Here is a 56,066-nt window from a genome sequence, read left to right as displayed (position 1 = left end):
GCTGCTGGTCGAGGCCGTGTCGGACGCCAGCGGCACCGTCCCGGTGGCCGGCGGGAAGCAGGTGTGGAGCGAGATCACGGTGCCGGCGAGCGAGCCGGCCACCGCGGACGCGAGGCTGTGAACGGAGGGGAGCTGCGATGAGGACACGCGCGTTGCACGCCGTCGCGGCACTCGTCGCCGGACTCCTGACGGTGGCCCTGGCCGGCTGCGGCGGGGACGGCAAGGCGGACACGGAAGGCTTCTCGGTGGGCCTGCTGCTGCCGAACCGGGTGACCCCCCGCTGGGAGCACTCCGACAAGCCGCTGATCGAGCAGCATCTCAAGGAACTGTGCGCCGACTGCACCATGGTGTACGCCAACGCCGAGAACGACGTGGCGAGACAGCGGCAGCAGATGATCTCCATGATCACCAAGGGGACGAAGGTCCTGATCCTCGACCCCGCCGACAGCAAGGCGCTGCGTTCCTCGATCCAGGAGGCGGACCGCGCGGGCGTCCCGGTCATCGCCTACGACCGGCTCGCCGAGGGCCCGATCTCCGGCTTCGTCAGTTTCGACGGAGCGAAGGTCGGCAGGATGCAGGCCGAGGCGCTCATGAAGGCCATGGCGCAGCGCGGCGACGGCACGACCGTCGTGATGATGAACGGCGATCCGAGCAGCGCCAACGCGGCGTGGTTCCGCGACGGCGCGATGTCCGTCCTCTCTGGCCGGGCCGACATCGCCCGGTCGTACGATACGCAGGCGTGGAGTCCGGAGAGCGCCCACGCCAACATGTCCGCGGCGATCTCGGCGCTCGGGGCGGACCGCATCAGCGGCGTCCTGGCGGCCAACGACGCCATCGCCGCGGGCGTCATCTCCGCCTTCAAGAAGGCAGGCGTCGACGATCCGCCCCCGGTCACCGGCCAGGACGCCGACCTGGAGGCCGTGCAGCGCATCGTCGAGGGCGAGCAGTACATGACGGTGTACAAGCCGTTCGGGAAGGAAGCCGCCGCGGCCGCCGCCATGGCCGTCGCCCTGGGGCGGGGCGAGGACGTCCGCGACGTCTCGACGACCCAGATCGACAGCCCCACCCGCCACGACATCCCGTCCATCCTGCTCACACCGGTTCCGGTGACGGCCGCCGACCTCGAGCGCACCGTCGTCCACGACGGCGTGTTCACCGTGCGGCAGATCTGCCCCCCGAGACTGCGCCCCGCCTGCGACCGGGTCGGACTCACCGGATGAGCGGACCCGGCGGACGCGGGACGGCTGGTCGCCGCGCCGCGCCGGGCGCAGCATGGGAGGTGAACGACCAAGGGAGGTCGGCCATGAAGACCGGAGCCTCGGACTACGACCGCTGGCTGTACTCGCACACCCCCTCGCAGGCCGAGGGCGAACGCGACGAGCCGGCCGAGCGCGCGGCCGTGGAACAGCACCCGGACGTCCCCAGGACCGAGCCGTCCCAGGCCGAGGGCGAGCGGACGGACGAGATCGGGCCGGCGTGACGGGCTCCCCGGCTCAGCGCAGGGTTCGCACGAAGACGTCCCCGATCAGGTTCGTGTCCTCGGGCACCAGGCCGGGATAGTACGAGTCGAAGACGGCCGTCGACTCGTTTGCGCTCAGCGCCGCGCGGCCCACGGTGACGGGCGCGCCGTCCTGCCCCGGGGAGAGCAGCTCCTCCTGCCCGGTGCCCGGCTCGCGCAGGATCAGCCCGAGCGTCCGGCGGTTCGCGTCCGCCGTGTTCAGCAGCACCTTCGCGCCGTTCACGGACAGATCGCAGACCTGCGTGAGGTCGGTGGGGGAGCGGCCGTCGTACCGCTGGAGCGTGCCGGTGCGCAGATCGCGGACGAAGCCGTTCCAGCCGTCGTTCGGATCGGTGCCGGGCACCAGGTTGCCGGCGGTCGAGCTGAACCCGACCTTCGAGCCGTCGGCGCTCAGCACCGGAGCGACGGCCGACCTGTCGGCGGGCGTGCCGTCGTAGGTGGCGTCCGCCTGGACGGTCCGGCCGGTCACCCGGTCGTACACCAGGATGTCGCCCTGGTCGTCGTCGGCCGGCCCCGAATAGCCCTGAAGATAGGCGACCTTGCGGCCGTCGGCGCTCATCGAGATCTGCTGGCACTGATGGAAGTTCTTCGACCCGTCCGAGGGCCGGCTGACCCGCCGCACCTGCCCGGTCCGGCGGTCCAGGAGCATGACCCGACAGGCGAAGGCCCCGTGCTCGTCGGCGGCGGGCCGGGCGACGAAGGCGACGTACCGGCCGTTCGCGCTGATCGGGGCGGCGCCGTACGACACGTGGTAGTCCTCGTCGAGCGAGGGTGCGAGGCGCTCGGTCCGTCCGGTGCGCAGGTCCATGACGTGCACGGAGGACGTGGCGGTCGCCGGGGAGTACGAGGTGAAGGTCAGATGTTGCCCGGACCGGGACAGCCGCGGAGTCGACGTCGTCTCGCCCGGGACCACCACACGCGTGAGCGGGGCGCCGGGTGCCGTCCGGTAGTAGACGCTGTACGACGCGTCAGTGCCGGGGACCAGGTTCGTCGCCCCCGAGGCGAAGGCCACGACCTGCCCGTCCGCGCTGACCACCGGCTCCACCGAGTGGCCGTTGCCGCCGGCGCCGTCGGGAGCCACGCTGATCCGCTCGGTGCGCGGGACCGGGCCGGCCCCCGTCGCCGCCCCCGCGGGCGCGGGCAGAGAGGTGAGCGCGGCCGTCACGGCGGTGGTCAGGGCGATGCGTAAGCGAGGTCTCATCGGAGGGCTTCCCTTCGGAGTCGGGCGACGTCAGTCGGGATGAAAGCGCGGAGCCCGTGAAGGGTCAATGCCACAAAAGCCTTGCAGGACTGGATCTTTGCCCGACCTTCAGGCATGATCTGAACGTGTTCAAAAAAGGGGGATCAGATCATGCGTGACACGAACGCGGCCGCTCAGGACGACACACCCGCCACCGCCCTGGGGCCCGTCGCTCTCGGCCTGGGCGCCTTCTCCGCCATAGGGCCCTTCTCCGCCATGGGGGCCTTCGTCTTCTTCCCGTTCGCGTGGATGGCCGGTGCCCTTGCCGTCACCTTCGGTGTGGCGGGCATCCACTACGCGAGTCAGGGCATCGGCCGGATGTGGACCGCCACACTCGGAACCGTCCTGGGTGCGGCCGGACTGCTCGGCTTCTTCGTCCTCCTCGGGGGAATCGGCGTCTAGGCCGGCTCACCTGTCCCAGGCCCGCTCACGCGCCGCGGCGGGCCCATGCCGGTGCCCAGATCTCGCTGTCCGGGGAGTCGTGGTGCACCGAGGCGAGGTGCTCGCGCAGCGCGGTGAGCGCCGGATGCGGGTTGTCGGCGTGCCAGAGCAGTGAGTGCGGGTAGACCGGGGTCGGGTCGCGCAGCGGGATGAGACGCATCTCGTAGCCGGCGGGCCAGACCAGGGGTGTCTGGGCGCCGAGGATGGTGGCCAGCGTCGAGGACGCCGCGATCGTGTCGATGAGCGCCTCGACGCCGAAGTTGGGGCCGGTCGCCTCGATGGTCAGCCCGAAGTCGGCGGCCAGCGCCTCGTAGTACGCGGTCCACTCCGTACCCGGGACGTTGCCCGGCATCCAGATCCGGTGGCCCGCCAGTTGGGCGGGGCTGACGGCGGCGGCTCCGGCGAACGTGTGTGCCGGACCGGTGAACAGGTGCAGCGGCTCGTCGTGGACCGGACTGGTCTCGATGCCGTCTGGGATCCGCTGCCCCGGCATGGTGACGGCGCGGAACGTGGCGTCGATGGTGCCGTCCCGGACGGCGGCGATCGCCTCCTCCGCGCCGGGCAGCGTCACGACATCGAGGGCGATCTCGGGACGGCTGCGGTGGAAGTCGCGCAGCAGACCGGCCAGCGACGCCCGGCGGCCGATCACGTCGACGCGCAGGGCGCGACTGCCGGGACGCACCGAGGCCCTCGCCCGCTCCTCGGCCTGGAGCAGGGACCGGGCATGGGTCAGGAACGCCTGCCCGTCGATGGTGAGCTCGGCGCCGCGCGGCGTGCGGGTCAGCAACCGCACCCCGAGCTCCCGCTCCAGGGTCGCGACGCGCTTGGACACGGCCTGCTGGGTCAGGGACAGATCGATGGCGGCCTTCTGGAACTGACCGGCGTCCGCGACGGCGACGAAGGTGCGTACGGCGTTGAGATCCACACCGGCCACCCTATTCGTACGGAGGGGGTGGGAGCGGCCGACCGTAACCCAGTGATACATCGGATGAGTCAAGAGGTTGGATGGAGTTCATTGATGTAGGTGCCATGGTCAACCCGGATGGCTACGTGAATTCCCCCTACTCTTGGTGCCGTTGAGGTCATTGACAGGTCCGCCAAGACTGCTAGGTTCCGCGATACACCCGATGTATCGATGATCCGTCAGGTCTGGAGGACAAGGATGACCTCACAGCCGGAGCAACGTTCGAAGGTGGCCCGAAGAGCCGTGCTCGGCACGGCGCTCGGCGGCGCGGCAGCCGTGGCCCTGCCCGGGACGGCCCACGCGGAGGAGGCCTTACCGACGGTGCCGTCCGCCGCCGACGGCTCGGCGGCCGGGAGCGGCGGACGCCCGTGGAAACTGCGCAACACCATGAGCGGCGACGGCGCCTGGGCCGGCTTCCTGCGCGGCCAGGACCTGCTGTGGACCAGACTGCCCACGCGCTGGTACGAGGGCCCGTTCCTCGGTGACGGCCTGCTCGGCAGCATGGTCTACCAGGAGCCGGGCGCGAACCGGATCCGCTTCACCGTCCAGCACGGCCGGGTCCAGGACCACCGGCCCCGGTTCGGCAGCGGCTGGGGCACCTGCCGGCTGCCCGTCGGACACCTCACGCTTGATCCCGTCGGCACCATCACCGCCGTGAACTGGCGGCTGAGCCTGTGGAACGCCGAACTCACGGGCACCGTCACCACCACCGCCGGCACGCTCACCCTCGCCGCCCTCGTCCACGACGAGGTCCTGGGCGTCCGAGCGACGGCCGACGGCGGTGAACGGGTCACGTGGACCTTCCACCCCGAGGAGGCCGTCAGCCCCCGCAAGATCAGCGAGGCACCGCCCGCCGGCTACACCGCCAACCCGCCCTGGACCACGCGGACCGCACCCGACGGCACCGAGCAGGTCCTCCAGCCCCTCACCGGAGGAGGCCGGACCGCCACCGCGTACCGCCGTGGCGACGACGAACTGCTGCTCTGCGTCGGTCACAGCTTCCCCTCCGACACCGCCGCCGAAGCCGACTCCCTGCGCAACCTGCGGCGCGCGACGTCGTACGACGCCCTGCGGCGACGGCACACCAACTGGTGGCACGCCTTCTACCGCAAGAGCTTCATCTCCTTCCCCGACCAGCGGCTCCAGAGCTTCCACTGGATCCAGCTCTACAAGGTCGCCTCCGCCAGCCGCGCCGGTGGGCCGGTGATGGCCACCTCCGGGCCCTGGCTGGAGCCCACGCCCTGGCCCGCGGTCTGGTGGAACCTCAACGTCCAGTTGGAGTACTGGCTCATCCACGGCTCCAACCACCTGGAACTCGACGCGCTCGCCACCACCCTGCGTCAGAACCAGGAACAGCTCATCGCGAACGTGCCCGCCGCCTACCGCGCCGACAGCTCCGGAGTCGGCCGCAGCTCCGACATGTTCGCCAACCGGGGCGTGCCCGAGATAGGCACCGGTGGCGAGGCCGGCAACCTCACCTGGGCGCTGCACAACGCCTGGCTGTCCTACCGCCACTCCATGGACAAGTCCCTGCTGCGCGACACGATCTACCCGGTGCTGCGCCGGGCGATCAACTACTACCTGCACTTCCTCACCCCGGGCAGCGACGGCAAGCTGCACCTGCCGAGCACCCTGTCGCCCGAGTACCCCGTCGTGCCGCCGCAGGACACCAACTACGACCTGGCGTTGATCCGCTGGGGCTGCCGGACGCTCATCGAGTCCGCGGAACTGCTCGGCGTGGACGACGAGTTGAAGCCGCGATGGCAGGAGACGCTGGCCAAGCTCACGCCGTACCCGGTCGACGACAACGGCTTCATGATCGGCGCCGGCACCCCGTACGCCCAGTCCCACCGCCACTACTCGCACCTGCTGATGGTCTACCCGCTGTACCTCGTCAACTGGGACCAGCCCCAAAGCCGCGAGTTGATCACGAAGTCGGTCGAGCACTGGCACGCGCTCACCGGCGCCCACCGCGGCTACAGCTACACCGGCGCCGCCTCGATCTACGCGATGACCGGCGACGGCGACACGGCGATCGGCTATCTGCGGAAGTTCTTCGACCCCACCACCCGCTACCCCTGCCAGGCCAACACCCACTACACCGAGGCAGGTCCGGTCATCGAGACGCCGCTGTCCGCCTCGCAGTCCCTGCACGACATGTTCTGCCAGAGCTGGGGCGGCGTGATCCGTGTCTTCCCGGCCGTCCCCACCGACTGGGCGGATGTCACCCTGCACGACTTCCGCACCCAGGGCGCCTTCCTGGTCAGTGCCGTCCGCAAGGCGGGAACCACCCGGTTCATCCGGATCAGAAGCCTGGCGGGCGAGCCGCTCCACCTCCGCCACGGCCTCACCGGGACCCTCACCGTGCTCCTCGACGACGGCACACCGGCCCGCACCCGCGACCTGGGCGACGGCTCCCTCGCCATCGACCTGCCCAAGGGCCGCGAGGTCCTCGTCCACTCCGGCTCCCGTCCCGACCTCGTCATAGCGCCCGTCGCCGCCGGCGAACCGGGCCCGGCCTGGGGACTGCCGTAACCACCGACCGACGGCACGCACCACAAGGAGGGTTCACATGGCGGTTCCTGTCAGGACCGCGGTCGCCGCGCTCTGCGCCGGGCTGGTGGCCACACTTCTCACGACCGCGCCCGCACGGGCCGATGGACGCGAGCTCGACTGGACGGTGTCCGGCCCCGGGCCCGCGGCGGCGCAAGAACCGCGAGCGCGGATATCCCTGGACGAGGCGAACGGCACCGTCTCCCTGTCGGTGAGCCGCGGCGGCCGTACGGTGCTCGAACCGTCGCCCGTCGGCATCGTCACCGAACAGGCCGACCTCTCAAAGGACCTGCGCTTCCTCAACCGCCGGGACCGGCTGGTCGACGAGCGCTACCGGACGAAGTCCGGCAAGCGACTGGACCGCCGGGTCCGCATGAACGAGACCCGACTGTCGTTCGCCACTTCCACGGGCGCCCGGCTCGACCTCGTCGTCCGCGCCTCCGCCGACGGCGTCGCCTACCGCTACGTCCTGCCGGGCGGGTACGGCGACGTGCTCGGCGAGAACTCCGCCTTCAACCTGCCGGCGGACGCCGCCGCGTGGCTCGGCACCTACCGGGTCGACAACGAGGGCCAGTTCGTGCGGTACACCGCCGCCACGGCACCCACCGGTGAGTACTCCGACCAGGCGCTGTTCGAGACCGACGGCGGCTACACCCTGCTCGCCGAGTCCGATCTCACCGGCGGCTACTCCGGCGCCCGACTCGCCCACGACCAGGGCACCGGCACCTATCGCATCAAGCTCGCCGACGACCGGATCGACACCGACGGGCCGCTCGCCACCCCCTGGCGGGCGATGATCACCGGCGACCTCGCCACCATCACCCGCTCCACCTTCACCGACGACCTCGCCCCCGCCTCCAAGGTCCGCGACGCCTCCTGGATCAGGCCCGGCACCGTGCTGTGGACCTGGCTCGCGGGCGGCAAGGAGGCAGGCCAGAGCCTGGCCGCGCAGAAGGCGTACGTCGACTACGCCGCCGAGCGGAACTGGCCGTACGAGGCCGTCGACGCGGGCTGGTACTACAAGCCCGGCGAGTGGGAGACCGTGGATCCCGACTGGCGGGCGAACAGTTGGATGCCGGAGCTCGTGCGGTACGCGCGGGCCAAGGGCGTGGGCATCGTCGTCTGGATCCACCAGCGAGAACTCGACACCCCCGAGGAGCGCGACCTGTGGCTCCCCACCCTGGAACGGTGGGGAGTCAAGGGAGTCAAGATCGACTTCATGAACTCCGAGGCGCAGCCCATGCTCCGCTGGTACGACACCATCCTCACGGAGACGGCCGCCCACCACCTCATGGTGGACTTCCACGGCTCCACGATCCCCAAGGGCATCCAGCGCACCTGGCCCCACGTCATGACCCTGGAGGGCGTCGCCGGAGAGGAGAAGCGCACCAACACCGCCGCCCATCTGACCACCCTGCCCTTCACCCGCAACGTCATCGGCTCCATGGACTTCACTTCCGGCGCCTTCCAGCGCGTCGGGCTGCGCCCCAACTCGGACGCGGCCGAGGTCGGCCTCACCGTCGCCTACGAGTCCGGCCTCCAGATGTTCGCCGGCACCCCCGGGTCGTACGACGAACGGCCGCTGGCCCGCGCCTACTTCGACCAGGTCCCGGCGGCCTGGGACGACACCCGGCTGCTCGCCGGCCGGCCGGGCGAGGAGGCCGTGCTCGCCCGACGCGGTGGGGACCGCTGGTTCCTCGGCGGCGTGTACGCCGGAGCCGCCCGCGCCGTCGAGGTGCCGCTGGGCATCGGGGCGGGGCGCTGGCTGGTCGAGACGATCGAGGACGGCGCGGGCGGACTCGTCCGGCACCGACAGGTGCTGCGCGGCGGCGACACGCTCGCCGTGGACGTCGTCGCGGGCGGCGGGTTCGCCTCGATCGCCTGCCGCTGGCGCCCGGGCCTCACCACCTGTCACCGCTGAGCAGCTCAGTCCCGGCGGGCCGCAGCGCAGGGCGGCCCGCCGGGACTGATGTGTTCATGTAGATGAACATCGCTCACGTGGGTGTACATGCGTGCGCCAGCCGTGCAAGGCTCGGTCAACTCCGTTCTCCCGTTGACCAGTTGGAGGTACCGCCATGACTGTTTCCCGGCGAACTGTGCTGGCCACGGCGGCCGGTGCCGCGGCGATAGGAGCGTCCTCGACGCCCGCCGTGGCCGCGGACGTGACCGCCGCCCCTGTGCCGGTACCGACCCTGCGCAAGTTCCGCGCCGCGGCCGACTACGCCGTCGACAAGCTCCACGCGGTCGCACCGACCGTGACCGCCTTCCCCGTCGGCACGAAGTTCGAGAAGTGGACCTACTCGCAGAACGGCGACTGGGTCGGCGGGTTCTGGCCCGGCACGCTGTGGATGGCCTGGCTGCACAGCGGGGACGACGCCTTCCGCACCTGGGCGCTCGCCTCTGCCGAGAAGCTGGCCCCCCGCCAGAACGACACCGGCACGCACGACCTCGGATTCCTGTTCTACCCGTCCTGGGTCACCGCCTGGCGGCTGACGGGCGACGACAAGTGGCGGACCGGTGCCCTTCGCGCGGCCGACTCCCTGATCCAGCGGTACAACCCGCGCGGGCGCTTCATCAGAGCCTGGGGTGCCCTGAGCGACACCGGAAACGCGGGCCGGGTCATCATCGACACGATGATGAACCTCGACCTGCTCGCCTTCGCGAGCAGTCAGACCGGCGACGCCAAGTACCTGGACATCGCCGTGGCGCACGCGAAGACCGCCCAGCGGGTCTTCCCGCGCCCGGACGGATCGACCCCGCACGTCTACGACTTCGATCCGGCGAGCGGCGCCGCGATCGGCCCGAACACCGTCCAGGGCTACAGCCCCACGTCGTGCTGGTCGCGCGGCCAGGCGTGGGGGCTGTACGGCTTCACCACCATGTACCGGCGCACCGGGAACGCCGAGTTCCTCGCCACGGCCCGCAAGCTCGCGGACTACGCCGTGGGGGTGCTCACCCCGGACCACGTCCCCGTGTGGGACTACCGCGCCCCGCAACAGCCGAACGACATCAAGGACGCCTCCGCCGGCGCGATCATGGCGTGCGGCCTGCTCGACCTCGCCGTGGCCACCGGCCGGCAGTCCTACCGGGACGTGGCGCTGCGGCTGCTGACCGCGCTGGCGGAGACCTGTCTGACGCGGAACTCGGCCCGGGCGGACGCCGTCGTCGCCCGGTGCACGCGCAACCGGCCGAGCGAGGACGGCGTCGAGATCTCCCTGCCGTACGCCGACTACTACCTGTTGGAGGGCATCCTGCGCGTGCTCCGGCCGCAGGACGTCGACCGGGCGATCGACCTGTCCACGGTCTGAACGGCCCTCGCGGGCGGACCGGCCGGGCGCCGGTCAGCCCGCGATCGAGTCGAGCTGTTCCGCCGCCGGCCGCAGGGCCCACAGGTCACCGCCCGGCGGCTCCTCAAGCAGTGGTACGGCCCGTTGTGCCCGCCTGTCCCCGGCATCGGCGGCGGCATGGACGACGTCGGTCGCCGCGAACCGGCGGAACTCCAGCTCCGGATGCGGCCAGGCGGCGGCTCCCGTCGCGGCGGGCAGCAGATAGTCCACCGCCTTGAACAGGCTCTGCCCGTCGGGCCCTTGGTAGGCCCACAGGTTCACGCCGACGTGCCGGCCGATCGCCGCGAGCCGGGTGTAGGCGACCAGGTCGAACGTCGAGTAGTGCCAGCTCCTTGTGCGGGTCAGCTCCTGGGGCTGGCTGCCGTCGGCGGCGATCTGCGGCGCGATGCGCTTGGTCCGGGAATCCAGGACCGTCCGGCGGGCCAGGTCCTTGTCGCCGGTCGCGTAGGCGAGGGCGGCGAGCTGCATGTCGTAGAAGGTGCCGTGGTTGTTGGTGGCGGCGGCCTCCTGCTTGCCGAAGTCGCTGTTCTTGAGCCAGTCACGGAAGTCGGTGTTCCACTTGGTCATGGCGGTGCGGTCCTTGGCGCTCCAGCCGGGGGCGCCGGTCTCCAGGAGGGCGAGCGCGTCGAGGACGCTCGTGTACGACTGCGAGAAGTCGATGATGCCGATGGCCCGGCCGTCGTACTTGCACGGGATGAACTGGGCGTGGTTCAGGTTCGGGTTCATGCGGGTGGCCGGATCGAGGAACCAGGTGCGCAGCACCTGCCCCGCCTTCTCGGCGTACCGCCTGTCGCCGGTGTAGTACCAGGCGAGGGAGAGGTCGTAGGCGGAGTCGAAGGTCTTCTCGACGTCCTGGCGGTCGGTGCCGGAGTCGACCTCGGGGTTGCGTTCGCCGTCGCGCTGCACATACGGGCAGCCCCAGGGGTTGTCCTGGGCCGGGGCCTTGGAGGGCCACCAGTAGGGGGCCTGGCTGAGGTAGTCGTGGACGTCGCCGCTCGGGGCGGGCCGGGGTTTGTCGACGACGGTCCACGGACCCTGGTTCAGCCACTTGTCCGCACGGGTCGTCAACGCCGCGACCGCACGCCGGAGTTGGGGGTCGCTGTGATCGAGGCGGACCTTCGTCTGCTGGAGCCGGGCGCCGTCCAGGACGGCGGTGTGCGGGACGCGGGGCGTCTGCCGCGCCTCCGCCCGGGCCGTGGCGGCGGGGACGGCTCCCGCCGTGAACGCGGCCAGGGCCACCAGCAGGATGCCCGATCGGGGTCGTGCGCTCATGTCCGCCCTCCATGCTTTGCTCTTCGCAGTGTTTATGGATATGAACGACGTTCATATGTACGTGCGTGCTGAGCGTGAGCATGACATGGCGATGAGGAGGGGGAAAGGGGGTGTGCGGCGGTTTGTCGGTGCGGGCGTTCGGAAGCCGGTGCGGCCGTGCACCCGCCGCGTTCGCCGGCCACGGTGTCGAATCCGTCGAAACCGGATCCGGACAATCACGCGAACGGCACGGTTAAGAGATCCTCACCTTCTGGTGGCCGTGCGGTGAGGGGTGAATGATGGGCGTATGACGTTGGCCGCGCGAGCCTTCGCGCAATTGGCGACCTGGCCCGACCTCACCGAGGTGGAACCGAGCTGCGGAACCGGCCGGGCACTGGCCGCAGCCCGCGGCGAGATCGCACACTTCCACTCCGACAGTGACCTCGACCTCTGCCTCACCGCCCGGGTCATCCGGCGGTTCGAGGAACACCTCGAGGCCGCGACCGCGGTCCGGGTGCTCCCCGACTCGCACTGGGTGACGGTGCGCATGGAGGTGGTGGCGGACTTCGACCTGCTGATGACCTTGGTCAGCCTCGCTCTGCGGGCTCATCAGACATGGCCGCTTCCCGATCACGCGCCACCGGCCAGATGCAATGACCGGCGCAGCGCGGTTGTTGCGCGCCAGGGTCTCGGCGCAGACTGAGTTCGGGCTTCCGAGCAGGTCGTACCGGTTTGGGCAGGTGCACTGTGGCTGACAACGCACGTGAAGAGGACGCCATCCGTGCCGTGGTGGAACGGCTGAAGAGCGCCTTCGGCGCCACGCACAGCCCGGCCGAGGTCGAGGAAGCCGTCTCGAAGGTCCACGCGGCCTTCGTGGGGCGCCCGGTGCGCGAGTTCGTTCCGGTACTCGTCGAACGCAGGGCCCGGATCATCCTGAACGAATCAGCGGTCTGACGGGGACCGGAAGACCGGCGCCCCGCGCTACCGTTCCCAGCCCTCCGGCCCGCTGCCGCGCCACTCGATCAGCTCGGACCGGCGGACCCAGTCGTCGTCGACGTCCTCCAGGCCCACCAGGCGCAGGAACTCGACGACGTCGAGCAGGCCGTACGCCATGCCCACGAACCGGTCGTCGACACGGACCCGTCGCCCGCCGTCCTCGGCGAGCGGGTAGACGACGATCGGTTGTGCGGCGGCCATGGCACCAGGGTGCGGCCCACACCGAGAGGGCGCATGCGGAGCGCGAGACCGTCAGGCGGGGCGGACGGTGATCGTGCACAGCCGCTTCGTGGCCCTGGTGAGGCTCACATAGAGGTCGCGTTCCCCGCTGGGGCGGGCCGCGACGATCTCCTCCGGGTCGACGACGAGGACGCCGTCGAACTCCAGGCCGCGTGCCTGGGACGCCGGAAGCAGATGCGCCCATCGTGTGACCCCCGCGGAGCGCAGCTCGCGGATCCGGGCGTCGGCGCAGATCACTCCCAGCAGCTCACCGGGGTGCTCCGCCATCTGGCTGCGGAGTTCCGCGGCCAGGGTGGCGGTGAGGGTGTCCGGGCGGGCGATCAGGACGCGCGGAGCATCGCCGTGGCGGATCGAGCGGCTGGGCCTCTCGCCGGGAGCGATTCGTGTGAGGAGGTCGCCGGTGGTCTGAAGGATCTCCTGGGTGGTGCGGTAGCTGACGGTCAGGGAGTGCAGGTCGAAGCGCGGACCGAGGACCGGGCCCAGCGCCTCGGACCAAGTGCGTGCGGTCGAGGCGGGGCCCGCCTGGGCGAAATCGCCCACCAGTGTCATCGACCTGGCCGGGCACCGGCGGACGATCATCCGCCACTGCATGCCGGTGAGCTCCTGCGCCTCGTCGACGACGACGTGCCCGTACGTCCGCCGGGGCGGTCCGTCGAGCAGGCTCGCCGCCTCGTCGAGCAGCGGCACATCCGCGTCGGACCACGGCGCGCCGGGTGTGCGCAGCAGCAGGGCCCGTTCCTCGTCGGTGAGGTGCGAGAGGTGCTCGGCCAGCGCGTCGGCGTCCGTCAGCAGCGCGGATACGACGTCCTCGGGTACGAGCCGCGGCCACAGCGCCTCCACGGCGAGGTCCGCATGGGCATCGTCCAGGAGACCGGCCCGGACGGCGTCCGCGTCGAATTCGTCGGCCGGTACGGCCGCGGGCGCGTCGTCGAGGCCGAGGTTGCGCAAGTCGTCCGCCGCGGCACGGTCCAGGTCCAGGCCGGTGGCCGCCGCCACCTCGGCGTCGATGCGCTCCAGGGCCTGCACGGCGCCGCGCTCCACGAGGTCGGTGACCGCGTCGATCAGGAGTGTCTTGAAGACCTGCCGAGCGCGATTGTGCCCCAGGCCGGTGGCCAACGCGCCGTCCCGGGCCCTGGCGACGTCCCGCTCCGGCAGTTGGACCCATTCCTGACCAAGCCGGACGGCGAAGTCGCCGGCCGCCGCCTGCCGGGCGCGCACCAGGCGGGCCAGCGCGTCCGCCATGACCGAACTCCCTTTGAGCCGCGCCGTTTCCCACGGCTCGACCGCCTGCGGCTCGGCCCCGGCCAGCTCCTCGCAGGTCGCCAGGACGACGTCGTTCTCACCGAGCGAGGGCAGCACCTGGGAGACGTAGTCGAGGAAGCGAGCGTTCGGGCCGAGTACCAGGACGCCACGTTCGGCCACGCGCGCAAACGCGTACAGCACATACGCCGCCCGGTGCAGGGCGACCACCGTCTTGCCGGTGCCGGGTCCGCCCTGCACCACGGTCACTCCACGGTGCGGCGACCGGACGATCGCGTGCTGCTGCGTCTGGAGCGTCGCGACCGCCGCGCGCATCCGCCCCGTCCGCCGCGCCTGGAGGACCTCCGCCAAAGGGTTGTCGTCCAGGACGTCGTCGGGTGTGGCGGCGGAGGCGTCCAGCAGTTCGTCGCTCACCGCGCGGACCCTGCGGTCCTCCACCCGCAGGTGCCGGCGCCGGCGCAGTCCCATCGGGTGGACCGTCGTCGCCTCGTAGAACGGCCGTGCCGCCGCAGCCCGCCAGTCGACGAGCAGCGGCACGTCATGGCCGTCCGTGTGCAGTCCGATCCGGCCGATGTGCAGGGCGTTGCCCTCCACACCGTCGATCCGGCCGAAGACCAGCCCGGACTCGGCCGCCTCCAGTCGGCGGACCTGAGTCGTCCAACGCTCGGCGGCGAGATCGCGCTCGTACACCTCCCGCCCGCTGCCGGCGCCGTCCACCGGTGACTTGAGCACGGCCGTAAGCTGTCGGCGCGCCTCGCTCACGCGTACGTCGAGCAGGTCGTACACGGCGGTCACGTGGTCCTGCTCCGCCTTCACCTGGCGTGCGGCACCGTCGCTGAACTGCGACAACAGGGGGCCTCCTCTCGGTGCGGCTCACCACTATGAGGTCGGACCGCGGGAAAGGTAAGTCTTGACTTACCTCCTGGCGTCAGCCGCCCCGGGCCGCAACGCGACGGCCGCGCCCGTCACTGCACCGCCGTCACCCTGACATTTGTCAGGGACCGCCGGCCCGGTTCCCTCCCTAGGGTTCGGGTGTCTCCACCCGCCCCGGCCGCACCACACGCTTCCGCGACCGCCCCGTCAACGTCCGCCTATCGCCGGCGAAGAGCGCCCACATCGGCCGGCAGGTCGCCTTCGACAAGACGGCCTCGGCGAGGCCCGGCCGTCCTCCCGGCTCTGAAACCGCCAACTGCGAAAGGCACGACATGCGCCGACTTCTCGCGGCCGCCGCCGCGCTGCTGCTCGTCACCGGTGCGGCAGGGTCCGCCGCCGCCGATGCCCCCGCCCGGCGCCCGTTGAACGCCGCCGCGTCCGTCCAGGTGCCCGACGGGGTCACCGCGGGGGCCGCCGTATTCGACCGGCAGACCGGCACCTTCACCGAGCAGCTCAACACGAGCACCCGTTTCCGCTCCGCCTCCGTCGTCAAGCTGCTGCTGGCGCTGGACTTCCTCTGGAACCGGGGCCCCGACTACACCGTGCCCCCTGCCGACCGGGCCCTGCTGGAGCCGATGCTGCGCAGCAGCTACGACGACGCGGCCGACCACTACTGGGAGGTGAACGGCGGGTCGGCGATCATCACGCGCATGGCCTCACCCGAGCGTCTCGGCCTGAGCGACACGACACCGCCGCCCGCCGGCTACGAGGGCTACTGGGGCTACACCTCGCTCTCCGCCCGCGACACGGTGAAGATCTACCGCTACGTCCTGGACTCGGCGCCCGGCCCGGTACGCGACTTCGTCATGGGCAACCTCCGCCAGTCCACGCGTTGCGCCTCGGACCACTTCGACCAGCACTTCGGCATCGCCGGGGCGTTCGAGAAGCCGTGGGCGGTGAAGCAGGGCTGGTCGGGTTCGTACGAGAAGGGCACCTGCGGGACGGGAGGCGCGGCGAGCGCGGCAAGTGCCGCGGCTCAGGCTCCGGCTCCTGCTCTGGCCGCCGCCGCGGGCGTGGACCTGACCCGGCCCGTGCTGCACAGCACGGGGACGGTGGGCGCCGGGGACCGGTTCATCGTGGCCGTGTTCACGCTGCACCCCGTCGGCACCTCGTACGGGAAGGCGTACACGGACATCGGCCGGCTGACCCGCTCCCTGAACGTCCCGGGGGCCGCACGGCCGGCGGGGTGGTGGTACGGCACCTGGAGCAACCATGTGAACGTCCGCCGTGACCCGTCCACGGGCAACGATCCGATCACCCAACTCCCCGCCGGTGTCGAGGTGTTGGTGGGATGCCAGGCGAGGGGACAGCGGGTCGAGGTGCCGCCGTACAGCAACGACTGGTGGGCCTATCTGCCCCAGTACGGCGGCTGGATCTCGAACATCTACATCAGCTCGCCCGACAACCGCCTGCCGGACGTCAAGGACTGCTGATCACCGCGGGGCCGCTTCCTCACCGCTGGTAGTCGGCGAGGAAGCGGAGCACCTTGTCGACGTGCGGCTTCACGCGTTCGGGGACTGCGCGCTCCTCGATGACGGTGCGGTCGCTCGTGCGGTAGCCGGCCGCGATCAGCGCGGGAAGGTCCTCGGCGGGCAGGTGGGCCTTCTTGAACTGCTGGTCGAGCCAGCACACGTACAGGCTCATCGTGGAGATCGCGTCCGCCGGCGACCGGTAGTCCTTGTCCCCGTCGCCGTCACCGTCGACCGCCCAGGCCCGGAACACCGACGGCGTCCACATGGCGATGCCGTACTCCCCGGACTTCGGGCGGGCCGCGTTCACGTCGAACCCGCTCTCCGCCTTGACCAGGGCGGCGAGCAGCGCGGGTGTGACCTCCGCGTCGGTGCAGCGCCGGGCGGCGTTGACGAGGACGGGGCGCAGCGCCTCGGGTACGTCGGAGTCCTCGGGGATCTCCCCGGGCGCCACGATGGGTGCGCCGGTGACGGTGGGAGGAGCGCTACGTCCGGGGTCGTCATCGTCGTCACCGCCGGCGCCGGCCCCGAACAGCGCGAACCCGACCGCGGCGGCGGCCGCGACCCCGACGACCGACAACGCCGTGATCGGCAGCGACCGGCGTCGGCCACGCGCGCCGGAGAACTGCTCGATCCGGGTCAGGAGGCTCGCGGCGGTGTGGGGGAGCCGGGTCGTGTGGTCCGGTGCCAGACAGTCCCCGATGAGGCGCCGCCAGTTCTCGTCGAGTCCGGCGTCGAGACGGAGCTGGGCGGTGCCGCGGGCGTAGGCCTGGGCGGCGAGCGAGCGGGCGCGTGCGGTGGCGCCGGGGAACGGGTGGATGCCGCCGGTGAGCACCTGATGGGCGAGGACGCCGAAGGCCCAGATGTCGGCGGTCGGCCGCACCAACGTCCCCTCGGCGCCGGTGCGCTGGGACCACCACTCGGGCGGCAGGTGGTCGAGTGTGCCGAGCGGCGGCAAGTGGGCGTGGGTGCCGTCGAGTTCGGTGGCCAGGCCGAAGTCGGCGAGCCAGACCTCGCCGTCCGCGCCCAGCAGCACGTTGGCGGGTTTGAGGTCGCCGTGCACCCAGCCGGCGCCGTGCATATGGGCCAGGCCGGCTGCGACGCCCCGCAGAATCCGCACCGAGTCCGCCACCGGTGAACCGGTTCCGGCGCCGTCCAGCACCTGGCGCAGACTGGCCTCGGCGCGGTCCATGACGAGCGCGATCGCCCCGTCAAGCACCGGCAGGTCCGGCGCCTCGACGGTGCACACGGCCCGGGTCCGTACGAGGTGCGGATGGTCCGCCTCGGCGCTGAACCGCACCTCGCGCGCGACCAGTTCGCCGAGCGCGGCACGCTGCCCGGGTGCCAGTGCGCCGGTCGGCAGCACCTTCACCGCCGCCGTCGTACCGCCCGTGACAGCGCGGGCCTCGTACACGGTGCCCCAGCCGCCCGAGCCGATGACCTCGCCCAGTTCCCAGCCTTCGATCCGGAATCCCGCGGGCAGGCGAGGCGCTGCGAGCGGAGCCTGTTCGACGTCCTCCTCGACTCCTTCCCCGACGTCCTGCCCGAAGCCCTCCCCGTGGCCTGACAAGCTCACGCGCCGACCTCCTGCGGGACGGTCCGCTTGCGGGAGGGCAGGAGCGAGAGGTGTTCCTCCCGTACCAGGCCGAAGCGCAGCGCGAGGGAGGCCAGGCGGGCGCGCTTGGCGCCGGTACGGCCGTTGCCCTCCGCTCCGGGCTCGTCGCCGACGTCGAGGCGCAGCTTCGCGAAGGCCAGGTAGTCGATGTGGTAGTTGACGGCGGAACGGGTCAGACCACGGCAGCTCTCCAGCGGGCGCAGCCGCTCCGCGATGTCCCCGGCGCCGGGCAGCGCGCTGTCCGACTGGTCGCGCAGCCGCGGCTCGCACAGCGCCACCAGTACCAGGAAGTACTTGGCCGTCATGTCGAGCGCGTAGGGATGCACGGTCTGTTCACCGGCACCCGGCGCCGACCGCTCGTCCAGGTAGGCGTGTTGCGGGGCGAACACCTTGAAGTCGACGCTCCCGGTCAGCGCGGGCAGGACCACCCGGGAGAACTCGAACGGCACCGGGGCCCCGAGCCGTCCCGGCGCGACGGTGATGTACTCGCCGGCACCCTCCAGGTTCTCGACGACATACGCGGAATCGCGGCTGAAGTTCGACAGCCGCCAGTAGTCGTCGGCCGCCTCCAGCCGACCCGCCCGCCGGGATATCCCGGGGTCGGGCAGGACGAGGGCGACGCCCCCGCCGCCGGGCATGCCGCGCCCGAACTCAGCAACGTCGCCCGGCCCCATGTGCAGCAGCTCGGGCTTGCCCGCGCCGCCGGCATCCGGCCCCGACGGACCGGGCGGCTGGACAATGATCGTTTCCATGCCGGTTCTCCCCCGATATGGTCGCCGAGGTTCTACGGCGGCTCCGGTGGCCGCCGGCTCGGCGAGTGGTGCGTGGATGGGTACCGCAACGGCGGTCGACGGCGGATGGTCAGTCCGCCAGGGTCGCTGCGACACCGAGAGCATCACCGCTCCCAGCGGCCATCGCAACCACCTACGCCCGTTCTGCCACCCTGGAACCATCCCTGGTGTGGTGACCTGCGTAAACGCGAGCGCCTGGGATGCCCGGTGGGCGCCGGGCCGCCAGCGGCTCCAGTGCCTGGACGTCCGGGAGTTCACGCCTGACCGCATCACATCCTTCTCGACGCCGATCCGGCGTGCGCAGTTCCAGGCGTTCGAGCCGCCCCGGACGAGCGCCGGGGCAGGTGGCACGCCGGTGAGCGAGGGCGGGGTCGCCTCCGTCCGGGCGGACGTTCACCGCTGGAGCGTGACAAGGATACAAGCGCGCAGGAACACCGAACCGCCCAACAGCACAAGGACCAAGGGACCGGCGCAACCGCGTCGCCTCTGTCCTGATCGCGCCCAAGTCCGGTCGCAGACGTTACCGGTGCGGCGCCGGCCGCGAGTCCTCAGCCCTGGCCGGAATGACCCGGGGGAGCGGACACGACCTTGCGGGCGTACTCGGCCAGTTGGGCCCGCAGCCTCTCGCGCGATACGCCCTCCTCGCCGGCCAGGCGCTCGACGAGGTCGGCCCGGGTGGCGGCGAGCAGGGCGTGGGCGGTGAAGCCGGCGTCGGTCAGGCCGGGAATCCGCTCCAGCACGGACCGGAGCAGGTGGTGCCATCGTTCGTAGTGCTCGGCCTGGTACGGGCTGCTGCTGCCGTGCTCCTCCAGGGCCAGCACCAGGCGGCGGTTGTCGAGCTTGAAGCACAGGACGGCGTCGAGCAGGGCGGGCACGCGCTCCTCGGGCGGAGTGTCGGGCCCGATGGGCGGCGGGCCCGACTCCACGGCCGCGCGGACCGGTTCGAGCCGTGCCTCGTACAGCGCGCGGAGCAGGCCGGCGCGGTCGCCGAAGGCACGGAAGACGGTCCCCTTGCCGACCCCGGCTGCCGCCGCGATGTCGGCCATCGTGAGGTCCTCCGGGCTCGCGGAGCCGGCGAAGAGGGCATCGGCGGCTTCCAGAACGGCCTGCTGGTTGCGGGCGGCGTCCTTGCGGGCTCTGCGCTCGGGCTCGGGCACGTGGCTCCTCCACTCCTCCGATTGAAAAACGGACCCGGAGTCCGTATCGTCGATTGAACCGGACCCATGGTCCGTATTCTATGAGGCGGAGGATACCCATGCCCGTACCCGAATCGATCTCTCCGGCGGAGCTGTACCGCCAGAGCCTGCGACTTCTGCTCGACAAGGACGTTGCCGGCTGGATCGGCCTGTGGGCCGAGGACGGTGTCATGGAGTTCCCGTTCGCACCCCCCGGCCGGCCCGCGAGGCTGGAGGGGAGGGAGGCCATCGCCGAGTACATGCGGCCCTACCCGGACCACATAGACCTGCACGACTTCCCCGAGGCCGACCTGCGGATCCATCGGACCGTCGACCCGCGTACCGTCGTGGTCGAGATGCGCGGCGTCGGCCGGCTGGTGCAGACCGACCGCCCCTTCGACATGACGTACATCGCCGTCGTCACCGTCGACGAAGGGCGCTTCACCTCCTACCGCGACTACTGGAACCCGCTCGCCGTCATGGAAGTGGGCGCCGACTTCTCCGGGAGCAGCCGATGACCACGACCGGCGCCATCTCCGGTGCCGGCACCACGCTCGTGATCGGTGCCACCGGCACCACCGGCAGCCGCACCGCCGCGAAGCTGACGGCCGCCGGTCACGCGGTCAGGGCGGCCAGTCGCAAGGCGGCACCTGTGGCCGGAGCCGAGCCGGTGCGCTTCGACTGGTACGACAACGGCACCCATGCCGCCGCCCTCGACGGCGTCGACCGCGTCTATGTGATCCCGCCCGTCGGCGATCCCGACCCCGCGGCGGTCGTCCTGCCCTTCCTGCGCCGGGCCCGTGCGACGGGCGTGCGGCGCGCGGTGCTGCTGAGCGCCTCGTCCATCCCGGAGGGCGGTCCGGCCGTGGGGCAGGTACACCAGGGGCTGCCGGGCATCTTCGACGAGTGGGCGGTGCTGCGGCCGTCCTGGTTCATGCAGAACTTCACCGGCGACCACCTGCACGCCACAAGCATCCGGACCGACGGCGTCATCCGTACGGCCACCGGGACCGGCCGCGTCGGCTTCGTCGACGCCGAGGACATCGCGGCTGTGGCCGTCCACGCCCTGACCGACGACCACCCCCCGGGCACCGACCTCGTACTCACCGGGCCGCAGGCGCTCGGCTACGACGACATCGCCACCGTCATCAGCGAGGTCACAGGCCGGCCCGTGGCCCACCGGCCGCTGGCGTACGAGGAGATGCGCGACCGGCTCGCCACGCAGATGCCCGAGGAGTTCGCCGCGATGCTGGCAGGCATGGACCGGGCCATCGCCGGGGGAGCGGAAGACCGCGTCACCGACACCGTCCAACGCCTCACCGGCCGCCCGGCGGGAAGCTTCCGGGCGCTTGTGGAGCGGGAGTTGAGCTCCTTGAGCTGATGGCTCAGGCCGGGGCCGTGGTCTGCCGGGTTCGGGTATCACCCGGAGATGTCGTCGTCCACCACCATGTCTGGTCTCCTCGAAGACGGTCGAAGTCAACAGCACTTTGTATGTGGGCTTCGCGGGTGGGGACGCGGTCCGATGGGGGCCGCGTCCACCGCCGAATGCGAAGGCTCAGGTGGTCGGAGGTCCGAGGTGGACGGGGAGCTCCTCGTGGCCGTTGCTGATGAGTGAGGCCACGGGCTTCAGCTCGGCGGCAGGCGCGGCGAGGCGGATGTCGGGGAAGCGGTCGAAGAGGTGTTGCAGCGCGCAGGCGACTTCCAGGCGCGCCAGCGGCGCGCCGAGGCAGAAGTGGACGCCATGGCCGAAGGCAAGGTGGTCCTTGTTCGTACGGGTGGCGTCGAAGGTGTCGGGGTCGCTGTGCCAGTCGGGGTGGCGATTGGCGGCGGCGTAGGACGCGAGGATGGCGTCGCCGCGGGCGATGGTCCGGCCGTCGGGCAACGGGATGTCCGACACGGCGAAGCGCAGCGGGAGGTGTTTGACGGCGGGCTCGTGGCGCAGGGTCTCTTCGACGACGTCGTTCCAGGCGATGGCACCGCTCCTGACCAGTTGGAGTTGGTCCGGGCGCGTCAGCAGCGTCAGGACGCTCTGGTCGATGACGTTGACCGTGGTCTCGTACCCGGCGCTGATCATCAGCAGGAGCGTGTCGCGAAGCTCCTGAGGGGCGAGGCCGGTGCCGTCGTCCTCGTCCCGGGCCTCGATCAGCAGCGACGTCATGTCGTCGCCCGGGCTGTGGCGCTTGGCGGCGATCAACTCGTCCAACTGCCCATACAGACGTGCGGTGTTGGCCTGGGCCTGCGCCGGGGTCAGCGTGGTGTCGAAGACACCGTCCACGAGCTGCCGGAAGCCGTCCCGTCGGTCCTGCGGCACACCCATGAGATGGCCGATCACGGCAATGGGGAGGGGGTAGGCCAGATGCTCGCGCAGGTCCACCACCTGGTGCGCGGGGAGTGCGGCGAGGCGGTCGAGTAACTCGGTCACCATGCCTTCGATGGCCGGCTTCATGGTGTTGATGCGCCGCGCGCTGAAGGCCGGCGCGATCAGACGCCGCAGCCTGCGGTGGTCCGGGCCGTAGGCCGTGAACATGTTCTCCACCGCGATCCACAGCGCAAGTGGCCAGCGGGTGACGGCCTCTTGGAAGGCCGGCCAGTGTGCGCGGCCGTCCTTCGACACGTCCGGGCTGGTGAGCAGGTGCTTGAGCAGGTCCGGGTCGGTGACGGACCATGCCGTGACACCGAGGATGTCCACCTGGGCGGCCGTTCCCCGGGCACGCAGGGAGAGGTGCTCGGCGTGGCGGTCGGCGCCGGCGGGGTCGAGGACGATCAGAGGCTGCTCGGGCACGGTGGCTCCTTGGTGGGCGGGGTGCCTGGGAGAGGGTGGGCGGCAGGGGTTGTGTGGGGGCCGGGAGTAACGGAACGCGGGGTGCTTTGAGTTCGCGACGGGTGGACCCCGACAGTCTTGCCCGGAGGACGAAGGAAGCCTCCGCGGTGTGGGCGTATCCGGCCGGAAAGGCTTCACTGATGCCCTGATCCAACTCCCCGAGGGGCAGGGCCGAGGCCGCCGGCGTGGCCAAGCCGACGGCCGATCCCTGGCTCTGCGCGGGCGTTCGTGGACCGGCTCACCCGCAGAGGATCACGGGCGGTTCAGACCCCACGTCTGCAGGGCGTAGGGCCGCCCTTTCTCCTCACCCGTGATCAGCGGCACGTCGAGCAGGCCGAAGCCGGCCTTGGTGGCAACGGCGACGCTGGCGGCGTTCTCGGCCTCCAGTTCCAGGATCACCTGCCCCGCGTCCAACTGCTCAAAGGCGTACGCGGCCATCACCCGCACCGCCCGCGCCGCCAGCCCCTGGCCGCGGTGCGCCGGGCCGACCGCGTAGCCGAGCTCCGTGCCCTCGGGGGCGCGCCGCAGCATCACTTCGCCGAGCGGTGCGCCGCCGTCGACGGTGATGGCGAGCAGGATGGCCGTGCCCTCCGCCCGCAACTGCCGGTCCCGGTCCAGCCGTGCGCGGGCGGCCGCTTCGTCGAAGGGGGAGACGATCGGTGTCCAGTAGGCGATGTCGGGGTGGTCGAACAGCTCCGGCATCGCGGCAAGGTCCGCCTCCGTCCAGTCCCGGAGGACGAGACCCTCCCCCGAGAGCTCGATTCGCTCGGGAAAGGACGACGTGGTGCTGCTCATGGTGAGGGACCTCCCTGGCCGGTTCGGAACGAGGCACGATAGCCAGGGCAGGTAGACCCTCACCAGCATTTTCCTCGATGAGCCCGACTTCACCGGGCTCGGACCGGGACCTGGCACCCAGAAGGTTCCGTCGCGGGGGGGGGGCGTCTTTGCGGGACCTCGGCCCGGATCTGCGCCGGATCTGCCCCGGAGCTGCTGGTCAGCGCTGGCAGGCCGACGGGCGGCATCGGGAGGGAGGGAGTGTTTCGGCCCGCTGCTCAGCCTCGCCCCGCGAAGGGCGCCTGACGGAGATCTGCGCAGGTCAGACGCCCTTCGTGGTGCCTAGAAGAAGCCCAGCTTCTGCGGGGCGTACGACACGAGGAGGTTTTTGGTCTGCTGGTAGTGCTCCAGCATCATCTTGTGCGTCTCACGCCCGATGCCCGACCCCTTGTAGCCGCCGAACGCCGCGTGTGCCGGGTACGCGTGGTAGCAGTTCGTCCACACGCGGCCCGCCTGGATCGCCCGGCCCGCGCGGTACGCGGTGTTGATGTCCCGCGTCCACACGCCCGCCCCGAGGCCGTACAGCGTGTCGTTGGCGATCTTGATGGCGTCGTCGAAGTCGTCGAAGGAGGTCACCGAGACGACCGGGCCGAAGATCTCCTCCTGGAAGATCCGCATACGGTTGTCGCCCTCGAAGACGGTCGGCTGGACGTAGTAGCCGCCCTTCAACTCGCCGTCGTGATCGATACGTTCGCCGCCCGTGAGAACCCGGGCACCCTCCTGCCGGCCGATGTCGAGGTAGGAGAGGATCTTCTCCAACTGGTCGTTGGAGGCCTGAGCGCCGATCATGGTGTCCGTGTCGAGCGGGTGGCCGGTCTTGATCTGCTCGGTGCGGGCGACCGCCGCCTCCATGAACTCGGCGTAGCTGCCCCGCTGGACCAGCGCCCGGGACGGACACGTACACACCTCGCCCTGGTTGAGCGCGAACATCGTGAAGCCCTCGAGCGCCTTGTCCCGGAAGTCGTCGTTCGCCGCCCAGACGTCGTCGAAGAAGATGTTCGGGGACTTGCCGCCGAGTTCGAGGGTGACCGGGGTGATGTTCTCCGAGGCGTACTGCATGATCAGGCGGCCGGTCGTGGTCTCACCGGTGAACGCCACTTTGGCCACCCGGGGGCTGGACGCCAGCGGCTTGCCCGCCTCCACGCCGAAGCCGTTGACGATGTTGAGGACGCCCGGCGGCAACAGGTCGGAGACCAGGCTCAGCCAGTAGTGGATGGACGCCGGGGTCTGCTCGGCCGGCTTGAGCACGACCGCGTTGCCCGCGGCCAGCGCCGGTGCGAGCTTCCACGTCGCCATGAGGATCGGGAAGTTCCACGGGATGATCTGCGCCACCACGCCCAACGGCTCGTGGAAGTGGTACGCCACCGTGTCGTCGTCGACCTCGCCGAGCGAGCCCTCCTGCGCCCTGATCGCGCCCGCGAAGTAGCGGAAGTGGTCGATGGCCAGTGGAATGTCCGCAGCCAGCGTCTCCCGTACCGGCTTGCCGTTCTCCCAGCTCTCGGCGACCGCCAGCTTCTCCAGGTTCGCCTCCATACGGTCGGCGATCTTCAGCAGGATGTCGGCCCGCTCGGTCACCGACGTCCGGCCCCACGCGGGGGCGGCCGCGTGCGCCGCGTCCAACGCCCGCTCCACATCCTCCGCCGTGCCCCGCGCGATCTCGGTGAACGGCTGCCCGTTCACCGGCGTCGGGTTCTCGAAGTACTGCCCCCGGATCGGCGGCACGTACTCACCGCCGATGAAGTGGTCGTAGCGCGCCTGGTAGGAGACGATCGCACCCTCGGTGCCGGGCGCCGCGTAACGGGTCATACTGCTCTGCCTCCCGAAGAAGCGCTGCCCGCCGTTGGGCAGCTCTCCGCGCGAGGCTAGGGACGCCGAGGTTGCAAGTACGTTGCGCGGGACAGGGGTTCCGTCAGTGCACAGATCGTCGGGGTCAGCGTGCCGGGCGGCGTTCCCGGACGGGCGGTGCCGTGAGTTCGGACTCCAGCGCTGCCAGCCTGGACCGCACCGCCGACGTCGGACGCACAGCGGACAGCGCCCGCCATACGTCGAGATCGTCTTCGCCCCACGGCGCGTGCGCCCAGTCCGCCAGCAGGTCCGGATCGCGGCGCGCGATCAGCGCCGAACGCAGGCCGTCGGCGAGCTGCCGTCTCAGCCGCACCACCGCCGGCGCCTGGGAGCCGGGCAGCAGCGGGCCCGCATACGCGGCTGCCGCGGCCGTGATCGCACCCGTCTCGAGGCGGCGCTCGACGACCGACACGTCCGACTCGACCGGCACCGTGAGCCGGTACGGCCTCGACCCGAGCAGGCCGGCGCCGAGCATCCTGCGCAGGCGCGCCAGTTCGGCTCGCAGGGTCACGGGCGGCACCGACTCGTCCTCGTACAACGCGCACAGCAACTCGTCGCCGGTCAGCCCCTCCGGATGACGGGCCAGCAGCACCAGGATCTCGCTGTGCCGGCGACTGAGCCTGACCTTGCGGCCGTCGATGAGCAGCGTTGCCTCGTCGCGGCCCAGCGCGGACAGCTCGGGCGTGTCCGCGGCGGGCGACTGCGGGGCGAGCAGCGCCAGATGGGACTCCGCGGCACGCGCCACCGCCTGCACGAACCCGAGGCTGTGCGGATGCGCGAGCCCGTCGCCGCCGGTGATGTCCACCGCCCCGAGCACCCGCCCGGTCCGCGGATCGTGCACCGGCGCCGCCGCGCAGGTCCAGGGCTGCACCCTGCGGATGAAGTGCTCGGCCGCGAACACCTGCACCGGCCGGTCCACGGCGACCGCCGTACCCGGCGCGTTCGTCCCGACCGCGCTCTCGGACCACCTGGCACCCGGCACGAAGTTCATCCGCCCCGCCCTGCGCCTGGTCATCGGATGGCCCTCGACCCACAGCAGCCTGCCGTGCTCGTCGCACACCGCGAGCAGATGCTCCCCGTCGGCGGCGAACGTGCCCATGAGCTCCCGGAACAGCGGCATCACCCGCGCCAGCGGATGGTCCGCCCGATACGCGCCGAGATCGCCGTCCGCCAGCTCCACGGACGCCGTCCCGTCCGGACCGACACCGGCCCGCGCGGAGCGCCGCCACGAGTCGGCCACCACGGCACGCACCGGCTTCGGCACGGTTCCCACCTCGGTGAACGTCTCATGCGCTCGGCGCAGCGCCCGTACGCGCTCGGCGGGGTCGGCCCCCGGTTCGAGAGCCACCCACGGATCGGTCAACTCGGCCTCCCCGGAAAGCAATGCGGCTGGGGACATCGTCACTCCGGGTACGCGAACGGACAACCTTTTCGACCGGGGTCACCCGAACGGTGAGCCCATCCCATCGGGTTGCCGACGCCGCGCCGAGGCTACGCCGAGGGTCCGATCTCGGCCACGCCACTCCTCGGGCTCAGGCCGAGTCGACCAGGCGTATGTAGCGCGACCAGTCCCAGTGTGGTCCGGGATCGGTGTGGTCCGTGCCCGGCACCTCGTAGTGCCCGATGATGTGCCGGCGGTCCCTCGGAATCCCGTATCTGGCGCAGATCGCCGCCGTGAGCGCGGCCGACTCCTCGTACAGGGCATCGGTGAAGTAGTCGGGCCGGTCCACCCAGCCCTCGTGCTCGATGCCGATGCTGCGCGTGTTGTGTTCCCAGTCGCCCGCGTGCCAGGCGATGTCGGCCTCGCGGACGCACTGTGCGATGTGCCCGTCGGCCGACCGCACCACATAGTGGGCGGACACCTGCTTCGCCGGGTTCTGGAAGACGGACAGGGTCTTGGTGAAGGCGGTCTGTGTCACGTGGATGATCACTTGGTCGACGGGATGGGTCGTGGGGCGGTTCGCCACCGTGTAGTTGGCGGTGTTCGCCGGCCGCCACTCGGCGCCGTGATGGTCGGGCGCCGGGACCTGCCTGCCGGATCGCGGGCCGGGGAGCAGGGCGTACGGGACGGCGGCGAGGGCGGTGCCCTGGAGGATCCGTCGCCGGCTGAGGCGCGGTCGTGCGAGTTCCAAGGAGAGGTTGCCTTTCAAGGTGAGGCCGGCCGGGAGGTCAGCGGAGAGTCGCCGCCGTCTCCCGCAGTCGCGCGTGCACGCCGCGGTGCGTCTCGCTCCCGGGCAGCCACTGCTTGCGGATCTTGGCCACGCACGTGTAGTTGGTGTCGCACACGTTGGCCAGCGGTGACTCGACTGCCTGGGTCGCGAACTGGTACGCGTCCAGCTCACTGAATCCGTAGTCGCGCACCAGCCACTGCACCAGGTCGAGCTGGGATATCCGGAACGCGTCCTCCAGCGGCCGCGCCGATCCCGTCGAGATGATGTGCGTGTCCGACTCGATGCGCGGCCACGGTGTGGCGAGCCCCTTGAGCAGCTCGACGATCACCACGGTGTTCATCGCGCACTCGACCGCGACCCCGCAGGTCTCGCCCTCTCCCTGGCGCGCGTGCCCGTCGCCGAGGCTGAGCAGCGCGCCCTCGACGTTCACCCCGAGATAGCAGGTGACGCCCGCCCGCATCTCCGGGGTGTCCATGTTCCCGCCGTGCGCGTCGGGCACCAGCGCCGAGCGCACCTCCAGGTTGGCGGGCGCCACCCCGACGGTGCCGTGCATCGGGTCCATGGGCAGCTCGGCCTCGATGTCGCTGTCGCGGGCCCGGAACAGGGCCGTACGCCGGGCCCGGTCGAGCTGCCAGATCCAGACGGTCTCCGGCAGGGGCGGCTGGAGCGTGGCCGTGGTGTGCGTCGAGGTGAGTGCGCCGAACAGGGGGACCGTGGTCGACGCCGCCCAGTCCCGGGCCGGTTCGATGGACACGAAGTGCACGGCGACCGTGTCACCGGGCTCGGCGCCCTCGATGTGGAAGGGTCCCGTCTGCGGGTTGAGGTAAGGGAATTCGCATACCTCCGACACCAGGTCCTTCTCCGAGCGCACCCGACCGGCGAAGCAGTCCTCCGTGTACAGGTCGAGGACCGTACCGGGCGCGATGCGCGCCACGGGCGGTGCGCCGCCGAACGTCCAGGCGTACTCGCCGGGCCCGGGTCGCACGGTCAGGATCCGCGGGTCGCTCATCGCTGGACAGCTCCGTTCTGGGGAAGGCCGGTGGGGGAGGGGTCGTCGAGATGGACACGCGCGGTCTCGGCTATGCGCCCGGGATGGCGCCGCATCAGCACGATCAGCACCACGACCCCGGTCGCCATCCACACCCCGACCACCGGTCCCGCGTAGGACACGGGCGCACTCAGCTCCGAGACGAAGTCGAAGACGGGCAGGCCCGCCGCGGTCAGCAGCGCGGGCACGAACGCGACGATGCCCAGGAGGGGCAGGAACAGATGCCGCACGGGCTTGAGTGCCTCACGCCTGCGGCGCAGGAAGTAACCGGCACAGGCGAGGTTGACCACTATGTACACGCCGATCACGACCGTGACGATCACTGTCGCCAGCAGCAGGAACGCCGTCACGGGGTCGTAGGCGAACCCCAGCCCCACAACGGCGCCGACGGCGACGACGCTCTGCACGGCGATTCCGGCGACGGGCGAGCGGTACTTGGGGTGCAGTGTCGCCAGGACGCGGGGCAGCACGCGGATGCGAGCCAGGGCGAACGCGGTCCGGGTGGAGACGGTGGCACACGCGTTGGCGTTGGCGATGGCCGAGTTCACCACGGCCAGGAACACCAGCACCCAGAACAGTCCGAACGACGCCCGGGCCACACCTTCCCAGGAGGCGGCACCGGAGGCGCCGAACTCCTCGAAGCGGTCCGGGCCGTAGTACACGCTCATGGCGTAGGTGGTCAGTACGTAGAACAGGCCGATGGCGAGGGCCGAGCCGAGCACCGCGCGGTGCATCGTCCGGCGTGGATCCCGCGTCTCCTCGGCCAGTGGCGCCGCGGCCTCGAATCCGGCGAAGGCGAGCACCGTGTAGACGGACCCGGCGAACACCCCGGTGACGCCGGCGTAGCCGTCGGCGGTGTGCGAAGTCCCGAACACCGACAGCGTGTTGTCCCCGCCCGCCTTACCGATCAGCCAGATGGCGAAGACCAGTAGGACGAGAACCTCGAAGACACCGAGCACCGTGCCGAACCGTGCCGAGGTGCGCACCCCCAAGTACCCGGAGACAGCTATGACCGCGGCCCCTGCGAGCGCCCACGGCCACCACAGGTCCGCCGGATAGGAGGACCACTCCTGGTGCAGCGTGCCGGCGGTGGTGAAGCCCAGTTGCAGCAGGAGCAGGGGCGGGACCAGCGCCTCCACGAACACATAGCCCCAGCCCACGAGGAAGCCGATCGCGGGATGCAGGCCTTGTGCCACATACGTGGACACCGAGCCCGCGGCCGGCAGTTCGCGCGCCAGCTCGGCGACGCACGACGCCGTGAACAGACATGCCACCAGCGCGATCAGCACCGACAGCGGCAGGCTCCCGCCCGCGAAGGCCGCACCCGACGGAATGGACGCCGCGACCGCCGCGGCGGGCGCCATCGCCGTGACGCTCTGGAACAGGACCTCGCGCAATCCGATCGCGTCGCGCCGTAATCCCGTGGCTCCGAGCTCCGCCTTTTCCCCCGACATGTGAATCCCCCTCATTCACGCGGTTGCGCCCCGCGTCGTCGTGTCACTCACGACGGCTGCGCCTCGCGTGAATCACGGTACGGCGCTGGCGGGTTGGGTAGAAGAGGGCACAGGGCTTCCGTGGACAGCCGAGGAATTGTGGATAACTCGCTCACTCACACGAGTGAACTCGCCCCGGAACCAGGTCAGTTCAGCGGCCAGATCACCGCGCGTGAATGGGCTCGTCCGCCCCTGCTGACCAGGCTCGCCCGCTTTGGGAGACCGGGCTCGTCCGCACCCTCCGGCGCCGTGATGGACCTCGGCCGCGCCCTGCGATCAGGCGCGCTCCGCCACGACCACCGGATCGTCCAGCACCCCTCGCACCACGGAATGCGCGGCCCCCAGCAACGGCCCCTCTGGGCCCAGCCGAGACACGGACACCGGACACGCCCGCCCCGCGGTGCGTCGGTCCAACTCGGCCTCCAGCGACGGCAGCAACCAGGGCGCGAGCCCGGCCAGCGCACCGCCGAGCACCACACTCTCGGGGTCCAGCAGATTGACCGCGCCGGTCAGCGCGATTCCGAGCGCCGTCCCCGCGTCCCGCAACGCACGCCGTACGTCCTCGTCGCCCTCCGCGGCACGCCTGGCCAGCAGCCCGACGCGGTCCTCACCGGGCTCCAGTCCGGCCGCGCGAAGCACCGCCTCCTCACCGGCGTACTGCTCCAGACATCCTCGTCCCCCGCACGGGCAATCGGGGCCGTACGGCTCGACGGGCACATGGCCCAACTCGCCCGCGAAACCGCGTGTTCCGCGCAGCAGCCCTCCGTCCACCACGACCGCCGCACCGATGCCGATCTCCGCCGACACATGCACGAAGTCACGCGGGGTGCCGTCGCCGAGCCAGAGTTCGGCGAGCGCGCCGAAGTCGGCCTCGTTGCCCACGGTCAGCGGAAAGTCCGTCGGCAGCAGATCGGCCAGGTCCGCGTCGCGCCAGTCGAGGTTCGGAGCGCGGACAACCGTGCGGGCGTCGCGCGCCACCAGACCCGGCACGGCGACCGCCAGGCCGGCGGGCCACAGTCCTTCGCGCTCGGCCTCGGCGACGACCTCGCGCACGAGCGCGTCGAGCTCCTCGATCACGGGTCCCGGCGCCCGGCCTCGGTTCGCGCCGTGTCGTACGGCCCTGGACCGCACCTCGCCACGCAGATCGACCGCGCACACGGCGAGATGATCGACGCCGATCTCCGCCCCTATGCCGGCCGGACCGTGCCCGCTGACGGCGAGCGCCGACCCGGGTCGGCCCACCCGGCCGGGCCGCTCGGGACCGAGTTCCTCCAGCAGTCCTGAGCGGATCAGTTCGTCGACGAGGGTGGACACCGCCGCACGCGTCAGTCCGATGTGCGAGGCGACGGCGGCGCGGGAGAGCGGGCCCTCGGCGCTGACGGTGTGCATCACCCGGGCGAGATTGCGGCGGCGCATACCCTGCTGCGTGTTGGGCAGCGCACGTCCGGCGCCGGTCGGGCGGGCCTCGTGCAGCGGTGGGGTCATGCCTCCGTCAGTCCTCAATGAGCCTCGGTGCCCCGCTCCAGCAGCGGGGCCGCGTCGGAGAGTACCCCGCTGATCCTGGCCAGCGCGGCCTCGTCCCGCTCCACGGCGTCGAGCACCGGCCCGCGCGTGGTGTTCCAGCGCCGGGCCACCGAGGCCGGATCCTCGCCGGTCAGCAGGCCGGCTGCCTGGGCGGCGGCACCGAGCGCGACCAGCTCCTTCGCCTCGGGGACCTGTACCGGGCGCCCCGACAGCCGTCGTACCGTCTGCTGCCAGGCCGTGCCCCGGGCGCCGCCGCCGATCAGCAGCAGCGGCGCGGAACGGTCCGCGTCCTCGTCCAGGACCAGGTCGAGCGCGCCGAGCAGGGCGTGCACGGCACCGTCGTAGGCGGCCTGAAGGAGCTGACCCGCGGTCGTGTCGTGGCGCAGACCGTGCAGGATGCCGGAGGCGTTCGGCAGGTTCGGGGTGCGTTCGCCGTCCAGGTAGGGCAGAAGCGTGAGGCCGGTGGTGGGTTCCACGGCCTCGCGGTCGAGGCCCAGCAGGGTCGCGAGGCGGTCCACGGCGAGCGTGCAGTTCAGGGTGCAGGCCAGCGGCAGCCAGTCGCCGTGCGCGTCGGCGAAGCCCGCCACGGTGCCCGTCGGGTCGGCGGGCCGCCGCTTCGACACGGCGTACACCGTGCCCGACGTGCCCAGGCTCAGCACGGGTGTGCCGGGACGCAGGCCGAGGCCGAGCGCGGCGGCGGCATTGTCGCCGGTGCCGGGCGCGACCAGGGTGCCCTTGGAGAACGGCAGGTCGTGGCTGTCGCGCACGGTGCCCGCGACCTCACCGGGCCGGACCACCCGGGGCAGCATCGCCGGGTCGAGCCCCACGTGCGCGAGGATCTCCTCGTCGTACGACTCCGACCCGGACGCCCACCAGCCCGTACCGGAGACGTCGCCGCGGTCGGTGGTGCCCTGCCCCGTGAGGCGTTCGGTGAGGTAGTCGTGGGGGAGTCGTACCGCCTTGGTGGCGCGGACCGCGTCGGGCTCGTTCTCGGCGAGCCAAGCCCACTTCGTGACCGTGAAGGAGGCCGCCGGAACCGAGCCCGTGCGCTCGGCCCAGAACTTCGCACCCCCCATCTCCTCCGTCAGCCGACGGGCTTGCGGCGCCGAGCGCACGTCGTTCCACAGCAGCGCCGGGCGCACCGGCTCACCCCGATCGTCCAGCGTGACCAGGCCGTGCTGCTGCCCGCCGATCGACACCGCGGCGGCCTCGTGCGCGGCGTCGCCGCACTGGTGCAGCGCCTCGCGCAGGGCCTCCCACCACTGGCGCGGGTCGCTCTCGCGGCCGGCCCCGGAGGACACCGTGTGCGCTGCCTGACCGCTCGCGACGACCTGCCCGGTCGAGGCGTCGACGACCAGCGCCTTCGTGGACTGGGTGGACGTGTCCACGCCGACGACGAGCGGACCCTCGGCTGCTGACATCGGGCTCTCCCTTTTCCGCGGCTCTGCGGGACGTAGCGATCAGGCGACAGGGTGTGAGGACGAAGACATCGAGTGACAAAGACATCTTGTCTCTTCCCAGAGATGTGACCGCATACTAATTTGTAAACGGCCATGACGAAATAGTCGTATGCAGCAAGGAGCCGCGGCATGAGCTACCAGCCCACCCCCGATGACAGGTTCACCTTCGGCCTGTGGACCGTCGGCTGGCAGGGACGGGACCCCTTCGGCGATGCCACCCGCCGTGCCCTCGACCCGGTCGAGACAGTGCAGCGTCTGGCGGAGCTCGGCGCCCACGGCGTCACGTTCCACGACGACGACCTGATCCCCTTCGGGTCCTCCGACACCGAGCGGGAGGCGCACATCAAGCGCTTCCGTGAGGCACTCGACGCGACCGGCATGACCGTGCCGATGGCCACCACCAACCTCTTCACGCACCCCGTCTTCAAGGACGGCGCGTTCACCGCCAACGACCGCGACGTGCGCCGCTACGCCCTGCGCAAGACCATCCGCAACATCGACCTGGCGGCCGAGCTGGGTGCCGAGACGTACGTCGCCTGGGGCGGCCGTGAGGGCGCGGAGTCCGGCGCCGCCAAGGACGTGCGGGCGGCTCTCGACCGCATGAAGGAGGCCTTCGACCTCCTCGGCGAATACGTCGTGTCCCAGGGCTACGACCTGCGCTTCGCCATCGAGCCCAAGCCGAACGAGCCGCGCGGCGACATCCTGCTGCCCACGGTGGGCCACGCGCTGGCGTTCATCGAGCGCTTGGAGCGCCCCGAGCTGTACGGCGTCAACCCCGAGGTCGGCCACGAGCAGATGGCCGGGCTCAACTTCCCGCACGGCATCGCGCAGGCGCTGTGGGCGGGCAAGCTCTTCCACATCGACCTCAACGGCCAGTCCGGCATCAAGTACGACCAGGACCTGCGCTTCGGCGCCGGCGACCTGCGTGCCGCCTTCTGGCTGGTCGACCTCCTGGAGAGCGCCGGCTACGCCGGACCGCGCCACTTCGACTTCAAGCCGCCGCGGACCGAGGACCTCGACGGTGTGTGGGCCTCGGCAGCGGGATGCATGCGCAACTACCTCATCCTGAAGGAGCGTGCGGCCGCCTTCCGTGCGGACCCGGAGGTCCAGGAAGCCCTGATCGCCTCGCGGCTGAACGAGCTGGTGCAGCCGACGGCGGCCGATGGCCTCAAGGCGTTGCTCGCGGACCGTACGGCCTTCGAGGAGTTCGACGCAGAGGCGGCTGCCGCGCGCGGGATGGCTTTCGAGCGCCTCGACCAGTTGGCGATGGACCACTTGCTGGGGGCTCGCGGCTGACAGCACGCACGCGTGCCTGACCGCGTGTGACCGCAGGTCGACGACAGACCCGGTCACACGCGGAACGGCTCGATGATCGGTCTCGGCGCGGATTGTTCCGGAATCGTGCGGTCCGTTGCATGGACCCGTATCAACTCCCGCGTGGGGGTCGCGCCGTGACCCGTACGACGGGACTCTTGACGGTATGGCCATGCCGCCCGTACCCCCTCAGCCGCCAGGACCGCCGGGTGACACGCCGCCTCCGGGCGGCTACGGACCACCTCCCGACCACTACGGGGGATACGGGTCCACAGGGGACTATGGGCCCCCGGGAGGTTACGGCCCCCCTCCGGGAGACGGCGGTCCGCCCTCGTACGGCGGTTGGCCGCCTCCCGAACAGCCTGACGGGGGCGGCGGACCGGGGCGGCGGCGCAACCCCCTCGTCATCCTGATCGCCGCGATCGTGGCTGTCGGAGCCGTGGTGGCCGTGGTCCTGATGGTCTCGGGCAGCGATGACTCGCCCGACGACAATCCTCCCGCCGAGAGCAGCACGAGCGGCTCGCCCCGGCCGTCCTTCAGCATCCCGACCGAGCTGCCCAGCAGGCTGCCGAGCGAACTGCCGACAGCACTGCCGTCCGGCTTCCCCACCGACCTCCCGAGCGATTTTCCGAGCGGCCTTCCGAGCGGCCTGGAGTCGCTGCTCCCGTCGTTGGCGGATGACCTGCCGTAGGGCATGAAGAGGGGAGCGGCACGCGTGTGTGCCGCTCCCCGACGGCCACGCACGCGTGCCGCTGCGAATCAGGAGCCTTGGGCCGGCTGTCGGCTGCCCGCCTCCAAAGGGCGGTCGGTCAGATGCCGTGCGGCAGCCGCACGTAGACGACGGACGTCTCGATGCCGCTGTCGACCAGCCGGCCCTGGGCGTCGAACGCGCCTGCGCCGTCCGTCATCCCGAAGTCGTTGTCGTTGATCAGGGCCAGGGTGTCGCGGTCCACGCGCGCGATGCCCTCGATCTTCCCGGGCACACCGGAGACCTTGCCGAGGTCGACGACCAGCCGCTTGGACAGCACCGGCACGCCCGAGGCCGCCGGGTCGTCGAGCTGCTCGAGCGACGGGGACCTCGTGTCGTCGTCCCAGGGGCTGCCGAGGATGTTCGCCGCACGGTCCAGACGCACCAGTTGGACCCGCGCAGCCTTGTCGGTGCGCTCCTCCACCAGCAGCCGGTTCCCGCCCACGGCCACGACCGACGAGATCTTCAGCTCGGAGGTGTCGTCCTCACTCGGGTCCACCACTTTCACCGGGTCGAAGCGGTACGCGTACTCCGCGGTGACCGCCTTGTGCTTCGGCGAGAAACGCAGCAGCCGTGTGGTGCGCGACGCCGCGCCGGCATCCGTGTCCGGCAGTGAAAGCGGACTCTGCACAGCCATCACCAGGTCCCCGCAGGGCAGTTGGGCGAGCCCTTCGAAGCCGCGGTTGACCTTCCGATGCAGCAGGACGGAGGGCAGCGCCTCCACGACCCGGTAGCCCGCGCCCGTGAGGCCGAGTCCCTCGGGCACATAGCGCGTGAGGACCTTCCCGCGCGCGGACACGTGCACGAGGGAGGGCCCGTACTCGTCGATAAGCCAGAAACTCCCGTCGGCGGCCCGCACGATTCCTTCGGTGTCCAGCCCGTTCCGGTTGTACGTCAGAGGGCTCCGCGCGTCATAGGTGTACGGCGCCTCATCGCGCCCCTCCTGGTTCGACAGCCCGGTCACGGGCTTCCCGGACGTGGTGGTGATCGGGATCGCGTCGAGCACCTTCACGGTGTCGCCGTTCACCCGGATCTTCACGATCGCCGGGTCGAAGCCGGGCACGGGGAAGGTGCGGCGCTTCGTGCCGCTCACCTTGATCTGGCCGTTCGGGCCGCGGTCGGTGACCGTCCAGAACTCGCCCTCGCGGCCTGCCGGATAGATGTCGCTGCCTATGCCGCCAAGGTCCACGCCCCGGTCGTTGTCCACGCTTCCGGGCAGCAGCGCGTTGCTGAACGTGCCGAGCGGGATGTCGCCCAGCGTTGCCGTACGCACGACGCGCGCGTCGCCGTGCCCGTCCCCGGCGCCGACGGCGGGACCGGCGGCCACGAGCGCCGCGATCACGGCGAGGGGGACGCCTCCGGCGACGAAACGGTGAGCACGGCGCCGGCCTGTGGCGTGCGGGGACATTCGGGCCTCCTGAGGACCAAGTTCGCTGACAGCGGCCAGATTTGGAGCCCGCGCGGAACGCCGCGCGACCGTAAGGTGAACGCGGAACGACGGGCACTCATCTAGCCGACGTCGGTGTCCGGAAGGCGAACTGGCCCCGCGTGCAGGCCCGTTCGCTCGATGCGACCCCGCAGGGATGACGGGACAGGGGGTAGGCGACGGTTGCGCCCGCCCCGCCACGGGCGTCCCCGGCACCCCGCCCCACCACGGGCGCCCCCGGCACCCTGTCCCGCCACAGGCAACGCCCTACGCCTGCTCCTCGTCCGCGAGCCGCATCGAGTCGAGTGCTGTGGCCGGATCCTGCGCCGGTCCTCCCGCGGGCGTCCAGCGGCCCTGCTCTTTGCGGTAGGGCCACCAGCGTCCGTCCCGGCCGAGGCGCAGTTGTCCGGGCGCACCCACGACCGTCCACCGGTTGCCCTCGGCCCGCAGAGCCGGCCGATCCTCCTCGTCCCAGGCCGACTCCAGGGCGGCACGCGCGCGTGCGAGCACCTCGCCCTGAACGGTCCACTCCTCATCGAGCACGGACAGTGCGGCGACTCCTCCGAGGCTCCAGGCTCGTACGGCCGTCGCAAGCCCCTCCCGGCCGCGCCCCGAACCGTCGGTCAGCCGCTCGGCCACGCTCATGGCGGGGGATCCGGCAGCGAGGCGGACTACGTCCTGGTCGAGCCGCAACCCAGCTTCGGCCAGGTGCTGTTCCGGATCGATCCGCAGCGCATCCGCGAGCAGACGACGTGCCTCCACGGCGGTGCAGGCAGCCAGGAACTCCAGGGCGTCCGGGTCTACACCAGGTCCGGGAGGTGTCTCGGTGTCCAGGGTCGGCGGCGTTCCCGGCTCGGCGGGTAGCTCGGGGAGCGCGGGCAGCGGAGGCAGTATGTCGCCCATCGCATACGCCTCCGCGGCATCCACGCCCTCCGGCTCGGACTGCTCGGACCGATCGTTCGGCGCGGGTCGGCTCGTGCCTGTCGCCGCGCTGCGTGCCTGGAGGTCGTCCAGGAGGTCGCGCTCACCCCGCCCGCGCATCAGCAGCAGGATGAAGGGATCGTGGTCCAGCAGCCGTGCCACCTGATAGCAGAGGGCCGCCGTGTGCTCGCAGTGGTCCCAGGCGCCGCAGCCGCACTCCGGCTCCAGATCGCCCATGCCAGGCAGCAGTTCGATGCCCGTGGCCGCCGCGTCCTCCAGCAGATGCGGCGGCATCTCGCGGTCCAGCAGCGCCGCTACGTGCCCGGCCCTCTCCACGGCCATGTCCAGGAAACGGTCCCACTGGTCCGCGGTCAGCGCCTCCAGCAGCACGTCGGCCCGGTGCGCCGTACGGTCACGGCCCTGCACCACGGCTGTGATGCGTCCCGGGCGCACCGACACCGCACCGACCGATCCGGCGCGCGCGAGCCTGCGGCCGGCCTTGAGCTGGCCCAAGTCCAGCGCCGTCTCCTCCAGCGCCTTGAGCCAGGCCTGGCCCCACCACGTCTGCGCGAATCCCCTCCCGTGCGCGGGCGGCAACGCTGCGAACGTCCGCTCCAAGTCGGCGTCGTACCGATTCATCGCGTGCCCCCTCGCAGTTCCACCAGATCGGCCAACTCCGCGTCCGTCAGCTCCGTGAGCGCGGCCTCGCCGGCGCCCAGCACCGCGTCGGCCAGCTCCCGCTTGCGGATGAGCATGTCGGCGATGCGGTCCTCGATCGTTCCCTCGGCGATGAGCCGGTGCACCTGTACGGGCCGGGTCTGGCCGATGCGGTACGCGCGGTCGGTGGCCTGCGCCTCCACGGCGGGGTTCCACCAGCGGTCGTAGTGCACGACGTGTTCCGCGCGGGTGAGGTTCAGGCCGGTGCCGGCCGCCTTCAACGACAGCAGGAAGACGGGTACTTCGCCGTCCTGGAAGCGCCGCACCAATGCTTCGCGTTCGGCCACGGGCGTGCCGCCGTGCAGGAACTGCGAGGACACACCGCGTGCCGCCAGGTGCTGTTCGATGAGGCGTCCCATCTGCACGTACTGCGTGAAGACCAACACGCTCGCCTCCTCGGAGAGGATGGTGTCGAGCAGTTCGTCCAGCAGTTCCAGTTTTCCCGAGCGGTCGGCGATCCTCGGCCGCTCCTCCTTGAGGTACTGCGCAGGGTGGTTGCAGATCTGCTTCAGGCCGGTCAGGAGCTTCACGATCAGGCCGCGCCGGACCATGCTGTCCGCCGCTGAAATCTCGGCGAGCGTCTCGCGGACCACCGCTTCGTACAGGCCCGCCTGTTCCGCGGTGAGGGACACGGTGCGGTCGGTCTCGGTCTTCGGCGGGAGCTCCGGCGCGATGCCCGGGTCCGACTTGCGCCGGCGCAGCAGGAACGGGCCTACGAGCCGGGCGAGGCGTTCCGCGGCGGCCGGGTCGTGCCCACCCTCTACGGCCTGGGCGTAGCGCGCGCGGAAGGTGCCGAGACGGCCCAGCAGACCCGGGGTCGTCCAGTCGAGGATCGCCCACAGTTCGGAGAGGTTGTTCTCCACCGGGGTGCCGGTGAGCGCCACGCGTGCGCGTGCGCCGATCGAACGCAGCTCCCGCGCGGTCGACGAGTACGGGTTCTTCACATGCTGGGCCTCGTCCGCCACGACCATGCCCCAAGGCACCTCGGCCAGTCGGCGCGCGTCCATGCGCATCGTGCCGTACGTCGTGAGAACGAACTCCCCGTCCGCCACCGCGTCCAGGTCGCGCCGAGACCCGTGGAAGCGGCGCACGCGCGTGCCGGGCGCGAACTTCTCGATCTCGCGCTGCCAGTTGCCCATCAGGGACGTCGGACACACCACCAGCGTCGGGCCGGCGGACGAGGCGTCGGACTGCCGGTGAAGGTGTAATGCGATCAGCGTGATGGTCTTACCGAGGCCCATGTCGTCGGCCAGGCAGCAGCCCAGACCCAGGGACGTCATCCGGGCCAGCCAACTCAGTCCTCGCCGCTGGTAGTCCCGCAATGTGGCCGCGAGGGCGGCAGGCTGGTCCACCGGCTCCTGCCCCTCGGGGTCCGCGAGGCGCTCGCGCAGCGCCGCCAGCCAGCCCGTGGGCCGGACCTCGACCCGACGGCCGTCGACCTCGGTGGAGCCCGTCAGCGCGGCGCCGAGCGCGTCGATGGGCGTCAGTTTGTGATCCTGCTGCGCGCGGGCGCGGCGCACCTCCCGCGAGTCGACGAGGACCCACTGACCGCGCAGCCGCACCACGGGGCGGTTCGACTCCGCCAGTTGGTCCAGCTCCTCCCGCGTGAGCTGCCGGTCGCCCAGCGCGAACCGCCAGTTGAAGGCGAGCAGCGCGTCGGCGGACAGGAAGGACGGACCGTCCGAGGAGAGCCTGCCCGACCCTGACCCGAACTCGTCGTCCGGCGGACCGATCACCGCGCGGGCGGTCAGATCGCGTGCCAGTTGCTTCGGCCAGTGCACGTCAACGCCTGCTCCGCCGAGGGCCCGGGCGCCCTCCCTCAACAGGTCGGTCACCTCCTCGTCGGCCAGTTCCACGCAGTCCGGTACGGCCGCCGACAGCAAGGGCGTGAGCGGAGCCCACGCGCGGGCCGCGCGACGCAGCGCCAGCAGGGCATCCATCCGTGCGCGGGGGCCGAAGGCGCCGGATCCCGCCCACACGTCGGCGGCGTCCGCGACCAGGGTCGGGTCACTCACGCTGTGCACCTGGAGCACAGCGCGGAACGACAGTGCAGCCTTCGGCGCCGCCTCGGCGAGGCCGGGGACCTCGAGCCGCAGGGAGAGCCGTACGCCGGCGTCGTGACCCGCGGCGACGTCGGCGGCCCACGCGCGCAGCGCGGGCGCGTGCTGCGGTTCCTGCGCCGCGTAGGCGGGCCCACCCGTCACGAGCTCGGCCGCCGGGGAGCGGGGGAGTGCGTCGGCGACCGCGTCCAGGAAGGCCCGCAGCAGCCGCTCCGGATCCGGCAGCCGCAGGGGCTCCGGGCCATCCAGGGGGACTGCGTGCGCTTCGGGCGGCATGGCGGCGGCAAGAGCGCGGATGCGTTCCACGTCCTGCGGGCGAAGGGGACCGGCCCGCCAGGCGTCGTGGTCTTCCGGTGAGAGTCCTGGCAACAGCAGTCCACGCGCCGCGAATTGCAGGGCCAGCACGGCGGCGGAGCCCCAGAAGACGCCTGCTCGGGGCGCCTGCGTGCCAGTACGCGCACGCGTGAGGACGGGCAGGGCGGCACGCACCGGAAGCAGAACGGCCGGCACGCCCACCAGTTCCACACCGTCCTCGCAGGGCAGGACGACGTCCAGCTCCTCGACGGACCCGGACGCGACGAGCGGAACGGCGCCGCCGTCAGCGCGCCAGAAGGCGACCCGGCCGGTGCGCGCGGGGTCACCGGGTACGAAAACTGCACAGCAGCAGGCCAGTTCGGAGATCTCGGACGGTGTCGCCTCGGGAAGCCTGGGCACAGCTTTGCAGCACTCCTCAAATTTGACTACTCGGCTTGGAGTGGTCGAGGCTACAGCACTCGGCAGTCCGTCCGGCGCGGTGATCATGTGACCTGGGTCATGCTTGTTCGAGGTGGGTATTCCTCCTGTGCGGAGTCCGGGATGTCGGCCGCGCGCAGTCCTGGGCGTCGGCCGTGTGGAGAGCGGGCCGTGGACCGTCTGCCGACCGCATCTCGGCCGTCCCGGGACTCCGCGACCAGTAGGGGCCGCACCTCAGGGTCGTCTCAGGGTCGCGGCCCGGAACTGCCGGGAGCGCGGACCCGTTTTCAGGACAGAGAGCGGCAGTGGCCGCGAAGGAGGCGACGCACATGTCGAAGAACGCGAAGATCGCCGCGGGAGGTGTGGCGGCCGGTCTCATCCTGCTGATCTGGCTGCCGTGGTGGGCCGCACTCCTGATAGTCCTGGGAGTCCCGGCCGCCGCGTACCTCACGCTCGACCCGTCACAGCGGCGCAGGCTGCGCCGTGCCTCGCGCAAGGAGCTCGGTCGCTGACGGTCACCCGGCCGCCGGCGCGACAGGGGTGGACAGAGGGCATGAGTTGAGGACATCGCCGCTCGCGGGCCTGCCTACGGTGCGGTCCGCGGGCGGTCGCGTGCCCCGCTCCACCCAGGAGACCAGCGTGTCGAACGCCGACCGGTAGCAGGGCAGGATCGGCCGGAGCCGATCCGGGTAGGTGTCGTACAGCCCGTCGACGTGCGTGCCGCCCGCGATCGTGTAGTAGCGGTGGAGCGTGCCTCGCCCGTGCGCGTCGATCATGCGCGCGTACACGTCGGAGTCGGCCGCCTTCGGCAGCAGCGCGTCCAGATCACCGTGCAGCGTGATGAGCGGTCGGCCGATATGCCCGGTCAGAGCGACGCGGGCCACGGCACGGTGGACCGACGCGGGGCGCGACGCGTAGTCGTACGTGGCGTCGGACGCGCACGGCGCCAGGATCTGCGCCGGTGTGGTTCCGGCTGTCGGGCCGGGGCAGCCGGGGTCGTACGCCGGGTCGAACTCGGCGCGGTAGATCTTCTGGGTGACCCCCCAGTAGGCCCGCTCGTGGTACGGCCACAGGAACTCCGAGCCGCGCGCGAAGCCGGCCCCGTACAGGTCCTCGTCCCGGGCGGAGCCGAGCATGCGCGCCACCGCCGTGGGCAGGGAGGTGAGCAGGCTGGGGCCGTCCGTGGTCCAAAGGGCGCCTTCCCAGTCCACCCCGCCGTCGTACAGCTCGGGATGGTTCTCGAGCTGCCAGCGCGTCAGGTACCCGCCGTTGGAGATGCCGGTCATGTAGGTGCGACGGGGGGTGTGCCCGTAGCGCTGGGCCACCGCCTTGCGGGCGGCCCGGGTGAGCTGGGTGGTCCGCGCGTTCCACTCGGCGACCGCGTCACCGGGTCGCTTGCCGTCCCGGTAGAAGTCGGCACCGCTGTTGCCCTTGTCGGTCGCGGCGTAGGCGTAGCCCAGGGCGAGTACCTGGTCGGAGATCGCCGTGTCGGTGGCGTACTGCTTGCGGGTGCCCGGGGCGCCGGTGACGACGAGTCCGCCGTTCCACCGGTCCGGCAACCGGATCACGAACTGCGCGTCGTGCTGCCAGCCGTGTGTGGCGTTGAACCGGGAGGAGTCGGGGAAGTAGCCGTCGAGCTGGATCCCGGGAACGCCGACCGGGGTCCGGGTGCCGCGCGCCGTCAGCCCGGCCTGGTCGGCCATGTCGGTGTAGGGGGTGCCGGCGAGTGCGGTCGTCGTCAGATCCGGGAGGCAGGCGCTCTGCTGGAGGGCCGCGTCCGGCACCCGCACGCGGTCCTGGTGGGTGCAGTGCCCCTCGCCAACTGCCGTGGCAAATGCCGGAGTCGGTCCGCTCACGGCCGCGGCCAGCAGCGTGGCGGCGACGAACGGAACAGCACGGGACAGGCGCATGAGGGCCTCCTGGCAGAAGGGAGACGGAGCATCGGAAACGGCGGAACCGCGAAAGCTGCCTCATGGTGCGTGTCCGGTTCCGCGCCAGCCATGGGTTGGGCCCACATGGAACGCTGCCCTGAGGTGGGGTTTCGGGACAGGGGGCTGGAGGGGGTCGGCGGTGTTGCCGGGGTGAGCGTCGGCGCGTTCGCCGGGCTGCCCGGCCGTGGCCGCCCCGAACGCGACCCCGGCACGCGACCCGGGCACCCGCATGGCGGTGGTTCGGGGGCGGAGGTAAGGCTCGCTCGGCGGTCTCGCGCACGCCGGTCATCGCCGGCCGCTGGGGGTCACCGCTGGCCGCTCGGGTCATCGTCGGCCGCTACAGGTCACCGGCGGCCGCTGGGGGCGCCACCGGGCAGCGCCGGTGATCGGCCACGGGTGCCAGCCACGTGTCGCTGCCGTACGTGGCTCGTGGCCGCTGTCCGTCGCGCGTGACCGCCGTGCGCCGGGTCGGCGCGGCAGCACGCGTCGCTGCCGTCCCTCCAGGGCCTTCGAGGTGTGGGGTGGGCACCCGCCGGCACCCGCCGGCACCCGCCGGTGCGTCGCCCCGCGCGCGGGCTCAGATCGGGCGTACGGCCATCTTGTCCAGCGCTTCCAGGAGCCCCGGCAGCTCCGGTCCGCGGCCCACGGGCAGGACCTCGCCGGGTTCGTCGTCCAGGAGCACGAACGCGATGTCGTCGGTCCTGGCGACGAGCGACCAGCCCGGGCCGTCCGCGCGCAGGGTTCGTGCGTCGCCGGGGGCGAACGACGACCGGACGCGGCCGAGGGGCGGCGGGGAGTCGACGTACGCGCGTGCCTCCGCGAGGACTCGCAGGATGCCGCTGTGGCCGCCCGGCTTCTCGGCCTGCCCGGTCCCGGCCCGGTCACTCTTCGCGCCCGTGCCGGCGTTCGCGGGCTGCTCGCCCGCGCTCTCGCTTTCGCCCGCGCCCGAGTCCGCGCTCTCGCCCACGACCTCGGCGGCGTCCGGCGCACCGTCTCCCGTCGGCGCACCGTCCGCCGTCGACGAGCCACCCGGCACCGATGCTTCGCCTGCCGCCGAGGCGCCGCCCGCCGTCGACGATCCGCCCGGCGTAGCGAACTCGCTGTCGTCGATCTGGTCCCGCCAGGTCGCCCATTGCAGCGCGATCTCGTCCGCGCCCAGACGCCGTTGCGCCGGGCCCCACACGCTGGTGTCCGGTGGCGTCAGCGGCGGACCGTCCGCGATCTCGGGGCCGGGATCGTGCGGTGGCGGCACATTGGGCGCGGCGACGGCGACGGCCAGCGGCCAGCCGGGCAGAGCGGCGACGACCGTGCGTTCGTCGGGTGACAGGTCGTACTCCATGCCACAGTCCCAGGACGCGATGGCGACGGCGACCAGGGAGACGTCGTCGATGACGACGGTCCATCGAGCGCCGTCGCCGTCCTGGCCGAGGACCAGGCCGTAGCCGTCGGCGAGCGGCGCCATGCCGAGCGCCGCACAGGCCTCCGGATAGTCGTCGCCCAGCACGCTCGGGAACTTCGCCGGCGTCAGCAACACCGCCGTGAGCACGTAGAGCGCATCGTCCGCGGCGGCGACGGCCTCTTCGTCCGTCCCGGCCATCCCAGCCTCCCCATCGGTTCGTCCATCGGCGCGCACCCTAGTGCGACCGGAAGCCGCTTGTCACGACTCCCAGGCACACCCGGAGCTGCAGTTTTCCGGCCGGACGGGGCGAAACGCCCGTTATTTTGCCAACGCTGTCAGGCGGCCGGGAGCCCGAGAAGGGCTCGGGCCACGGTCTGCGGTGACTCATCGCGCTCCCGGGCGAGCGCGATCACGGCCCGGCACGCCAGCTCGTTCACCCCGAACGACAGGGCTTCCGGTGACACCCAGGCGGCCGCCTCGTCGATCTGATCCTGGTTGTCCTCCGCGCAGGCCGACACGTAGACCGCGGCGGCTTCGAACAGGTTGTGCGTGTGCCTGTCGTGGCCGGTCTCCGGCTCCGCGCGAAAGGCATGCACGAATCCCACCCACGACTTGCGCACCCTGCCCCACATATTGACCACCTTCCCCCTCTTTGTGGTGCCCTTGTTGATCGTTCATCTCATGCTAATCAACGTAGAGTTGGAGCCTCGGCGGCAGAAGGGGGACGACGCGGTGAAGGGCTCGCAGCGGCTCGAATGCCGCGCGCGGGAGGTCGCCCTGACGGTCTCTCCGTGCTCGTGAGCCCTCTCGCGCCTCTGCTGCCCATCTCGTGCTCAGTCGTCGAGTGACGCGATCGTTTCGCGCAGCCAGGTGAGCTCGGCCCGGGACGTGGCCCGCGCGATGGTCAGAATGCCGCGCCGGAAGGGATCGTCCAGTTCCTCGGCGCCCAGCGGTCGGTCGCCGTCGTAGAAGAAGCTCGCGGGCTCCTCCAGGAAGGCCAGCCGGCGCCGCAGTACGGCGGACTGGGCGGCCGGGTCCTCCAGGTGCCGGAGGAACGCGAGCACCGTGAACCAGCGGTTCTCGTCGCTGATGTCACGCGGGTCGGGTTCGGCAAGCCGACGGCGCAGTTCCCGGCGGCCGTCCTCGGTCAGGGTCAGCACATGCCGCGGGGCGGCCACTGATCCGGGCTCCGTGGTCCGGGCCAGCAGGTCCGCCCTCTCCAGTCGCTTGATCGCGGGGTACAGCGTGCTCTCGGCGACCGGCTTCACGTGCCCGGTCAGGGCTGCGATGCGTTTGCGCAGCTCGTAGCCATGGAGCGGGGTGTCGTGAAGGAAGCCGAGGATGGCGAGCTCAAGCATGCCCACATTGTTGCCCGGATCCGCTGTATATCGAAAGTCAGGTACATCGAAAACTTGATACCTCGATACCGATGTATATAGTCGTGAGTCGAACACGACACCATGGGGGCGCAATGAGGCAGGCCGAATTCGACGGCAAGGGCGGCTGTATCCGCTGGACGGAGACAGAGACGGCGGCCTTGGAGACCAAGGCGTCCGAACAGGGCCCCGCGCGCGTGTACGTGCACGGGCTGGGATCGATTTCCTCCGTGTACCACGCCCACATCGCGGCAAGGCCCGAACTGGCCGGCCGCCGGAGCCTGTTCGTGGACCTGCCGGGGCACGGCATCAGCGACCGGCCGGAGCACTTCGGCTACACCCTGGAGGATCACGCCGACGCGCTGGCGGCGGCCATGGACGCGGCGACGGTGAGGGACGCCGAACTGATCGCGCACAGCATGGGAGGTTCCGTGGCCATCGTGCTGGCAGATCGCCGGCCCGACCTCGTCTCCCGTCTGGTCCTCACCGAGGCCAACCTCGACGCCTCGCCCCCGCCTGCCGCGGGGAGCGCATGGATCACGGCCTATGCCGAGGACGACTTCGTCGGAGGGGCGTACGCGCGCGTGCTGGAAGCGGTCGGACCCCTGTGGGCGGCGACCATGCGGCTCGCCGACCCGCGCGCCCTGCACCGTAGCGCCGTCGGGCTGAGGCGTGGCTCCGAGCCGATCATGCGCGACATCCTCGAAGGGCTGTCGATCGACCGCGTCTACCTTCAGGGCGAGCTCAGCGGTGAACTCCCCGGCAGGGAAGCCCTGGAGGCGGCAGGCGTACGCGTGGTGACCGTGCCCGGCGCCGGCCACAACGTCATGTTCGACAACCCCGACGCCTTCGCGGCTGCCGTCGCCGGGTGGACGTGAGCCGGCGCGGGCGTCGCCGGACGGACCTGAGCCGTCACGCCTTCGCGGCAGCCGCCCCGGGTTGGACCTGAGCCGTCACGCCTTCGCGGCAGCCGCCCCAGGCCGGACTGAGCCGTTACGTCTCCCGGCGCGGCCGTCGACGCCGGGCCCGTGCCGTCATGCCTCCCGTACGGCCAGGGCCAGGAAGCGGTCGGCCTCGTCGACGTACGACGTCATGCGCCACCCCGAACCGGCCAGCAGTGGCCGGAGGTTGGGCTCGGCGCGAAGGTCCTCGGGTGTGATCTGCCGACCCTGGCGTGCCGCGAGTGCCGCCCTGCCGATCGGGTGGAAGAGCGCGAGCACGCCGCCGGGGCGCACCACGCGGGCCAGCTCCCGCAAGTTCTCGGCGGGGTTGGGCAGGTGCGCGATGAGGCCGGCCGCGAACACGGCGTCGAGCGACTCCGACCGCACCGGCAGGGCGGACACGTCGGCGAGCAGCAACTGTCCGTCCGCACCGCGTCCGGCCCGCACGGCGGCTTCCAGCATGGCCGGGGTGAGATCGGCCCCCAGGACCACTCCCGTGGGCCCCACGGCGGCACGCAGCGGTGGCAGGGCGCGCCCGGTGCCGCATCCCGCGTCGAGCACGCGAGCCCCCTCGCGCAGCGCGAGCTCGGCGACCGCGGCCGCGTAGGCGGGCCCGTCGTCGGGGAACCGGCTGTCCCAGTCGGCGGCGCGGGCGGTGAAGAACTCCTGCACGTGTGTGTGGTCGTCGCTCATGCTCCGCATGATCCCTCACCGGCACGGATGACGCCGCTGTGCACACGTTCGAGCGTGACGCGGTCGTTCCGGTGCATCACCACGTCATATTCCAACAGCTTTCGAAATGCGCCCCCCTCGTGCGCCCTTGCTCCGACTAGCGTCCCGGGGCCATGGGACACCTGGACCATGCCGCCCTCGGCTGGCTGACACCCGTGCTGTCGTATGTGATGGCCTGCACCGGCGCCGCGCTCGGCCTGCGCTGTACCGTCCGCGCGCTCGACGCCACCGGCCGCTCGCGCCGCAACTGGCTGGTCACCGCCGCCTCGGCGATCGGCACCGGCATCTGGACCATGCACTTCGTGGCCATGCTGGGCTTCAGCGTCAGCGGCACCGACATCCGCTACGACGTGCCGCTCACCATCCTGAGCCTGCTCGTCGCCATGCTCGTCGTATGTGCCGGCGTCTTCGCCGTCGGTTTCAGCCGTGACCGTACGCGCGCGCTCTTCCTGGGCGGGCTCACCACCGGGCTCGGCGTCGCGAGCATGCACTACCTGGGGATGGCCGCCGTGCGACTCCACGGCGACGTCACCTACGACCCGCTGCTCGTCGGGCTCTCCGTGCTGATCGCCGTGGTCGCGGCGACGGCGGCCCTGTGGGCTGCGCTCAACATTAAGTCGCCCGTCGCCGTCACCATCGCCTCGTTGATCATGGGCGCCGCGGTCAGCAGCATGCACTACACCGGCATGTTCGCGGTCGGCGTCGACGTCACACCGTCCGACGAGGTCCTGCCCGGGGCCACGGCGATGCAGTTCATCTTCCCCCTCGCCGTCGGCCTCGGGTCCTACCTCTTCCTGACGTCCGCCTTCGTCGCGCTGTCACCCGCCACGGGGGAGCGGGAAGCGTCCGCGTCGGCCCAGCGGTCGGCCGAGAGCGTCGTCGGCTAGCGCCGGACCCGGACGGGCGAGGGCCCGGGAAGCACGCCCCCGAACCACTTCAGAGCGAGGAGGCCATGCGCACACCCCGCAGGACCACCGCAGCCGGCGCCGACACGCCGTCCACGCCGCCGGTGCGCGGCCGCCGAGCCCATGCCGGACCGCCGGCCGACGAAGGGCCTGCACAGGCCCCGGGTGCACCGCAGGACGACCCGCCCGAGCCCTCCACGCGCGTGCAGGGCTGGCGGATACGGCCGCGCACCGTCCGCGCCAAGATCATTTGTCTGCTCATGGTGCCCGTCGTTTCCCTGCTGGCCCTGTGGGCCTACGCCACCGTCACGACGGCGCAGGACGTCGCCAGGCTGCGCCAGTTGCAGCGCGTCGACTCCGAGATCAGGGAGCCCGTCGCGGTCGCCGTGAGCGCCCTTCAGGCCGAACGCGCGGCCGCCGTGCGCTACGCGACCGCTCCGTCCGCCGGACGGAGCGACGAGTTGAGGAAGCGCGCGCAGGACACGGACAGGGCCGTTGCCCGGCTGCGGCTCGGGGACCGCAACACCGTCGCCGACAGCGGAGAGTTCCCCACCGGAGTGGCCGGGCGACTCAAGGAGTTCGTCAGCGGCGCGGAGCAGCTAAAGGCCGTGCGAAGTGCAGCGCTCGACCGCCGTTCGGGGTGGGACGAGGTCTACGGGCGATACACCGCGACGATCGCCACCGCGTTCTCGGTGGACGGCGCACTCTCCGGCATCCAGGACGCCGAGCTCGGCTCGGACGCGCGCGTGCTGCTCGAATTCGCCCGCGCGGGTGAAGCGTTGGCCCGCGAGGACGTGGTGCTGGACAGCGCACGCCTCGCCGGACGCGTCGACGGAGAGCGGCTGCGGCTGTTCACCGGCGCCGTCGACACCCGTCGTACGCTCACCGAATCCGCCGTCGCGGACCTGCGCGGCCCGGAAAGCGCAGCCTGGCAGAGCATCGCAGCCGGCGGCGACTACGCGAGCCTGGCGGCCGTCGAGGACGGGGTCCTCGCCGCGGCACCGGGCGCGAAAGCGATCGACGCGGCGACGGACACCGACTGGAACAAGGCACACGCACGCGTGCAGGGCGCCATGCGGGCCATCGAGCGGGACGCCGGGCACGATGTCGCCGAGCGTGCCGACCCGTTCGCCCGCGGCCTGCTCACCCCGGCCGGGGCCGCCGTACTCCTCGGCCTGGTGGCTGTCGCCGCCTCGCTCGTGATCTCCGTACGTATCGGCCGAGGCCTCGTCGTCGAGCTGGTGAGCCTGCGAAACAGCGCCCTTGAGATCGCCCGGCGCAAACTCCCCGAGGCCATGCGGAAGCTGCGCGCCGGTGAGGAGATCGACATCCGTGCCGAGGCGCCGCCCGGACCACCCGCCGAGGACGAGGCGGGGCAGGTCGGCGAGGCCCTCGGCACTGTGCACCGCGCCGCCCTCAGAGCGGCCGTGGAGCGCGCCGAACTCGCCAGCGGCATCTCCGGGGTCTTCGTCAACCTCGCCCGTCGCAGCCAGGTGCTCGTACACCGTCAACTCAGCCTGCTGGACAGCATGGAGCGGCGCTCCGACGACCCGAACGAACTCAGCGACCTCTTCCGGCTCGACCACCTCACCACGCGTATGCGACGGCACGCCGAGAGCCTGATCATCCTCTCCGGGGCGGCGCCCGGACGGGCCTGGCGGATTCCGGTCTCGCTGACCGACGTGGTGCGCGCGGCCGTCTCCGAAGTCGAGGACTACGCGCGCGTGGAGGTACGTCAGCTCCCCGAGGTGTCCGTGATCGGCGCGGCCGTCGCCGACGTCACCCACCTGCTCGCCGAACTCGTCGAGAACGGCGCCCAGTTCTCGCCTCCCCACACGCGCGTGCGCATCGTCGGCGAGCCCGTCGGCAACGGATACGCCGTCGAGGTCGAGGACCGCGGGCTCGGCATGGGCAAGGAGACCCTGGCGGAGGCCAACCGGCGCATCGAACAGTCCGAGGCGCTCGACCTGTTCGACAGTGACCGCCTCGGCCTCTTCGTGGTCAGCAGGCTCGCGGCCCGGCACGGCATCAAGGTGCACCTGCGCACCTCGCCCTACGGCGGCACCACCGCCGTCGTCCTGCTGCCCACGGCCCTGCTGCACAGCGCCTCGGCGGAACGTTCCCTCGACGCCGCGGCGGACGCCCAGCGGCCGACAGGGACCGAGCACGCGCGCGTGCCCGCTCCCCAGCGGCACCAGGACCCCGTCCACGCGGTCGCCGACCGGCCGGCGCTGACGCCGTCCGCGACGGCAGGGACAGCCGCGACGGCCACGCCGGCCGCGACGGAGACCAGGAACCACACCGCACCCCCCGGAGTCACCACCTTGAGACTGCACCGGCCGCCCCACGACTCCGAAGCCTCCGACGACCTCCCCCGCCGCGTACGCCAGGCGAACCTCGCTCCCCAGTTGCGCGAGGGACGCTCCGCGGAACAGCCGGGAGCAACCGCCTCCCACGACGACGACCGGCGCACCCCCGACCTCGTCAGGGACCGCATGGTGGCCTACCGCGACGGCTGGGCGCGCGGCGGTGGCAGGCAGCCCGGTCGAGGCGACCCCGAATCCGCACCGCGCGGCGACAGCAGCAGTGAAGGAGACCCCGCATGATCCAGGATCCGAGCATGAGAGCGGCCGAGGGGGTCCCCCCGATCGAGCGAAGCCGAGAGTGGGGGAGGTCCCGCGAACTCGACTGGCTGCTGGACGACTTGGTGCAACGCGTGAGCGAGGTGCGGCACGCCGTGGTGCTGTCCAACGACGGACTCGCCGTCGGCGCGTCCACCGATCTGCGCCGCGAGGACGCCGAGCATCTCGCCGCGGTCGCCTCCGGCTTCCACAGCCTGGCCAAGGGCGCGGGCCGGCACTTCGGCGCCGGTGGGGTCCGCCAGACGATGGTGGAGATGGACGACGCCTTCCTGTTCGTCGCCGCGGCGGGCGACGGGTCCTGCATCGCCGTGCTCAGCGCCGTGACCGCCGACATCGGGCTGGTGGCGTACGAGATGGCACGCCTGGTCAAGCGGGTCGGTGAACACCTCTACACACCTCCGCGAGCCGCCGCGCGACCACCCGCCGCGCGATGAGCAGGAAGGGCGGTCCGGCGCAGATGAACGACGACACGACGACCTCCCGGCACGAGCAGGGCAGCCAGTGGTACGACGGCGAAGCCGGGCCTCTGGTCCGCCCGTACGCCATGACGGGCGGACGCACCGAACCCGGCCCCGCCGGGGTGCGTTTCGACCTGATCGCCCTCGTCACGTTGGCCGGCAGCGCGCGCGGCACCGACGACGACAGCACGCTCGGGCCGGAACACCGGGCCCTTATCGAGCTGTGTCGACCGGAGACGCAGTCGGTCGCCGAACTCGCCGCAGGCGCCGATCTCCCCGTGGGCGTCGTCAGGGTGCTTCTAGGCGACCTCATGGAGCGGGGCCGCGTCACCGTTAGCCGCCCGGTACCGCCCGCGCAGCTTCCCGACGAACGGATCCTGCGCGAGGTGATCGAAGGACTGCGAGCGCTGTAGACGAGATGGCAGGGCCCCGTGATGGAGATTTCCGAACGAGCCGTTCCCGTGAGACGTCACTCGTGCACCCGTACGGGCATCGAACGGGAACGAGACGGTCACATCAGGGAAAAAGCGGTCCAATCCCGCGCGGGGTGGGCTCAGTTGTCATGATGCTGACTTCGCACAGCGACTGATCGGCTTCGCACAGCAACGTCGACCGATGCCGGTACTCCCGAGAGAAGTGATCGATGGTCTCCGAGCAATCCGAGCACTACGTGCACTCTGACGCCGCTGACGCCTCCGACGGCGACTCGGCCGCGCTGGCGCTCAAGATACTTGTCGCCGGCGGATTCGGCGTGGGCAAGACCACCCTGGTGGGCGCGGTCAGCGAGATCAGGCCGCTGCGCACCGAGGAGATGCTGAGCGAAGCCGGTCAGCTCGTCGACGACACCGGAGGCGTGGACCGGAAGGTCACCACGACAGTCGCCATGGACTTCGGGCGCATCACCATCCGCTCAGGCCTGTCGCTGTACCTCTTCGGCACTCCGGGGCAGGACCGCTTCTGGTTCCTGTGGGACGAGCTGGCGCAGGGCGCCCTGGGCGCGGTGGTCCTCGCGGACACCCGTCGCCTGGAGGACTGCTTCCCCGCCGTGGACTTCTTCGAGCACCGGCACATCCCGTTCGTCGTGGCCGTCAACTGCTTCGCGGGCGCCCGGACGTACGGCGCCCACGACGTCTCCCGCGCCCTCGACCTGGACCGGGGAACCCCGGTAGTGCTCTGTGACGCCCGGGACCGCGACTCGGGGAAGGAGGTGCTGATCCGACTCGTCGAGTACGCCGGGCGGATGCACACCGCCCGGCTGCTCAACTCCGTGAGCTGACCGCTTTCGACGGCTTCTACGGCGGGGGCCGGCCGGCCCCCGGGGGCGCGCTCAGTCGGCGACGTCCTGCTCCGCCAGCACCTTGTCGATCGTGACGCGGACGAGGAGTTCCCCCGGGACGCCGTTGCGGGCACCGAACTCCTCGGCGCGTTCCTCACCCATGTAGCGCGCCCCGATGCGACTCGCCCAGTGCTTCAGCTCCTCAAGATCCTCCGAGACCCGGGCGCGGCCCTGGAGCACCACGAAGGAGTACGGCGGCCGGTCGTCGTCCACGCACAGCGCCACCCGGCCGTCCCGGACCACATTGCGGCCCTTCACGCTCGAACTGCCAGTGTTGAACACCAGCTCGTCACCGTCGAGCACGAACCAGATCGGCGTCACATGCGGACTCCCGTCCGCCCGCACGGTCGACAGCTTCGCGGTGCGCGTGCCGTGCGAGACGAACGCCCGCCATTCCTCATCGGTCATCTTCTTCGCCATGCCCCCATCCTCCTTGCCCGAGGGCCGGATTGTCGGGAAGGGTGGCGAAAGAGATCCTCCGGTGCAGGGGGAGACATCTACACGGGGAGACCGGATCATGGCGCAGAACCAGGGGCTGGACTGGCTGCTGGACGATCTGACGAAACGTGTCGACCATGTGCGACACGCGCTGGTGCTGTCGAACGACGGTCTGGTGACGGGTGCGAGTACGGGCCTGCGACGCGAGGACGCCGAGCACCTCGCCGCCGTCTCGTCCGGGCTGCACAGCCTGGCCAAGGGATCGGGACGGCACTTCGGCGCGGGCAGAGTGCGTCAGACGATGGTCGAGTTCGACGACGCCGTCCTGTTCGTGACCGCGGCGGGCACCGGAAGCTGTCTGTGCGTGCTCAGCGGCGCGGAGGCCGACATCGGTCAGATCGCCTACGAGATGACCCTGCTCGTCAATCGGGTCGGCGAGCACCTCGACGTTGAATCCCGACAGCCCGAACGGGCGCCGCTGACGGACCTCTGACCTGCTGATTCGTCACCCCCCGTGGAGTTATCCACAGGCCCGCCACGAGATCTGGCGGACCGGCTACGGTTTTGTCACGGCGAGCTCACGGAGCGTGAGCCACTGACTCCACGGGGGAGATCGACCATGTCGGGCAACACCGTCACGGACGCGCACCGAATCACGAACCCGCACCGCCTGGCTTGCACGCCGAGTCGCGCGGCTCGGGAACTGGGGCTGAAGCGAGGAGAGTTGGAGCTCGCCGTCCATCTCGGGCTCATTCGGACCGTGCCCGACGAGGGAGGCGGAGGCCGGCGCGTCGCGCGGTCAGAGATCGACCGGGTGAGTTCGAATGAGGGCTTCCCCGACTCACTGCTGGACCGTGTGAAGGTCGTCGGCACGACGGAGGGCGCGGACGTCATCGACGTGCCTGCCGGCAGGTTCACGCGTCTCGCCCGCCTGGGCCTGGTCGTGCCTGTGAAGTTCTACCTGAACCGCTATCGAGCTGTGGTCTGGCTGTATCTGGCTGAGGAGTTGAGGCGGTTCGCCGCGGACGAGAACAACGCCTCACTGCTGAACGACCGCCGGATGCCCGAAGCACTGCGCGGCATGCTGGACGCGGGCGTGGACCTGCGTCCGCGCAACTGGCGAGGACGTCACCGAGGCTTCCTGCTGCGCCAGGCCGAGGACCCGTGGGAGAGCGCCGGGGCGCTGGCCGCCTTCCTCGACCCTGTCCAGATCGCGGAGATCGTCCCGGACCCCTATGAACGCTCCCATGTGAACCGCTTCCGCCCGGGCCCACCGGCATCCGGCGCACCGGGTTCGCCCACCTACCTCATCGTCGAGAGGATCATGACGGCCGACGATCCGGACGAGATCGGCCTGCTGCGGGCCGACCTGACGGAGGTTCTGGCGCATGCGCGGGCACTACGGCCCGCACCGCGTCCCACGGCCGAGCGGGTCCCCGCGCCGGCGCATCCCCCGCTCCTCGGGTCGCCGCACCGGCCCGAGGAGCCGGGACCGCCACGCGGCTTGCTGAGCTGGCTCCGGCGCAGAACTCCTCGGGCTACAGCGCCCTGAACAGTCCCTCCTGGACGACGGACACCAGCAGGCGCCCCTCCCGGTCGTAGATCCGCCCACGAGCGAGGCCCCGTCCGCCGGTGGCGATCGGCGACTCCTGGTCGTACAGGAACCACTCGTCCGCGCGGAACGGCCGGTGGAACCACATGGCGTGGTCCAGCGACGCGATGTCGAAGCTCCGTGGACCCCACAGAGGTTCTACGGGGATCCGGACGGCGTCCAGCAGGGTCATGTCGCTGGCGTAGGTCAGGGCGCAGGTGTGCACGACCGGGTCGTCCCCCAGCGGCCCGACCGCGCGCATCCACACCGCACTGCGCGGCTCGGCGTCCTTGACCTCCTCGGCGGTCCAGCGCAGCCGGTCGACATACCGGATGTCGAAGGGCTGACGCCGGGCCATCCGCTCCAACTGCTCCGGCAGCGTGCCCAGATGCTGCCGGATCTCGTCGGTGACCGTCGGCAGTGACTCCGGGTCCGGGACTTTGCGGGCCGGCGGTAGCTGGTGCTCGAAGCTCCCCTGTTCAGGCTTGTGAAAGGAGGCGGTGAGATTGAAGATCGTGCGGCCCTGCTGCACGGCGGTGACCCGACGGGTCGTGAACGACCTGCCGTCCCGCACCCGTTCAACCTGGTACACGATGGGCACGCCCGGCCGCCCCGGCCGCAGGAAGTACGCGTGCAGTGAATGCACGGGCCGGTCGCCCTCCGTGGTGCGCGCGGCGGCGACCAGCGCCTGGCCGGCCACTTGGCCGCCGAAGACCCGTTGCAGGGACTCCTGCGGGCTGCGGCCCCGGAAGATGTTGACCTCGATCGGCTCCAGGTCGAGCAGGTCGACGAGCCTCTCGGCCGGGTTGGTCGTCATGCGTGGGATTCTCCTGTGCTCAGAGCTGGCCTACGGCGGTGACGCGGACCACGGCACGGCCCTCCGCGTCAGAGGCGGCGAGGTCGATCTCCGCGCTGATGCCCCAGTCGTGGTCGCTGTTGGGGTCGTCGAAGATCTGGCGGACCCGCCACAGCCGGTTCGCCGGCTCCTCCTCGATCACGAGGAGCTTGGGGCCGCGGGCGTTGGGGCCGGTGCCGAGGTCGTCGTACTCGTCCCAGTACTTGTCCATCGCCTCGCCCCAGGCGTCGGCGTCCCAGCCGGCGTCGGCGTCCATCTCGCCCAACTCCTCGACATGGTCGAGGGCGGCGAGCTCGACGCGACGGAACAAGGCGTTGCGGACGAGGACGCGGAAGGCGCGCGCGTTGGTCGTGACCGGCTTGACCTCGTCGGCCTTCTCCTGGGCCTCCTCGGCAGTCATCTCCTCCGGGTTGGCGAGCTGTTCCCACTCGTCCAGCAGGCTGGAGTCGACCTGGCGCACCATCTCACCGAGCCACTCGATCAGGTCCTGGAGGTCCTCGGACTTGAGGTCGTCGGGGATGTTGTGGTCGAGGGTCTTGTAGGCGCTGGCGAG

Annotated in this window: 51 protein-coding genes (2 of these 51 running past the window's edge); 23 read left to right on the top strand and 28 right to left on the bottom strand. The window is 71.3% G+C overall.

Annotated features, from left to right (window positions below; genetic code table 11):
- The 3 genes from ACZ69Q_RS13790 to ACZ69Q_RS13780 all read left to right on the top strand — a co-directional run.
- Positions 1–121: the 3' end of a SpoIIE family protein phosphatase gene (locus ACZ69Q_RS13790; protein WP_471041190.1), read on the top strand. 2,393 nt of this gene lie to the left of the window's left edge; only the last 121 of its 2,514 coding nucleotides appear in the window; its start codon lies off the left edge, out of view; its stop codon occupies positions 119–121.
- A gap of 16 nt (positions 122–137) precedes the next feature.
- On the top strand, positions 138–1,220 hold the full coding sequence (locus ACZ69Q_RS13785) for a substrate-binding domain-containing protein (protein WP_471041188.1): 1,083 nt from the start codon (positions 138–140) through the stop codon (positions 1,218–1,220).
- A gap of 83 nt (positions 1,221–1,303) precedes the next feature.
- Complete coding sequence (locus tag ACZ69Q_RS13780) at positions 1,304–1,480, top strand: hypothetical protein (RefSeq protein ID WP_471041187.1); 177 nt, start codon at positions 1,304–1,306, stop codon at positions 1,478–1,480.
- Positions 1,481–1,493: 13 nt separating this feature from the next.
- On the opposite strand, the gene ACZ69Q_RS13775 is transcribed toward ACZ69Q_RS13780, so the two are convergent.
- Positions 1,494–2,720, bottom strand: a complete 1,227-nt coding sequence (locus ACZ69Q_RS13775; protein WP_471041186.1) for a TolB family protein — start codon at positions 2,718–2,720, stop codon at positions 1,494–1,496.
- A gap of 150 nt (positions 2,721–2,870) precedes the next feature.
- Here ACZ69Q_RS13775 and ACZ69Q_RS13770 point away from each other — a divergent pair, with 150 nt between their 5' ends.
- Positions 2,871–3,161, top strand: a complete 291-nt coding sequence (locus tag ACZ69Q_RS13770) for a hypothetical protein (RefSeq protein WP_471041185.1) — start codon at positions 2,871–2,873, stop codon at positions 3,159–3,161.
- Between the two features lie 25 nt (positions 3,162–3,186).
- Here ACZ69Q_RS13770 and ACZ69Q_RS13765 read toward each other — a convergent pair whose 3' ends face one another.
- Entirely contained in the window at positions 3,187–4,125 is a 939-nt protein-coding gene (locus tag ACZ69Q_RS13765) for a LysR family transcriptional regulator (RefSeq protein WP_471041184.1), read from the bottom strand.
- Positions 4,126–4,362: 237 nt separating this feature from the next.
- Between ACZ69Q_RS13765 and ACZ69Q_RS13760 the strand changes: the two genes are divergently transcribed.
- From ACZ69Q_RS13760 to ACZ69Q_RS13750, 3 genes are all read left to right on the top strand, one after another.
- Positions 4,363–6,699: a glycosyl hydrolase family 95 catalytic domain-containing protein gene (locus tag ACZ69Q_RS13760; protein ID WP_471041182.1), complete on the top strand. Its 2,337-nt coding sequence runs from the start codon at positions 4,363–4,365 to the stop codon at positions 6,697–6,699.
- Between the two features lie 37 nt (positions 6,700–6,736).
- Entirely contained in the window at positions 6,737–8,638 is a 1,902-nt protein-coding gene (locus ACZ69Q_RS13755) for a glycoside hydrolase family 97 protein (RefSeq protein ID WP_471041181.1), read from the top strand.
- Between the two features lie 154 nt (positions 8,639–8,792).
- Entirely contained in the window at positions 8,793–10,025 is a 1,233-nt protein-coding gene (locus tag ACZ69Q_RS13750) for a glycoside hydrolase family 88 protein (protein ID WP_471041179.1), read from the top strand.
- Positions 10,026–10,058: 33 nt separating this feature from the next.
- Here ACZ69Q_RS13750 and ACZ69Q_RS13745 read toward each other — a convergent pair whose 3' ends face one another.
- The gene (locus ACZ69Q_RS13745) at positions 10,059–11,336 is read right to left on the bottom strand and encodes an alginate lyase family protein (protein ID WP_471041178.1); all 1,278 of its coding nucleotides are present in this window, start codon (positions 11,334–11,336) and stop codon (positions 10,059–10,061) included.
- 286 nt (positions 11,337–11,622) lie between these two features.
- Between ACZ69Q_RS13745 and ACZ69Q_RS13740 the strand changes: the two genes are divergently transcribed.
- The gene (locus tag ACZ69Q_RS13740) at positions 11,623–12,018 is read left to right on the top strand and encodes a luciferase domain-containing protein (RefSeq protein WP_471041177.1); all 396 of its coding nucleotides are present in this window, start codon (positions 11,623–11,625) and stop codon (positions 12,016–12,018) included.
- 44 nt (positions 12,019–12,062) lie between these two features.
- Positions 12,063–12,269: a three-helix bundle dimerization domain-containing protein gene (locus ACZ69Q_RS13735; protein ID WP_471041175.1), complete on the top strand. Its 207-nt coding sequence runs from the start codon at positions 12,063–12,065 to the stop codon at positions 12,267–12,269.
- A 27-nt stretch (positions 12,270–12,296) separates the two neighbouring features.
- On the opposite strand, the gene ACZ69Q_RS13730 is transcribed toward ACZ69Q_RS13735, so the two are convergent.
- Together ACZ69Q_RS13730 and ACZ69Q_RS13725 are read right to left on the bottom strand one after the other, a co-directional pair.
- Complete coding sequence (locus ACZ69Q_RS13730; RefSeq protein WP_471041174.1) at positions 12,297–12,512, bottom strand: hypothetical protein; 216 nt, start codon at positions 12,510–12,512, stop codon at positions 12,297–12,299.
- Positions 12,513–12,563: 51 nt separating this feature from the next.
- Entirely contained in the window at positions 12,564–14,660 is a 2,097-nt protein-coding gene (locus tag ACZ69Q_RS13725; protein WP_471041172.1) for a HelD family protein, read from the bottom strand.
- Between the two features lie 356 nt (positions 14,661–15,016).
- Here ACZ69Q_RS13725 and ACZ69Q_RS13720 point away from each other — a divergent pair, with 356 nt between their 5' ends.
- A complete protein-coding gene (locus ACZ69Q_RS13720; protein WP_471041171.1) occupies positions 15,017–16,177 on the top strand; it encodes a hypothetical protein in 1,161 nt (386 codons plus the stop codon).
- Between the two features lie 19 nt (positions 16,178–16,196).
- Here the strand turns inward: ACZ69Q_RS13720 and ACZ69Q_RS13715 are convergent, their stop codons facing one another.
- The 3 genes from ACZ69Q_RS13715 to ACZ69Q_RS13705 all read right to left on the bottom strand — a co-directional run bounded on the left by ACZ69Q_RS13715 (position 16,197) and on the right by ACZ69Q_RS13705 (position 19,776).
- Entirely contained in the window at positions 16,197–17,696 is a 1,500-nt protein-coding gene (locus tag ACZ69Q_RS13715) for a protein kinase domain-containing protein (protein ID WP_471041543.1), read from the bottom strand.
- A gap of 89 nt (positions 17,697–17,785) precedes the next feature.
- The gene (locus ACZ69Q_RS13710; protein WP_471041169.1) at positions 17,786–18,580 is read right to left on the bottom strand and encodes a serine/threonine protein kinase; all 795 of its coding nucleotides are present in this window, start codon (positions 18,578–18,580) and stop codon (positions 17,786–17,788) included.
- Positions 18,581–19,167: 587 nt separating this feature from the next.
- Positions 19,168–19,776, bottom strand: coding sequence for a TetR/AcrR family transcriptional regulator (locus ACZ69Q_RS13705; RefSeq protein WP_471041168.1), 609 nt, complete (start codon positions 19,774–19,776; stop codon positions 19,168–19,170).
- 98 nt (positions 19,777–19,874) lie between these two features.
- On the opposite strand from ACZ69Q_RS13705, the gene ACZ69Q_RS13700 reads away from it, so the two are divergent.
- Together ACZ69Q_RS13700 and ACZ69Q_RS13695 are read left to right on the top strand one after the other, a co-directional pair.
- Positions 19,875–20,312, top strand: coding sequence for a nuclear transport factor 2 family protein (locus ACZ69Q_RS13700; protein ID WP_471041167.1), 438 nt, complete (start codon positions 19,875–19,877; stop codon positions 20,310–20,312).
- Positions 20,309–21,175 (top strand): NAD(P)H-binding protein, encoded by an 867-nt coding sequence (locus ACZ69Q_RS13695; protein WP_471041166.1) that lies wholly within the window; start codon positions 20,309–20,311, stop codon positions 21,173–21,175. The genes ACZ69Q_RS13700 and ACZ69Q_RS13695 overlap by 4 nt, the downstream gene beginning before the upstream one ends.
- Positions 21,176–21,349: 174 nt before the next feature.
- Here the strand turns inward: ACZ69Q_RS13695 and ACZ69Q_RS13690 are convergent, their stop codons facing one another.
- From ACZ69Q_RS13690 to xylB, 9 genes are all read right to left on the bottom strand, one after another.
- Positions 21,350–22,576, bottom strand: coding sequence for a cytochrome P450 family protein (locus ACZ69Q_RS13690; protein WP_471041164.1), 1,227 nt, complete (start codon positions 22,574–22,576; stop codon positions 21,350–21,352).
- Between the two features lie 291 nt (positions 22,577–22,867).
- Complete coding sequence (locus ACZ69Q_RS13685) at positions 22,868–23,410, bottom strand: GNAT family N-acetyltransferase (protein ID WP_471041162.1); 543 nt, start codon at positions 23,408–23,410, stop codon at positions 22,868–22,870.
- 321 nt (positions 23,411–23,731) lie between these two features.
- Positions 23,732–25,255 (bottom strand): aldehyde dehydrogenase, encoded by a 1,524-nt coding sequence (gene adh, locus ACZ69Q_RS13680; protein ID WP_471041161.1) that lies wholly within the window; start codon positions 25,253–25,255, stop codon positions 23,732–23,734.
- 124 nt (positions 25,256–25,379) lie between these two features.
- On the bottom strand, positions 25,380–26,657 hold the full coding sequence (locus tag ACZ69Q_RS13675) for a GAF domain-containing protein (RefSeq protein WP_471041160.1): 1,278 nt from the start codon (positions 26,655–26,657) through the stop codon (positions 25,380–25,382).
- 169 nt (positions 26,658–26,826) lie between these two features.
- Positions 26,827–27,426, bottom strand: a complete 600-nt coding sequence (locus ACZ69Q_RS13670; RefSeq protein WP_471041159.1) for an N-acetylmuramoyl-L-alanine amidase — start codon at positions 27,424–27,426, stop codon at positions 26,827–26,829.
- A 37-nt stretch (positions 27,427–27,463) separates the two neighbouring features.
- A complete protein-coding gene (locus ACZ69Q_RS13665) occupies positions 27,464–28,474 on the bottom strand; it encodes an acetamidase/formamidase family protein (RefSeq protein ID WP_471041158.1) in 1,011 nt (336 codons plus the stop codon).
- Complete coding sequence (locus ACZ69Q_RS13660) at positions 28,471–29,967, bottom strand: APC family permease (RefSeq protein ID WP_471041157.1); 1,497 nt, start codon at positions 29,965–29,967, stop codon at positions 28,471–28,473. The genes ACZ69Q_RS13665 and ACZ69Q_RS13660 overlap by 4 nt, the downstream gene beginning before the upstream one ends.
- Positions 29,968–30,282: 315 nt before the next feature.
- Positions 30,283–31,491, bottom strand: coding sequence for an ROK family protein (locus ACZ69Q_RS13655; RefSeq protein ID WP_471041155.1), 1,209 nt, complete (start codon positions 31,489–31,491; stop codon positions 30,283–30,285).
- 14 nt (positions 31,492–31,505) lie between these two features.
- On the bottom strand, positions 31,506–32,951 hold the full coding sequence (gene xylB, locus ACZ69Q_RS13650) for a xylulokinase (RefSeq protein WP_471041153.1): 1,446 nt from the start codon (positions 32,949–32,951) through the stop codon (positions 31,506–31,508).
- Between the two features lie 168 nt (positions 32,952–33,119).
- Between xylB and xylA the strand changes: the two genes are divergently transcribed.
- Positions 33,120–34,286, top strand: a complete 1,167-nt coding sequence (gene xylA / locus ACZ69Q_RS13645; RefSeq protein ID WP_471041152.1) for a xylose isomerase — start codon at positions 33,120–33,122, stop codon at positions 34,284–34,286.
- A gap of 442 nt (positions 34,287–34,728) precedes the next feature.
- The gene (locus ACZ69Q_RS13640; protein WP_471041151.1) at positions 34,729–34,995 is read left to right on the top strand and encodes a hypothetical protein; all 267 of its coding nucleotides are present in this window, start codon (positions 34,729–34,731) and stop codon (positions 34,993–34,995) included.
- A 118-nt stretch (positions 34,996–35,113) separates the two neighbouring features.
- Here the strand turns inward: ACZ69Q_RS13640 and ACZ69Q_RS13635 are convergent, their stop codons facing one another.
- The 3 genes from ACZ69Q_RS13635 to ACZ69Q_RS13625 form a co-directional block, all read right to left on the bottom strand.
- On the bottom strand, positions 35,114–36,460 hold the full coding sequence (locus ACZ69Q_RS13635) for an esterase-like activity of phytase family protein (protein ID WP_471041150.1): 1,347 nt from the start codon (positions 36,458–36,460) through the stop codon (positions 35,114–35,116).
- 285 nt (positions 36,461–36,745) lie between these two features.
- Positions 36,746–38,038 (bottom strand): SWIM zinc finger family protein, encoded by a 1,293-nt coding sequence (locus ACZ69Q_RS13630; protein WP_471041148.1) that lies wholly within the window; start codon positions 38,036–38,038, stop codon positions 36,746–36,748.
- Entirely contained in the window at positions 38,035–40,890 is a 2,856-nt protein-coding gene (locus tag ACZ69Q_RS13625; protein WP_471041146.1) for a DEAD/DEAH box helicase, read from the bottom strand. Before ACZ69Q_RS13625 ends, ACZ69Q_RS13630 begins: the two co-directional genes overlap by 4 nt.
- A gap of 347 nt (positions 40,891–41,237) precedes the next feature.
- Here ACZ69Q_RS13625 and ACZ69Q_RS13620 point away from each other — a divergent pair, with 347 nt between their 5' ends.
- Positions 41,238–41,420: a hypothetical protein gene (locus tag ACZ69Q_RS13620; RefSeq protein WP_471041145.1), complete on the top strand. Its 183-nt coding sequence runs from the start codon at positions 41,238–41,240 to the stop codon at positions 41,418–41,420.
- A gap of 3 nt (positions 41,421–41,423) precedes the next feature.
- Here ACZ69Q_RS13620 and ACZ69Q_RS13615 read toward each other — a convergent pair whose 3' ends face one another.
- The 4 genes from ACZ69Q_RS13615 to ACZ69Q_RS13600 all read right to left on the bottom strand — a co-directional run bounded on the left by ACZ69Q_RS13615 (position 41,424) and on the right by ACZ69Q_RS13600 (position 45,596).
- The gene (locus ACZ69Q_RS13615; RefSeq protein WP_471041143.1) at positions 41,424–42,818 is read right to left on the bottom strand and encodes a tannase/feruloyl esterase family alpha/beta hydrolase; all 1,395 of its coding nucleotides are present in this window, start codon (positions 42,816–42,818) and stop codon (positions 41,424–41,426) included.
- A 598-nt stretch (positions 42,819–43,416) separates the two neighbouring features.
- Positions 43,417–44,436: a hypothetical protein gene (locus tag ACZ69Q_RS13610; protein WP_471041141.1), complete on the bottom strand. Its 1,020-nt coding sequence runs from the start codon at positions 44,434–44,436 to the stop codon at positions 43,417–43,419.
- A 137-nt stretch (positions 44,437–44,573) separates the two neighbouring features.
- A complete protein-coding gene (locus ACZ69Q_RS13605) occupies positions 44,574–44,870 on the bottom strand; it encodes a hypothetical protein (protein WP_471041139.1) in 297 nt (98 codons plus the stop codon).
- 201 nt (positions 44,871–45,071) lie between these two features.
- On the bottom strand, positions 45,072–45,596 hold the full coding sequence (locus tag ACZ69Q_RS13600; RefSeq protein ID WP_471041137.1) for a PadR family transcriptional regulator: 525 nt from the start codon (positions 45,594–45,596) through the stop codon (positions 45,072–45,074).
- 113 nt (positions 45,597–45,709) lie between these two features.
- On the opposite strand from ACZ69Q_RS13600, the gene ACZ69Q_RS13595 reads away from it, so the two are divergent.
- On the top strand, positions 45,710–46,492 hold the full coding sequence (locus ACZ69Q_RS13595; protein WP_471041136.1) for an alpha/beta fold hydrolase: 783 nt from the start codon (positions 45,710–45,712) through the stop codon (positions 46,490–46,492).
- A 156-nt stretch (positions 46,493–46,648) separates the two neighbouring features.
- On the opposite strand, the gene ACZ69Q_RS13590 is transcribed toward ACZ69Q_RS13595, so the two are convergent.
- Positions 46,649–47,248: a class I SAM-dependent methyltransferase gene (locus tag ACZ69Q_RS13590; RefSeq protein ID WP_471041135.1), complete on the bottom strand. Its 600-nt coding sequence runs from the start codon at positions 47,246–47,248 to the stop codon at positions 46,649–46,651.
- Positions 47,249–47,400: 152 nt separating this feature from the next.
- Between ACZ69Q_RS13590 and ACZ69Q_RS13585 the strand changes: the two genes are divergently transcribed.
- From ACZ69Q_RS13585 to ACZ69Q_RS13565, 5 genes are all read left to right on the top strand, one after another.
- Positions 47,401–48,174, top strand: a complete 774-nt coding sequence (locus ACZ69Q_RS13585) for an MHYT domain-containing protein (protein ID WP_471041134.1) — start codon at positions 47,401–47,403, stop codon at positions 48,172–48,174.
- A 65-nt stretch (positions 48,175–48,239) separates the two neighbouring features.
- The gene (locus ACZ69Q_RS13580) at positions 48,240–50,798 is read left to right on the top strand and encodes a sensor histidine kinase (protein WP_471041132.1); all 2,559 of its coding nucleotides are present in this window, start codon (positions 48,240–48,242) and stop codon (positions 50,796–50,798) included.
- Entirely contained in the window at positions 50,795–51,268 is a 474-nt protein-coding gene (locus ACZ69Q_RS13575; RefSeq protein ID WP_471041130.1) for a roadblock/LC7 domain-containing protein, read from the top strand. The genes ACZ69Q_RS13580 and ACZ69Q_RS13575 overlap by 4 nt, the downstream gene beginning before the upstream one ends.
- Before the next feature lie 23 nt (positions 51,269–51,291).
- Positions 51,292–51,705 (top strand): DUF742 domain-containing protein, encoded by a 414-nt coding sequence (locus ACZ69Q_RS13570; protein WP_471041541.1) that lies wholly within the window; start codon positions 51,292–51,294, stop codon positions 51,703–51,705.
- A 230-nt stretch (positions 51,706–51,935) separates the two neighbouring features.
- Positions 51,936–52,568: a GTP-binding protein gene (locus ACZ69Q_RS13565; protein WP_471041128.1), complete on the top strand. Its 633-nt coding sequence runs from the start codon at positions 51,936–51,938 to the stop codon at positions 52,566–52,568.
- Between the two features lie 51 nt (positions 52,569–52,619).
- On the opposite strand, the gene ACZ69Q_RS13560 is transcribed toward ACZ69Q_RS13565, so the two are convergent.
- Positions 52,620–53,048 carry a PPOX class F420-dependent oxidoreductase gene (locus tag ACZ69Q_RS13560; protein WP_471041126.1) on the bottom strand — a complete coding sequence of 143 codons (429 nt, stop codon included), beginning with the start codon at positions 53,046–53,048 and terminating at the stop codon, positions 52,620–52,622.
- A 97-nt stretch (positions 53,049–53,145) separates the two neighbouring features.
- Between ACZ69Q_RS13560 and ACZ69Q_RS13555 the strand changes: the two genes are divergently transcribed.
- The gene (locus ACZ69Q_RS13555; protein ID WP_393512925.1) at positions 53,146–53,559 is read left to right on the top strand and encodes a roadblock/LC7 domain-containing protein; all 414 of its coding nucleotides are present in this window, start codon (positions 53,146–53,148) and stop codon (positions 53,557–53,559) included.
- A 126-nt stretch (positions 53,560–53,685) separates the two neighbouring features.
- Positions 53,686–54,618: a DUF6397 family protein gene (locus tag ACZ69Q_RS13550; protein WP_471041124.1), complete on the top strand. Its 933-nt coding sequence runs from the start codon at positions 53,686–53,688 to the stop codon at positions 54,616–54,618.
- Here the strand turns inward: ACZ69Q_RS13550 and ACZ69Q_RS13545 are convergent.
- A complete protein-coding gene (locus ACZ69Q_RS13545; RefSeq protein ID WP_471041123.1) occupies positions 54,605–55,474 on the bottom strand; it encodes an acyl-CoA thioesterase in 870 nt (289 codons plus the stop codon). The two genes, ACZ69Q_RS13550 and ACZ69Q_RS13545, sit on opposite strands and share 14 nt — an antisense overlap.
- A 19-nt stretch (positions 55,475–55,493) precedes the next feature.
- A protein-coding gene (locus ACZ69Q_RS13540; RefSeq protein WP_471041121.1) for a DEAD/DEAH box helicase crosses the window boundary here: on the bottom strand, positions 55,494–56,066 show its 3' portion. Its footprint extends 1,941 nt past the window's final position; only the last 573 of its 2,514 coding nucleotides appear in the window; its start codon lies off the right edge, out of view; the stop codon is at positions 55,494–55,496.

The sequence above is a fragment of the Streptomyces sp. NPDC036764 genome (assembly GCF_055609385.1).
The sequence above is the reverse complement of the archived record's forward strand: the minus strand, read 5'-3'. Positions and strand labels throughout refer to the sequence as shown.

Excerpts from the sequence above, each read along its gene's own strand:
- ACZ69Q_RS13600 (WP_471041137.1), bottom strand. The coding sequence starts at position 45,596 with ATGCTTGAGCTCGCCATCCTCGGCTTCCTTCACGACACCCCGCTCCAT.
- ACZ69Q_RS13720 (WP_471041171.1), top strand. The coding sequence starts at position 15,017 with ATGCGCCGACTTCTCGCGGCCGCCGCCGCGCTGCTGCTCGTCACCGGT.
- ACZ69Q_RS13685 (WP_471041162.1), bottom strand. The coding sequence starts at position 23,410 with ATGAGCAGCACCACGTCGTCCTTTCCCGAGCGAATCGAGCTCTCGGGG.
- ACZ69Q_RS13780 (WP_471041187.1), top strand. The coding sequence starts at position 1,304 with ATGAAGACCGGAGCCTCGGACTACGACCGCTGGCTGTACTCGCACACC.
- ACZ69Q_RS13760 (WP_471041182.1), top strand. The coding sequence starts at position 4,363 with ATGACCTCACAGCCGGAGCAACGTTCGAAGGTGGCCCGAAGAGCCGTG.
- ACZ69Q_RS13750 (WP_471041179.1), top strand. The coding sequence starts at position 8,793 with ATGACTGTTTCCCGGCGAACTGTGCTGGCCACGGCGGCCGGTGCCGCG.
- ACZ69Q_RS13565 (WP_471041128.1), top strand. The coding sequence starts at position 51,936 with ATGGTCTCCGAGCAATCCGAGCACTACGTGCACTCTGACGCCGCTGAC.
- ACZ69Q_RS13595 (WP_471041136.1), top strand. The coding sequence starts at position 45,710 with ATGAGGCAGGCCGAATTCGACGGCAAGGGCGGCTGTATCCGCTGGACG.
- ACZ69Q_RS13620 (WP_471041145.1), top strand. The coding sequence starts at position 41,238 with ATGTCGAAGAACGCGAAGATCGCCGCGGGAGGTGTGGCGGCCGGTCTC.
- ACZ69Q_RS13700 (WP_471041167.1), top strand. The coding sequence starts at position 19,875 with ATGCCCGTACCCGAATCGATCTCTCCGGCGGAGCTGTACCGCCAGAGC.
- ACZ69Q_RS13570 (WP_471041541.1), top strand. The coding sequence starts at position 51,292 with ATGAACGACGACACGACGACCTCCCGGCACGAGCAGGGCAGCCAGTGG.
- ACZ69Q_RS13550 (WP_471041124.1), top strand. The coding sequence starts at position 53,686 with ATGTCGGGCAACACCGTCACGGACGCGCACCGAATCACGAACCCGCAC.
- ACZ69Q_RS13615 (WP_471041143.1), bottom strand. The coding sequence starts at position 42,818 with ATGCGCCTGTCCCGTGCTGTTCCGTTCGTCGCCGCCACGCTGCTGGCC.
- xylA (WP_471041152.1), top strand. The coding sequence starts at position 33,120 with ATGAGCTACCAGCCCACCCCCGATGACAGGTTCACCTTCGGCCTGTGG.
- ACZ69Q_RS13770 (WP_471041185.1), top strand. The coding sequence starts at position 2,871 with ATGCGTGACACGAACGCGGCCGCTCAGGACGACACACCCGCCACCGCC.
- ACZ69Q_RS13545 (WP_471041123.1), bottom strand. The coding sequence starts at position 55,474 with ATGACGACCAACCCGGCCGAGAGGCTCGTCGACCTGCTCGACCTGGAG.
- ACZ69Q_RS13635 (WP_471041150.1), bottom strand. The coding sequence starts at position 36,460 with ATGTCCCCGCACGCCACAGGCCGGCGCCGTGCTCACCGTTTCGTCGCC.
- ACZ69Q_RS13605 (WP_471041139.1), bottom strand. The coding sequence starts at position 44,870 with ATGTGGGGCAGGGTGCGCAAGTCGTGGGTGGGATTCGTGCATGCCTTT.
- ACZ69Q_RS13665 (WP_471041158.1), bottom strand. The coding sequence starts at position 28,474 with ATGAGCGACCCGCGGATCCTGACCGTGCGACCCGGGCCCGGCGAGTAC.
- ACZ69Q_RS13730 (WP_471041174.1), bottom strand. The coding sequence starts at position 12,512 with ATGGCCGCCGCACAACCGATCGTCGTCTACCCGCTCGCCGAGGACGGC.
- ACZ69Q_RS13740 (WP_471041177.1), top strand. The coding sequence starts at position 11,623 with ATGACGTTGGCCGCGCGAGCCTTCGCGCAATTGGCGACCTGGCCCGAC.
- ACZ69Q_RS13785 (WP_471041188.1), top strand. The coding sequence starts at position 138 with ATGAGGACACGCGCGTTGCACGCCGTCGCGGCACTCGTCGCCGGACTC.
- ACZ69Q_RS13745 (WP_471041178.1), bottom strand. The coding sequence starts at position 11,336 with ATGAGCGCACGACCCCGATCGGGCATCCTGCTGGTGGCCCTGGCCGCG.
- ACZ69Q_RS13630 (WP_471041148.1), bottom strand. The coding sequence starts at position 38,038 with ATGAATCGGTACGACGCCGACTTGGAGCGGACGTTCGCAGCGTTGCCG.
- ACZ69Q_RS13655 (WP_471041155.1), bottom strand. The coding sequence starts at position 31,491 with ATGACCCCACCGCTGCACGAGGCCCGCCCGACCGGCGCCGGACGTGCG.
- ACZ69Q_RS13555 (WP_393512925.1), top strand. The coding sequence starts at position 53,146 with ATGGCGCAGAACCAGGGGCTGGACTGGCTGCTGGACGATCTGACGAAA.
- ACZ69Q_RS13585 (WP_471041134.1), top strand. The coding sequence starts at position 47,401 with ATGGGACACCTGGACCATGCCGCCCTCGGCTGGCTGACACCCGTGCTG.
- ACZ69Q_RS13575 (WP_471041130.1), top strand. The coding sequence starts at position 50,795 with ATGATCCAGGATCCGAGCATGAGAGCGGCCGAGGGGGTCCCCCCGATC.
- ACZ69Q_RS13590 (WP_471041135.1), bottom strand. The coding sequence starts at position 47,248 with ATGAGCGACGACCACACACACGTGCAGGAGTTCTTCACCGCCCGCGCC.
- adh (WP_471041161.1), bottom strand. The coding sequence starts at position 25,255 with ATGACCCGTTACGCGGCGCCCGGCACCGAGGGTGCGATCGTCTCCTAC.
- ACZ69Q_RS13695 (WP_471041166.1), top strand. The coding sequence starts at position 20,309 with ATGACCACGACCGGCGCCATCTCCGGTGCCGGCACCACGCTCGTGATC.
- ACZ69Q_RS13610 (WP_471041141.1), bottom strand. The coding sequence starts at position 44,436 with ATGGCCGGGACGGACGAAGAGGCCGTCGCCGCCGCGGACGATGCGCTC.
- ACZ69Q_RS13755 (WP_471041181.1), top strand. The coding sequence starts at position 6,737 with ATGGCGGTTCCTGTCAGGACCGCGGTCGCCGCGCTCTGCGCCGGGCTG.
- ACZ69Q_RS13580 (WP_471041132.1), top strand. The coding sequence starts at position 48,240 with ATGCGCACACCCCGCAGGACCACCGCAGCCGGCGCCGACACGCCGTCC.
- ACZ69Q_RS13660 (WP_471041157.1), bottom strand. The coding sequence starts at position 29,967 with ATGTCGGGGGAAAAGGCGGAGCTCGGAGCCACGGGATTACGGCGCGAC.
- ACZ69Q_RS13710 (WP_471041169.1), bottom strand. The coding sequence starts at position 18,580 with ATGGAAACGATCATTGTCCAGCCGCCCGGTCCGTCGGGGCCGGATGCC.
- xylB (WP_471041153.1), bottom strand. The coding sequence starts at position 32,951 with ATGTCAGCAGCCGAGGGTCCGCTCGTCGTCGGCGTGGACACGTCCACC.
- ACZ69Q_RS13560 (WP_471041126.1), bottom strand. The coding sequence starts at position 53,048 with ATGGCGAAGAAGATGACCGATGAGGAATGGCGGGCGTTCGTCTCGCAC.
- ACZ69Q_RS13775 (WP_471041186.1), bottom strand. The coding sequence starts at position 2,720 with ATGAGACCTCGCTTACGCATCGCCCTGACCACCGCCGTGACGGCCGCG.